This is a genomic window from Pseudoalteromonas sp. MER144-MNA-CIBAN-0113 (assembly GCF_040308965.1).
Lineage (GTDB): Bacteria > Pseudomonadota > Gammaproteobacteria > Enterobacterales > Alteromonadaceae > Pseudoalteromonas > Pseudoalteromonas tetraodonis.
The window spans coordinates 1-48,777 of sequence record NZ_JBEOOG010000024.1; the positions used below are offsets into that span (position 1 = coordinate 1).

41 protein-coding genes, 4 tRNA genes and 1 pseudogene are annotated in these 48,777 nt (G+C 41.0%); 23 read left to right on the forward strand and 23 right to left on the reverse strand.

Annotated elements, in window-relative coordinates; genetic code table 11:
- The 8 genes from AAEY57_RS08395 to murB form a co-directional block, all read right to left on the reverse strand.
- A partial coding sequence (locus tag AAEY57_RS08395; RefSeq protein ID WP_273588146.1) for a GTP-binding protein occupies window positions 1-476 on the reverse strand: 476 nt, incomplete at its 3' end.
- Between the two features lie 135 nt (window positions 477-611).
- Window positions 612-687 (reverse strand) — tRNA-Thr (locus AAEY57_RS08400).
- 10 nt (window positions 688-697) lie between these two features.
- Window positions 698-772, reverse strand: a tRNA-Gly gene (locus AAEY57_RS08405).
- Window positions 773-818: 46 nt separating this feature from the next.
- Window positions 819-903 (reverse strand) — tRNA-Tyr (locus AAEY57_RS08410).
- A gap of 39 nt (window positions 904-942) precedes the next feature.
- Window positions 943-1,018, reverse strand: a tRNA-Thr gene (locus AAEY57_RS08415).
- A gap of 126 nt (window positions 1,019-1,144) precedes the next feature.
- On the reverse strand, window positions 1,145-1,843 hold the full coding sequence (locus AAEY57_RS08420; RefSeq protein ID WP_024602234.1) for a type III pantothenate kinase: 699 nt from the start codon (window positions 1,841-1,843) through the stop codon (window positions 1,145-1,147).
- The gene (birA, locus tag AAEY57_RS08425; protein WP_024602235.1) at window positions 1,840-2,832 is read right to left on the reverse strand and encodes a bifunctional biotin--[acetyl-CoA-carboxylase] ligase/biotin operon repressor BirA; all 993 of its coding nucleotides are present in this window, start codon (window positions 2,830-2,832) and stop codon (window positions 1,840-1,842) included. The genes AAEY57_RS08420 and birA overlap by 4 nt, the downstream gene beginning before the upstream one ends.
- Window positions 2,829-3,839 (reverse strand): UDP-N-acetylmuramate dehydrogenase, encoded by a 1,011-nt coding sequence (gene murB / locus AAEY57_RS08430; RefSeq protein ID WP_096038835.1) that lies wholly within the window; start codon window positions 3,837-3,839, stop codon window positions 2,829-2,831. Before murB ends, birA begins: the two co-directional genes overlap by 4 nt.
- A 142-nt stretch (window positions 3,840-3,981) precedes the next feature.
- On the opposite strand from murB, the gene AAEY57_RS08435 reads away from it, so the two are divergent.
- A complete protein-coding gene (locus tag AAEY57_RS08435) occupies window positions 3,982-5,823 on the forward strand; it encodes a M1 family metallopeptidase (RefSeq protein WP_096038836.1) in 1,842 nt (613 codons plus the stop codon).
- A 57-nt stretch (window positions 5,824-5,880) separates the two neighbouring features.
- Here the strand turns inward: AAEY57_RS08435 and AAEY57_RS08440 are convergent, their stop codons facing one another.
- On the reverse strand, window positions 5,881-6,483 hold the full coding sequence (locus AAEY57_RS08440) for a DUF2057 domain-containing protein (protein WP_013466184.1): 603 nt from the start codon (window positions 6,481-6,483) through the stop codon (window positions 5,881-5,883).
- 92 nt (window positions 6,484-6,575) lie between these two features.
- On the opposite strand from AAEY57_RS08440, the gene AAEY57_RS08445 reads away from it, so the two are divergent.
- The 3 genes from AAEY57_RS08445 to AAEY57_RS08455 all read left to right on the forward strand — a co-directional run bounded on the left by AAEY57_RS08445 (window position 6,576) and on the right by AAEY57_RS08455 (window position 10,054).
- Window positions 6,576-6,947 carry a histidine triad nucleotide-binding protein gene (locus AAEY57_RS08445; RefSeq protein ID WP_013466185.1) on the forward strand — a complete coding sequence of 124 codons (372 nt, stop codon included), beginning with the start codon at window positions 6,576-6,578 and terminating at the stop codon, window positions 6,945-6,947.
- 213 nt (window positions 6,948-7,160) lie between these two features.
- The gene (locus AAEY57_RS08450) at window positions 7,161-7,817 is read left to right on the forward strand and encodes a helix-turn-helix transcriptional regulator (protein WP_008108518.1); all 657 of its coding nucleotides are present in this window, start codon (window positions 7,161-7,163) and stop codon (window positions 7,815-7,817) included.
- Window positions 7,818-7,897: 80 nt separating this feature from the next.
- A complete protein-coding gene (locus AAEY57_RS08455; protein WP_350607450.1) occupies window positions 7,898-10,054 on the forward strand; it encodes a response regulator in 2,157 nt (718 codons plus the stop codon).
- A 96-nt stretch (window positions 10,055-10,150) separates the two neighbouring features.
- On the opposite strand, the gene AAEY57_RS08460 is transcribed toward AAEY57_RS08455, so the two are convergent.
- The 3 genes from AAEY57_RS08460 to AAEY57_RS08470 are packed head-to-tail and all read right to left on the reverse strand — an operon-like array spanning window position 10,151 to window position 13,537.
- A complete protein-coding gene (locus tag AAEY57_RS08460; RefSeq protein WP_024602240.1) occupies window positions 10,151-11,575 on the reverse strand; it encodes a mannose-1-phosphate guanylyltransferase/mannose-6-phosphate isomerase in 1,425 nt (474 codons plus the stop codon).
- 58 nt (window positions 11,576-11,633) lie between these two features.
- Window positions 11,634-12,407: an amidohydrolase gene (locus AAEY57_RS08465; protein ID WP_008108524.1), complete on the reverse strand. Its 774-nt coding sequence runs from the start codon at window positions 12,405-12,407 to the stop codon at window positions 11,634-11,636.
- The gene (locus AAEY57_RS08470; protein WP_024602241.1) at window positions 12,395-13,537 is read right to left on the reverse strand and encodes a methionine aminotransferase; all 1,143 of its coding nucleotides are present in this window, start codon (window positions 13,535-13,537) and stop codon (window positions 12,395-12,397) included. Before AAEY57_RS08470 ends, AAEY57_RS08465 begins: the two co-directional genes overlap by 13 nt.
- A gap of 107 nt (window positions 13,538-13,644) precedes the next feature.
- Between AAEY57_RS08470 and AAEY57_RS08475 the strand changes: the two genes are divergently transcribed.
- The 3 genes from AAEY57_RS08475 to AAEY57_RS08485 are packed head-to-tail and all read left to right on the forward strand — an operon-like array spanning window position 13,645 to window position 15,484.
- Window positions 13,645-14,262, forward strand: a complete 618-nt coding sequence (locus AAEY57_RS08475; protein WP_008108527.1) for a methylthioribulose 1-phosphate dehydratase — start codon at window positions 13,645-13,647, stop codon at window positions 14,260-14,262.
- Window positions 14,259-14,945: an acireductone synthase gene (gene mtnC, locus AAEY57_RS08480; RefSeq protein WP_008108529.1), complete on the forward strand. Its 687-nt coding sequence runs from the start codon at window positions 14,259-14,261 to the stop codon at window positions 14,943-14,945. Before AAEY57_RS08475 ends, mtnC begins: the two co-directional genes overlap by 4 nt.
- A complete protein-coding gene (locus AAEY57_RS08485) occupies window positions 14,942-15,484 on the forward strand; it encodes a 1,2-dihydroxy-3-keto-5-methylthiopentene dioxygenase (RefSeq protein WP_008108531.1) in 543 nt (180 codons plus the stop codon). The genes mtnC and AAEY57_RS08485 overlap by 4 nt, the downstream gene beginning before the upstream one ends.
- Before the next feature lie 63 nt (window positions 15,485-15,547).
- Here AAEY57_RS08485 and mtnA read toward each other — a convergent pair whose 3' ends face one another.
- Window positions 15,548-16,573: an S-methyl-5-thioribose-1-phosphate isomerase gene (mtnA, locus tag AAEY57_RS08490; RefSeq protein WP_008108533.1), complete on the reverse strand. Its 1,026-nt coding sequence runs from the start codon at window positions 16,571-16,573 to the stop codon at window positions 15,548-15,550.
- A 130-nt stretch (window positions 16,574-16,703) separates the two neighbouring features.
- On the opposite strand from mtnA, the gene mtnK reads away from it, so the two are divergent.
- Window positions 16,704-17,921, forward strand: a complete 1,218-nt coding sequence (gene mtnK, locus AAEY57_RS08495) for an S-methyl-5-thioribose kinase (RefSeq protein ID WP_024602242.1) — start codon at window positions 16,704-16,706, stop codon at window positions 17,919-17,921.
- 69 nt (window positions 17,922-17,990) lie between these two features.
- Here mtnK and AAEY57_RS08500 read toward each other — a convergent pair whose 3' ends face one another.
- Window positions 17,991-19,472, reverse strand: a complete 1,482-nt coding sequence (locus AAEY57_RS08500; RefSeq protein WP_008108536.1) for an FMN-binding glutamate synthase family protein — start codon at window positions 19,470-19,472, stop codon at window positions 17,991-17,993.
- 77 nt (window positions 19,473-19,549) lie between these two features.
- Window positions 19,550-21,328, reverse strand: a complete 1,779-nt coding sequence (locus tag AAEY57_RS08505; RefSeq protein WP_008108538.1) for a DUF885 domain-containing protein — start codon at window positions 21,326-21,328, stop codon at window positions 19,550-19,552.
- Between the two features lie 607 nt (window positions 21,329-21,935).
- On the opposite strand from AAEY57_RS08505, the gene AAEY57_RS08510 reads away from it, so the two are divergent.
- The 14 genes from AAEY57_RS08510 to mdoH all read left to right on the forward strand — a co-directional run bounded on the left by AAEY57_RS08510 (window position 21,936) and on the right by mdoH (window position 38,505).
- A complete protein-coding gene (locus AAEY57_RS08510) occupies window positions 21,936-22,892 on the forward strand; it encodes a diguanylate cyclase domain-containing protein (protein WP_024602244.1) in 957 nt (318 codons plus the stop codon).
- Between the two features lie 108 nt (window positions 22,893-23,000).
- Complete coding sequence (ubiE, locus tag AAEY57_RS08515) at window positions 23,001-23,756, forward strand: bifunctional demethylmenaquinone methyltransferase/2-methoxy-6-polyprenyl-1,4-benzoquinol methylase UbiE (protein ID WP_008108541.1); 756 nt, start codon at window positions 23,001-23,003, stop codon at window positions 23,754-23,756.
- 12 nt (window positions 23,757-23,768) lie between these two features.
- Entirely contained in the window at window positions 23,769-24,428 is a 660-nt protein-coding gene (locus tag AAEY57_RS08520) for a ubiquinone biosynthesis accessory factor UbiJ (RefSeq protein WP_008108543.1), read from the forward strand.
- A gap of 17 nt (window positions 24,429-24,445) precedes the next feature.
- Entirely contained in the window at window positions 24,446-26,047 is a 1,602-nt protein-coding gene (gene ubiB, locus AAEY57_RS08525; protein ID WP_008108545.1) for a ubiquinone biosynthesis regulatory protein kinase UbiB, read from the forward strand.
- Window positions 26,048-26,126: 79 nt separating this feature from the next.
- Window positions 26,127-26,387, forward strand: a complete 261-nt coding sequence (gene tatA, locus AAEY57_RS08530; protein ID WP_008108546.1) for a Sec-independent protein translocase subunit TatA — start codon at window positions 26,127-26,129, stop codon at window positions 26,385-26,387.
- 5 nt (window positions 26,388-26,392) lie between these two features.
- The gene (tatB, locus tag AAEY57_RS08535) at window positions 26,393-26,725 is read left to right on the forward strand and encodes a Sec-independent protein translocase protein TatB (RefSeq protein WP_008108547.1); all 333 of its coding nucleotides are present in this window, start codon (window positions 26,393-26,395) and stop codon (window positions 26,723-26,725) included.
- Window positions 26,726-26,772: 47 nt separating this feature from the next.
- On the forward strand, window positions 26,773-27,513 hold the full coding sequence (gene tatC, locus AAEY57_RS08540) for a twin-arginine translocase subunit TatC (RefSeq protein ID WP_008108549.1): 741 nt from the start codon (window positions 26,773-26,775) through the stop codon (window positions 27,511-27,513).
- A 1-nt stretch (window position 27,514) separates the two neighbouring features.
- Window positions 27,515-28,024 (forward strand): hypothetical protein, encoded by a 510-nt coding sequence (locus AAEY57_RS08545; RefSeq protein ID WP_008108551.1) that lies wholly within the window; start codon window positions 27,515-27,517, stop codon window positions 28,022-28,024.
- The gene (locus tag AAEY57_RS08550; protein ID WP_008108554.1) at window positions 28,024-28,809 is read left to right on the forward strand and encodes a TatD family hydrolase; all 786 of its coding nucleotides are present in this window, start codon (window positions 28,024-28,026) and stop codon (window positions 28,807-28,809) included. Before AAEY57_RS08545 ends, AAEY57_RS08550 begins: the two co-directional genes overlap by 1 nt.
- Window positions 28,809-30,668 (forward strand): sensor domain-containing diguanylate cyclase, encoded by a 1,860-nt coding sequence (locus tag AAEY57_RS08555; protein ID WP_008108556.1) that lies wholly within the window; start codon window positions 28,809-28,811, stop codon window positions 30,666-30,668. The genes AAEY57_RS08550 and AAEY57_RS08555 overlap by 1 nt, the downstream gene beginning before the upstream one ends.
- A 12-nt stretch (window positions 30,669-30,680) precedes the next feature.
- Window positions 30,681-31,688 (forward strand): porphobilinogen synthase, encoded by a 1,008-nt coding sequence (gene hemB / locus AAEY57_RS08560; RefSeq protein WP_008108557.1) that lies wholly within the window; start codon window positions 30,681-30,683, stop codon window positions 31,686-31,688.
- Window positions 31,689-31,962: 274 nt separating this feature from the next.
- Window positions 31,963-34,626 carry an ExeM/NucH family extracellular endonuclease gene (locus AAEY57_RS08565; protein WP_350607463.1) on the forward strand — a complete coding sequence of 888 codons (2,664 nt, stop codon included), beginning with the start codon at window positions 31,963-31,965 and terminating at the stop codon, window positions 34,624-34,626.
- A gap of 323 nt (window positions 34,627-34,949) precedes the next feature.
- On the forward strand, window positions 34,950-36,569 hold the full coding sequence (locus AAEY57_RS08570; RefSeq protein WP_028834694.1) for a glucan biosynthesis protein G: 1,620 nt from the start codon (window positions 34,950-34,952) through the stop codon (window positions 36,567-36,569).
- Entirely contained in the window at window positions 36,541-38,505 is a 1,965-nt protein-coding gene (mdoH, locus tag AAEY57_RS08575; protein ID WP_036957039.1) for a glucans biosynthesis glucosyltransferase MdoH, read from the forward strand. The genes AAEY57_RS08570 and mdoH overlap by 29 nt, the downstream gene beginning before the upstream one ends.
- Window positions 38,506-38,688: 183 nt before the next feature.
- Here the strand turns inward: mdoH and fusA are convergent, their stop codons facing one another.
- The 7 genes from fusA to AAEY57_RS08610 form a co-directional block, all read right to left on the reverse strand.
- Window positions 38,689-40,773, reverse strand: coding sequence for an elongation factor G (gene fusA, locus AAEY57_RS08580; RefSeq protein ID WP_290193434.1), 2,085 nt, complete (start codon window positions 40,771-40,773; stop codon window positions 38,689-38,691).
- 198 nt (window positions 40,774-40,971) lie between these two features.
- The gene (locus AAEY57_RS08585) at window positions 40,972-41,703 is read right to left on the reverse strand and encodes a response regulator (RefSeq protein WP_350607468.1); all 732 of its coding nucleotides are present in this window, start codon (window positions 41,701-41,703) and stop codon (window positions 40,972-40,974) included.
- An 89-nt stretch (window positions 41,704-41,792) separates the two neighbouring features.
- Window positions 41,793-43,415, reverse strand: coding sequence for an ATP-binding protein (locus tag AAEY57_RS08590; RefSeq protein WP_138627374.1), 1,623 nt, complete (start codon window positions 43,413-43,415; stop codon window positions 41,793-41,795).
- A 24-nt stretch (window positions 43,416-43,439) separates the two neighbouring features.
- Window positions 43,440-44,981, reverse strand: a complete 1,542-nt coding sequence (locus AAEY57_RS08595) for a tripartite tricarboxylate transporter permease (RefSeq protein WP_138627373.1) — start codon at window positions 44,979-44,981, stop codon at window positions 43,440-43,442.
- A gap of 3 nt (window positions 44,982-44,984) precedes the next feature.
- Complete coding sequence (locus AAEY57_RS08600) at window positions 44,985-45,452, reverse strand: tripartite tricarboxylate transporter TctB family protein (RefSeq protein WP_064666763.1); 468 nt, start codon at window positions 45,450-45,452, stop codon at window positions 44,985-44,987.
- Between the two features lie 11 nt (window positions 45,453-45,463).
- Window positions 45,464-46,447, reverse strand: a complete 984-nt coding sequence (locus AAEY57_RS08605; protein ID WP_064666762.1) for a Bug family tripartite tricarboxylate transporter substrate binding protein — start codon at window positions 46,445-46,447, stop codon at window positions 45,464-45,466.
- A 12-nt stretch (window positions 46,448-46,459) separates the two neighbouring features.
- On the reverse strand, window positions 46,460-47,713 hold the full coding sequence (locus AAEY57_RS08610; RefSeq protein ID WP_138627372.1) for an OprO/OprP family phosphate-selective porin: 1,254 nt from the start codon (window positions 47,711-47,713) through the stop codon (window positions 46,460-46,462).
- A 492-nt stretch (window positions 47,714-48,205) separates the two neighbouring features.
- Between AAEY57_RS08610 and AAEY57_RS08615 the strand changes: the two genes are divergently transcribed.
- The gene (locus tag AAEY57_RS08615; RefSeq protein WP_212746091.1) at window positions 48,206-48,706 is read left to right on the forward strand and encodes an efflux RND transporter periplasmic adaptor subunit; all 501 of its coding nucleotides are present in this window, start codon (window positions 48,206-48,208) and stop codon (window positions 48,704-48,706) included.
- Here the strand turns inward: AAEY57_RS08615 and AAEY57_RS21420 are convergent.
- A pseudogene (locus AAEY57_RS21420) lies at window positions 48,702-48,777 on the reverse strand (transposase); the annotation flags it as partial. The gene AAEY57_RS08615 and the pseudogene AAEY57_RS21420 sit on opposite strands and share 5 nt — an antisense overlap.

The window sequence follows — 48,777 nt, forward strand, 5'->3', positions numbered from 1 at the left end:
GAAAGAAGTTCACGAACTTCCATTTCTACTAGCTCAAGTAGCTCTTCATCATCAACCATGTCACATTTGTTCATGAATACAACGATGTAAGGAACGCCAACTTGGCGAGAAAGTAGGATGTGCTCACGAGTTTGTGGCATAGGACCGTCAGTCGCAGCAACTACTAAGATAGCGCCGTCCATTTGAGCAGCACCAGTGATCATGTTTTTAACATAATCGGCGTGACCAGGACAATCTACGTGTGCGTAGTGACGAGTAGGCGTATCGTACTCAACGTGTGAAGTTGAGATTGTGATACCACGCTCGCGCTCTTCTGGAGCGTTATCGATTGATGCGAAATCTTTAGCAACACCGCCGTATACTTTTGCAAGTACGTTAGTGATTGCTGCAGTTAGTGTAGTTTTACCGTGGTCAACGTGGCCGATTGTACCAACGTTTACGTGCGGTTTTACGCGTTCAAACTTTTCTTTTGCCATGACGGAACCTATCAGTTTTGTGTATCTAGATTACATATGAAAATAATCCACCATAGGTAGATTAAGTTAATTTTTTCAAATTTCAAATAGTTTTTTCTGACAGATAAAGGAAGTGTTTAAGGCGATTCGATTGACTGGTGCTGATAGGCAGATTTGAACTGCCGACCTCACCCTTACCAAGGGTGCGCTCTACCAACTGAGCTATATCAGCATCATCAAATTGGAGCGGGCAGCGGGAATCGAACCCGCATCATCAGCTTGGAAGGCTGAGGTAATAGCCATTATACGATGCCCGCTTTAAGGAACCTGTTCTTAAACTACCTCTAACCGTCTAGAATAAAGTGGTGGAGGGAGCTGGATTCGAACCAGCGAAGGCTGAGCCGTCAGATTTACAGTCTGATCCCTTTGGCCGCTCGGGAACCCCTCCACGATAATTCTTTACTAAGCACTTCCGGTAAAAGGAAAGTGGTGCCGACTAACCGAGTCGAACGGTTGACCTACTGATTACAAGTCAGTTGCTCTACCAGCTGAGCTAAGTCGGCACTGCTTTAGTACGGGGCGAGATTCTAGAGTAAGGTTTATTGGGATGCAACCAAAAAATTAAAAAAAATGTGATTTAATGCTTCAAATGCTCACTATTCGCGCAAAAAGCTGTTTTTTTGTTGTTTTTAACTCTTTTTAGCTAACTCATACCAGTAATTTAAGCCTTTCATTACTAGCATTGGGTCGAAAATACTCTGTGAAAAATGCCCTTGTAACAGCTGACCATAACCACCCGCAAAAATTAAGAGGCTATTTTTTGTCTTTAAATGCAATCTTGCTTGCTCAATGGCACCCATAGTTGCCACTAAGGCTCCGTTTTTTAACCCATTAGGGGTGTTTTTTCCAAGCTCATTAGCAAATGGCGTGTTTGCATCATCAAATACCCGCTGAGTATTTTGAGTGAGTGATGAGGTCATTAAATCAAGCCCAGGTAATATCCAGCCTCCTAGATGCTGCCCATCATTATTGAGAACGTCTATAGTAGTAGCCGTGCCAGCATCAACAACAATAGCAGCCGTATTAGGGTAAAGCGTATAACCGCTAATAAGCGCCAACCATCTATCTATACCCAAATTACCTACTTGCTGATACGCGCAGCGCAACCCACCAAGCTCACTACTAACCGTAGCCTCAAAACAATCAATATTATGCGTTTTGGCTTGCGCTAATAATTGTTTAAGTAACTCGCTACGACCAACACAAGCGTAAATAACAACCGTAATTTGCTGCCATGAAATATTATTAATATCACATGGCTGTATTTGCCCGTTTTCCCACAATACGGCTTTGAGTGAAGTATTACCTACATCAATTAACAATCTCATGCTTGCGCCTTTCTTAATGAAATCTCGCCGCCATAATAACTTTTTACTTCGCCGTCTTGGCGAATACGTACACCACCGTGCGCATCTATACCTTCACAAATGCCACGCCAACTACGATGCCCAGTATTAAGCTCTACCTGCTCGCCTGCAAACGCATTTAATGCATTCCATTGTTGATACATAGTTTGTAAGCCGTTCTCGCGATATTGCGCTAAGCGCTGCTCTAACCAATAAGTTAATGAAGCTACTAATTGATTTTTATCTAGCTGCTGGGTGTGCTGACTTAAATCTGTCCATGCTTGGTCAATGTGCTGACTTGCACTTTGTGGCATATTTAAATTAATACCAATTCCTATCACCAACTGACAGGGCCCTTGTGGTTGCCCGTCTAATTCAACTAATACGCCAGCGAGCTTTTGTTTGTTTATGTAAATGTCGTTTGGCCACTTTAACTCTACATCAATACCATAAAGTGCTTTTATCGCATCATACACCGCTAAACCAACCGCAATCGATACACCCATAGCGGCTTGTAAACCATCATCTAATCGCCAAAAATAGCTGTAGTATAAGTTGGCACCAAATGGCGATTGCCATACACGCCCTCGACGCCCCCGACCTGCTTGCTGCATTTCGGCAACGATTACCGTGCCCGACTGAAGTGGTGTTTTAGCCTGAATGCGGCGCATTAGTTCGCTGTTGGTTGAATCAATGAGCGGCTGCACTTCAATATTAGCGGTATTTTGCCCTAACTCAGCATAAAGCTGTTGTATTTTTTCCTGATTAAGTAATCCTACTTGGTTATTTAAGCAATAGCCTTTACCTGTAACTTTAAATACATCTAAGCCCATAGCTTGTAGGCTTTGAATGTGTTTACTAACAGCGGCACGACTAATTCCTAATTCCTCTCCTAAAGCTTGCCCAGAGACAAACCCGCCTTTATTAAGCGCATTTAAAATAGCCAGCTTGTTTCCATCAGGTGCTTTCATGCTGATTGCTCCAAAGAGATATGGCATTCATTGTGTTGATCAATTAACCGCACTTCGTGTTCTAAGTTTATGTTATAGCGCGCTAAAACAGTGTTTTGAATATGGGTGATCATGCTGATCAAATCATCCCCTGTACTGTGACCATGGTTAACGAGCACCAAAGCTTGCTGCTGATGCACTTCAATACCGGCAATCTTATATCCCTTTAATCCCGCTTGCTCTATTAACCACCCCGCTGCAACTTTATGATGACCGGCTCCGTGTGGGTAATGAGGTAACTCAGGAAACTGCGCAAGTAACGGCACTAACGCAGCATTCGTAATAATGGGGTTTTTAAAAAAACTCCCAGCATTAGCTAGTTTATAAGGGTCTGGGAGTTTGCTATTGCGTGTTTGTATCACCTGCTCACATACTTGCTGTGGCGTCGGGTTTTTTAGTTGTTGTAGCGGTCCATAACTGAGTACTGGTTGCCATATTTTTGGCAGTTTAAAGTGCACTTGGGTGATCACCGCTTTATTTTTTAACGCGTGTTTAAAAACCGATTCACGATAAGCAAAGTGGCATTGCTGATTAGTTAAAGATTTGAAGCAGTTGCTATTAATATCAAAATAGTCAACAGCTTCTATAAATTGTGCTATTTCTAAACCGTAGGCACCAATATTTTGCACTGGCGCAGCACCGACTGTGCCAGGTATGAGTGCTAAATTTTCAAACCCTGCTATGCTTTGCTCAAGCAAGTAAGTCACTAATTGATGCCAATTTTCACCGGCAGCCGCACTGACTAAAAAATCATTTTCCCGTTCAGTAATATTAATTCCTTGGGTCGCCATTTTAATAACCGTGCCAGCATAATCATTTAAAAAAATGGTATTACTGCCCTCCCCTAACAGACAAAAAGGCGCGTTAAAGCTCTGAGTTTGAAGCTGCGCTGAGTCGGTGATCTCAATAAAATTTTGGCATTGGCTACTTAATGCAAATGTATGTAGGGGTTGTAATGAGTGCGCCACAAGGGTCCTAAAGGTACCAGTAATTAATCGCTCTAGTTTAACTCATCGTCGCAAATTGCGCATCAGCTTGTAAAAATTGTTCAACCCACTGTGGCAATCATGTTATAAAACGGGTACTTTTTTATTTGTACTCAAGGTAATTATGAAAATCAAACCTCTTTTTTTAAGCCTCGCTATGGCCGGTATGTGCTCGCAAGTAATGGCTAGCGCTATTGATCAAAATTCCTACGCCAACCTTGATGATGTTATCACCACGCATTTAAACCTTGATTTAGACATCGACTTTGCCGATAAGCAATTAGAAGGTTTTGTTGAGCATACGCTACAATGGCAAAACGCGAAAAGCACAAAGCTAGTACTTGATACCCGCGATCTTGATATTGATAAAGTGATGTATCAAACAGCCAATGGCAATTGGCATAAAGCCAGTTTTAACCTTGCTAATCGCGACGATGTTAAAGGCTCAAAACTAACCATTACATTTAAAAGCCAAGCTGAAAAAGTCCGTATTTACTACAACAGTCGCCCAGAAGCGTCGGGCTTACAGTGGTTAACGCCAGAGCAAACAGCCAGTAAAACGCACCCGTTTATGTATAGTCAATCGCAAGCGATACATGCACGTAGTTGGATCCCTGTGCAAGATACCCCAGCAATGCGTGTGACTTATTCTGCACGTATTCATACCCCTGAAGATGTGCGTGCGGTAATGAGTGCCGATAATAAAGATGCCCTTTATAAAGACGGTGATTACCACTTCAATATGCCACAAGCAATTTCGCCTTACCTAATTGCGATTGGTGCTGGTAACTTAGAATTTAAAGCGATGTCTAAACAAACCGGTATTTTTGCTGAACCGACTATTTTGGATGCCTCAGTTGCTGAGTTTAATGACACCCAAGCGATGATCGACAAAACCAATGCGATGTATGGTGAATATGCTTGGGGTCGCTATGACTTACTTATGCTACCGCCTAGCTTCCCATTTGGTGGCATGGAAAACCCGCGTCTATCATTTATTACCCCAACCGTTGTTGCTGGCGATAAAAGCCTAGTTAACCTGATTGCACATGAGCTTGCTCACTCTTGGTCTGGTAACTTAGTAACCAATGCCACATGGGAAGACTTATGGTTAAACGAAGGATTTACCTCTTACGTTGAAAACCGCATTATGGAAGAAGTATTTGGTCGCGACCGTGCAGTAATGGAGCAAGCGCTTGATGCTGCTGGTCTGCGTGCGCAACTTAAAACCATTGATGCACCAGACACTCGCCTTAATTTAAAACTTAATGGCCGCGATCCGGATGATGCGTTTAGCTCAGTGCCTTACACAAAGGGTCAGCTATTTTTAATCTACCTAGAAGAAAAATATGGCCGTGATAAGTTTGATGACTTTGTTAAAACTTACTTTAATGAATTTGCGTTTAAATCGCTAACCACTGCGCAATTTGTGACTTACATCAAAGCTAACTTAATTGAAAAGTACCCTGGTGTAGTGAGCATGGATAAAGTGAACGAGTGGATTTTTGAGCCAGGTTTACCAAGTGATGCACCTAACCCTACCTCTGATGCGTTCGATAAAGTAGATGCTGCAACACAAGCATGGTTAAAGGGGGATACAACTGCCGCACAATTACCTACTGCAAATTGGACAGTGCATGAGTGGCTGCACTTTTTAAATAACCTACCGCGCGATTTAAGCATTGAAAAAATGACTGAATTAGACGGCGAGTTTAACTTAACCCAATCAACTAACGCAGAACGCGCATTTGCATGGTACATGCTAGCAGTGGGTAACGGTTACCAACCGATTTACCCTGCGCTTGATAAACACTTATCGGGTATTGGTCGTCGTAAGCTAATAGTGCCACTTTACAAAGCACTTATTACACATGGTAAAAAAGGCTGGGCACAAAGCGTGTACTTAAAAGCACGTCCGGGTTATCACCCACTTGCACAAGGTACCATTGACGCGTTATTTGAATAAATAATAGCGTTACCAATAAACTAAAAAGGGCCAATTTGGCCCTTTTTTAATGCTTAATTATTTTGTTACTTTATCTAAAAAAGCCTGCCTTTCAGCGAGCGTTGCTTGTTGCCACCAAAAGTCGAGCATATTTGCCGCACTTGGCATGCCTTTTCCATTAATTGGCGTAATCGGTTTAATGGGACGACTCGGTTTTTGCGGGCCCGCTGGGGTTGCTGTTGTTTGCTGGTTAAACTGTGCGCTTTGAACTTGTCGTTCGGCAATAATATTTAATGGCTTAGCTAAGGTGCTGCCTTTTGCTTTTAAACTCACTTGCGGTGCCTCAGCAAATACTTTTGCCGCTACCGCATTTTCAGCACGATTAAATACTAAGGTGTAATCTTTACCCGCTTCAATGGTTACATTCACCCAAAAAGGTTCTGACTCAATCACTTCATGATCGTCATAACCTAAGTCATATAAATCTGTGTATTTAAGTTTTAGCTGATAAGTACCCGGTGCTAATTCAACATCATCAACACGACTAAAAAGCGAACTTTCAATTATTCGTTCACCCACTTGCAAAGGAACAAATTCCTCAGGAAAGTGAATATTTTCTGCCAAACTCGATGCACTCACTAAGAGCGCCGCTACACTGCCTAATAATATTGATTTACGCATAATTACTCCTTTAGTTGATTTCAGTTTGACACTGCTAGCAAAATTTGTCATTAGTGACACATATATTAATCAAATAAATTAGAGTCATCATTATGAGCCAAGAGACTATTTTTACTAAAATTATTAATCGCGAAATTCCAGCAGATATTATTTACGAAGACGATGACACGCTAGCGTTTAAAGACATTAATCCTCAAGCGCCATTTCATGTATTAATTATTCCCAAGCAACCAATTGCCACTATAAATGATATAAATAATGAAAACTCACATTTAGTTGGTAATTTATACACGGTCGCCGCAAAACTGGCCAAGCAACACAACTTTAGCGATGACGGCTACCGCGTTGTGATGAACTGTAATGAACATGGTGGCCAAACTGTGTATCACATACATTTACATATGCTCGCAGGTAAAGAAATGGGCTGGCCTCCATACCAAGAAACTAAAAAAACGGCGCTATAGTGCTTAGTTAAATCTTAGATTAGTTTAAAAAAATCAAAAATACGGCGTTTTTCTTACTACACGAAAAAAAACAATTACTTATTTGCAACATTTTATGTTTAAATAATCGGAAATCGCACCTTTTCTCCAGTGAAATAATGATTTTCTAATACAAAAGGTGTGTAGGGATTGTGGTAAAATTAATTAGCCAGCTTTATAAAAGAGTAAAAAAACATGAGCAGTTCAGCCTTTTTGTTGTTAGATGAAGAACCAATTAACACTATTGGTATTAACGTTTTAGAGCCATTGTTAAAAACGCAAGGCCTTGACGTAACTACGGGTACAAATATTTTAGATGTTCCGGTAGGTACTCGCTTATTGTTCATTGAAACATCAAGTAAAGACGCATGGACAAAGCTAAAAGAGCAACTCGTTAATTTACGCATCAAGTGCGATATTGTGTTGTTCAATTTAGATGAAAACCCAGAGCTTGCTAATCGCGCATTACTTAGCGGTATTCGTGGTGTATTTTACACCACAGATAATGCCGATGTACTCATGAAAGGGATTCGTTTATTACTCGAAGATCAGCTTTGGTATCGTCGTGACATTATGTGTAATGCGCTTAACCGCATGCTGCAATTTAATAAAGATGCCCTGCATAAGCTAACTGATGGTGATATTGAACCAATAAAGCTAACGAAGCGTGAAAAAGCAATTATCTCGTTAATGAGTAATGGTTCTAAAAATAAAGAAATTGCTGAAGAGTTAAGTATTAGCCCGCATACGGTTAAAACTCATTTATACAGTGCATTTAGAAAAACTAAATGTCGTAACCGTATTGAATTACTTTCTTGGGCACAACAAAACATTCCTGACGAAATTCGTTAACGTTTGTTTGAATAAATACCATACAGGCACTTTAAGTGCCTGTTTTTATATCTTCTTTAAAAAACGCTGTTGGGGTCTTAATGCTCGACTCATTTACGCTTTATTTTGCCAGTATCGCCGTTATGACAGTGATGACGCTACTGAACTTTTTAACCTGGCGTACCAATAAGCATGTTCCCGGCACGTTACTTTATATTTTCTATCCTTTACTGCTATTAGCTGCCATTGTTAGTTTTGCGCTAATAGGCAAAATTCCTGATCAGATTGCCATTACCCTTGCTAATAACATGATGTTTTTAGCCTCTATTGTGCATTGTTTGTCACTGAGTCAATTTTTAAATTATCATGGTCGTGGCCTTAAGTTTGTTTGCCTATTTACAGCGCTCAGCGCTTTGCTGCTTGTTTATTTCACATTTTTACAGCCCTCAATGCGCTCACGGGTATATATTTCTGATTTGCAGCATATTGTAGAGGCCACTTTTTTATTATTTATATTTATAAAATATGCGCGAAAACCCTACCCTAACGCCAGTATTGTTTACATAATTATTTTAACTTTAGTTGCAGCAAGTTTTATTACCCGAAGCCTATTTATGGATGACATTGCACAACAGGATGCCATTTTAAATTCATGGTTTAACTCACTGTTATTTTTAAATAGTGTTATTGCCCCCATGTTCTATGCTGCAGGTATGGCGTTGTTATGTAATGAGCGCAGAGAATTAAGGCTTAATAAACTTACCGAAAAAGCACACAAAGACTTAGAGATTCGCGGGCTCTTTTTATCCACTATAAGCCATGAAATACGCACCCCATTAAACGGCATTTTAGGCAGCGCACAACTGGTGTTAAACCAAACTAGCGACAGCCGCAATAAAGCTTATTGCGAAGCCATTATCAACTCAGCAGAGTCACTCAACTTACTAGTAGATAAAGTGCTGGAATACGCAAGCTTAGATCAGCATGACGAAGCCTTGTACGAAGAAGACATAGAGTTCAAAACTTGGCTACAAAACTTATGCCTGCTGTTAAGTCCTCTGGCCGAACAAAAACAGCTTAAATTTGAGCTTGCCTGTAACATCCCTGATAAAGCCTGTTATTACTGCGACCAACAAAAGCTCAGACAAATCATTATTAATCTTGTTGGTAATGCGATTAAATTTACCGACACCGGCACAGTAAAAGTACAGATTGATTTAATTAATGAAACTCAGCTCGATCATACTCTTAAAGTAAGTGTACTCGATTCAGGTCCGGGTATTGAAAAAGATGAAATTGATTACTTAACTGAGCCCTACATTCAAAGCAGCGCCGGTAAGGAAAAAGGCGGAACGGGGCTTGGTCTGGCTATAACTAGTCGCCTTCTCGATAAAATAAATAGCCAGTTAGAAATCACCAGTGAGCTGGGAGTGGGTAGCGTATTTAGCTTTAACATGACACTAGCCATAGGTGAACTTAGCCTTGTAGAGCAGCGCCATCAAAGTAAGGATTATTTAACCGGACTTGATGTGTTACTTGTTGAAGATTTAGATTTAAACCAAAAAATAGCTGTTGAATTTATGGCTGACGACGAGCATAAAATTAAGCTCGCTAAAGATGGCAAAAGTGCGATTGAGTTGATGAAAAAATATCACTTTGATGTGGTGTTACTTGATATGAACTTACCCGACTTAACAGGGCAGCAAGTGCTAAAAACACTCAAACGAGTGGAGCATAAAAATCAGCGAACTCCAGTGCTGGCCTTTACCGCCAGTTTGAGCCCTGATGAAATAAAAGAATACTTAGCACTGGGTATTAAAGACATTGTTGGCAAGCCATTAAAGCAAGAAAAACTACGCCAAGCATTGAGTGATTCACAGTCAACACAAACCGCTAGCATTGCCGTCGAGCTGGTTTATACGTTATACGATGAAACTGCCACAGAAACCCTAACAAGCTCTTTTAGTATTGATGAAGTATCTTCTATTTATAATGAGTTTATCCTCTCTGCGCGTAACAAACTGAGCCGTTGCCAAGCTTTATTAGAGCAAGACCCCGAGCAATGCATTAAGTTATTACATCGCCAAGCCAGCACCGCAATGCAACTTGGCTTTAATAGCTATGGACTGGCTCTTAAAAAAATTGAGCGACGCCTGCTAGATAAAAAACCATTAAATAACTCGTTAAATGAAGCCAGCACACTGTGGCAACACAGTTTAGAGGCGTATTTAAAGTATGTGCGGCAAGGACTAGGGTAAAAACGGGCTACGGGCTACGGGCTACGGGCTACGGGCTACGGGCTAACCAGTTTTACTACTGTGACAAATAATCAAGTATTTTCACTATTTATACTGTTATTTTCTGCCGTATATATCGTCAAATCGCTCTATATCGCTTTCATCTAATATAGCGCCCGTTTGCACTTCAATCACAATTAAGGGCTCGGGCTGATTATTCGCTAAACTGTGCAGCTGTTTTGCTGCAATATAACAAGATTGGTCGTGGGTCAGCGTTAAGCTTTGCTGGTCAATACATATATCTGCAGTGCCTGATACTACCACCCAATGCTCAGCGCGATGCTGATGACGCTGCGTTGAGAGCCTGGCCCCACTATTAACGGTTATTTTTTTTACTTTAAAACCGATACTTTCTACCAGCGTACGATAATTTCCCCAAGGGCGGTAAACCACCTGATGGTGTGTCAGTTTGTTGTTATGTGTTGATGCCAGTTGCTTGAGCAATAACGGGAGGGCATCAAGCGCATTTTGATCAGCAATTAAAGTGGCGTCGTGGGTATGAATAATTGCTAAATCGCTTACTCCTAACGTCGCTATTGTGTGTCTATCTTCGCTAATAACTAAGTTGTTACCACTGTTTTGGGCGATATGTTCTTGGTGTGGGCTATTACCTTGTGGCTCTTTTTTACTTAGCGTTGCCAGTGCAGAAAAACTGCCCACATCGCTCCACTTTAACGCAACGGGCATTACCACCACATTATTACTGCGCTCTAAAATAGCGTAGTCAATCGAGTCACTTGGGCAAGATTCAAGTGCATGAGTATTTGCTCTTGTAAACGCTAAGTCTTGTTTAAAATCAGTGGCACTAGCAACACTTTTAGCTATTTTTGGCGCAAAGCGTTCCAGCTCTTTTAGATATGCAGCGGGAGTAAATAAAAACATGCCACTGTTCCAACTATAACCGCCCTCAGTTAAATAGGTTGATGCAGTTGCTAAATCAGGTTTTTCTTTAAACTGGTCTACCTCAAAGCAAGCAGTACCTATAATTGCTGTGCCCTGTTTGATATAGCCATAACCGGTATGCGGCTCTGTTGGCGTAATTGAAAATGTAACTAATTTACCTTGCTCAGCCAGTGTCACCGCATCAGATAACTGAGCAGTTAATGGCGTAAAATCTTCAATATAATGATCGGCAGGCATCACCAACAAAGGACCTGTAATATTATTTTTTAATGCATAGTGCGCGGCAAGGGCAATGGCTGGTGCGGTATTTTTGCCTTCTGGCTCAAGTACTATGGCATGGGGCTTTGCAAATGCTGCCTGCTGCGCGGCAATAAATCGATGCTGCTCATTACAGACCAAAATAGCGGGATTAAAGCCCTCAGTTGCAACACGCACTAACGTGCTTTGCAATAACGACTGCTGGTTTTTATTATCAAGCAAAGATAAAAACTGCTTTGGCATTGCTTGGCGCGACAGCGGCCAAAGCCGTGTGCCAATACCGCCAGCTAAAATTACCGGTGTAATAAGGGTTGTATTCATAAAGCCGCCAATAAAAATATCAGCGGCTATTTTAGCACTTTATCGGCTGGGCGCTAATTTATACCAATGTAAAAGCATCGGCATCTAAATGTGCTGGAAATTTAGCTCTAAACTCATCAAGCGGCGCTTTATTTAACGTGATTGTTAGTAGTGCTTGCTGGTCGTCATTCGCTTTAATCAGTGGCTCACCTTTAAAGTCATACACTGCAGTTCCACCACTGTGGGCAATACCATTGCCATCTTCACCAACCCGGTTTACGCCAACCACGTAGCATAGGTTTTCCATTGCTCGTGCCATTAATAAAGTGTCCCATACATTGCGCCTTGCTGCTGGCCAATTGGCAATATTTATCATCACGTCGTAGTCATTGTTATTGCGCTGAAACACCGGAAACCGTAAGTCGTAGCATACTTGTGGCAATATTTTAAACCCATTGAGTTCAAACACTTCACGCGCTTGTCCTGCCACTACAAACTCGCCTTCGTTACCTAAACAAAATAAGTGCCGTTTATCGTAGTAGCTCACTTCTCCATTTGGTTGTACCCAGTAAAACCGATTCGCTTTTTTACTTCCTTGGGTTACCAATACTGAGCCTGCAATTACCGCATTATAGTGCTTCGCCTGTGCCTTGAGCCAACTCAGTACTGAGCCATTTTCAGCGTCGCCACAGTCAAGGTTAACCGCAAATCCAGTGGCAAAGGTTTCAGGAAGTACAATTAAATCAGGTTGATTGGTGACGTTAGCAAGCTGTTTTTCAAACATAGCTAAATTGGCTTTTTTATCGAGCCAATGCAGCGAGCTTTGTAATAATGCTAAGGTTAAAGTTGACATAAAATATGTGCCGCCTCTATTAAGGTTTGATCATTTTTAGCAAAACATAAACGAATAACTTTATCATTGCTTGGTTGCTGATAAAACACGCTCAGTGGAATGGCTACAACGCCTGCTTGTTCTGCTAACCATTGGCAAAATTCTACGTCATTTAAGTCAGATACATCACTGTAATCAAGCAGTAAAAAGTAGGTGCCTTCACTTGGTAAAATGCTAAAGCGGCTATCTTGTAGAGCATTACTGAGCACATCGCGTTTTTGTTGATAAAACTCACTTAGCGCATCCACATGCTCACCTTGCTGTTCTAACATATCGGCTAATGCATGTTGTGCAGGCGTAAAGCTTGAAAAAGTAACATACTGATGAATCTTTCGAAATTCTTCGCATAAATCAGTAGGCGCAATACAGTAGCCCATTTTCCAACCGGTGCTATGAAAGGTTTTACCAAAGCTTGAGATCACAAAGCTGCGAGCAAACAATTCCTCATCTCGTAACACACTTAAATGTGGTTGCTTATCAAAAGTAATATGCTCGTATACTTCATCACTTATCAGGTATAAATCATGCTCGATGACTAAGGCTTTTAGAGCATTAATATCGTGCTGTTTTAACGTTTTACCACTTGGGTTATGTGGAGTGTTGATAATAATAGCCCGCGTTTTGCTATTAATAGCCGCAGCCACCGTTTGCCAGTCAATTACATAACTCGGAGCATGCAGAGCAATATTAACTGACTTACCACCGGCCAATTCAATCGCTGGCTGGTATGAGTCATAAGCGGGGTCAAATACAATGACTTCATCACCTTCGCGCACTAGCGCTTGAATTGCAACAAACAGCGCCTCGGTTGCCCCTGAGGTTACAGTTACTTGCTGCGCGGCATCTATTTCAACCGCATATTTTCGTTTTGCTAACTGGGCAATTTGTTGCTGCAGGCGCGGTACACCAGATGAAGGTGAATATTGATTAACTCCTTCAAGCACATAATGATTAAGCTGTTTTTTAAGTAGCTCAGGCGCATCAAACTCAGGAAAACCCTGCGATAAATTAATCGCTTCGAATTGATTTGCTAAAGCAGTCATTTGACTAAAAATACTGGTGCCTAAATTTGGCAATTTACTTTCAAACACTGGTTACCCTTAATGATGGTTTTACGCCCAAAGCGATGCTATCATTGCTTAAAACAGAAGTATAGCCGTCTAAAACAAATAGCTTTATGCTCATTAGTGAGGAATGTATGCAAAACAATACCGCTATTTCAGAACTTATTGAAGCCGGAAAATGGGTCAGTCAAAAAGGTTGGGTACCCGCAACAGGTGGAAACTTTTCAGCTCGCACCAGTACGGGCTTTGTAGTCACAGCCAGTGGCCAGGACAAAGGCGCGTTAATGCCTGAGCATTTTCTACAATTAAATCATTTAGGTGAGCGTGTTGCAGGGGCAATAAAACCCTCAGCCGAAACACAACTGCATTTGAGCTTGTATCAACTTATTCCTGACGCGCAATATGTTTTGCATACTCACTCGGTAGCGGCAACTGTACTTTCAAATATTATTCAACGCCATCAGCTTGAACTAATCGGCTACGAGATGCAAAAAGCGCTCAGCGGTATTACATCGCACTTAGAATCACTGGCCATCCCTATTTTCGATAACGATCAAGATATAGACCGTTTAAGCCTACTTGTGAGCGACCATCACTTACACTCACCAATTAAGCATGCCGTATTGATCAGAGGTCATGGTTTATATGCTGTTGGCCGTAACATTGATGAAGTTCGCCGCCATTTAGAGGCATTAGAGTTTTTATTTAGTTGCGAGCTAGAACGCTTAAAAATAACAGGAACCGCACTATGATCAAAGCATTGCTAACTGATATTGAAGGCACTATTACGCGTATTTCGTTTGTAAAAGATGTGCTATTTCCTTATGCCGCACAACAACTGCCTGCATTTGTGCGCGGTCACACAGAACAGCCTGAAGTAGCAGAACAAATTAGCGCTGTAAAAGCTGAAATTAACGAGCCTAATGCCGATATCGACACCGTTATTAGCACTTTACTTACTTGGATTGAAGAAGATAAAAAAATAACGCCACTTAAGCAATTACAAGGTTTAATTTGGCAAACAGGCTATGAAAACGGTGATTTTACTGGTCACTTATACCCAGATGCTTATCAATTTTTACAACAACAAAAGCAAGCTGGCCAACAGTTATACGTTTATTCGTCGGGCTCTGTGAAAGCACAGCATTTAATTTTTCAGTATTCTGACTTTGGCGATATTCGCTCACTATTTAGTGATTACTTTGATACCAAAGTAGGCGCTAAACAAGCGCCAAGCGCCTATGAAAACATAATAACGCAATTGCCTTTTAACCCAGACGAAGTATTGTTTTTAAGTGATGTAGTTGCAGAGCTTGATGCTGCAAAAACCACTGGGCTTAAAACTTTACATTTAATTCGCGATGGGCAAGAAAGCTCATCAAAGCACAACTACATTAACGATTTTAGCCAATTTAAAGCGGAGCATTTAGCATGAGCCAACTCACTATTTTTGCAGATTCTGACGCCAATAATGCACTGCTGACCAGTAGCGACGTTCAACGTATTACCGCTGAACTTGCTAAGGTTAATGTGCGTTTTGAGCAATGGCAGGCAAATACCGAGATTACTGAAAGCACCAGCAATGATGATATTTTAACTGCCTACAACGGCGATATTGAACGCTTAAAACAGCAAGGCGGCTATCAAACTGTTGACGTTATATCGCTGGTTAAAGGCAACCCTGATGCTGCAGAATTGCGCAAAAAATTTTTATTTGAACACACTCACAGCGAAGACGAAGTACGCTTTTTTGTCAAAGGCCAAGGGTTATTTTGCTTACACATTGGCAGTAAAGTGTACCAAGTACTTTGTCAACAAGGCGATTTGATCTCAGTACCTAAGCTTACCCCTCATTGGTTTGATATGGGTAGCGACCCAGAATTTACCGCTATTCGTCTATTTAACAATACAGAAGGTTGGGTAGCACAAAGCACGGAATCACCGATTGCAGAGCAATTTCCATTATTACCGTAATTTAATCATTCAAAACCCTGGTCCACACTAATAAACATAACGTGGACCAAACGCATCGCAAAATTACTTCAGCTTTAAAAGCACGCCACTTTCTACCTGACTCTGGTTATAAACACCGGTATCTAACACCCACCCAGTAACCAAGTTTGCGGGTGTTACGTCAAATGCGGGGTTATATACATTAGCATTAGTGGGAGCCCACAATGCCTCGCCAAAACTACCACTAACACCACGCACTTCTTGTGGATTACGTTGCTCTATTTCTATATCGCTACCTTGGGCAGTCTTTACATCAAGCGTAGTAACCGGTGCCACCACATAAAATGGAATATTATGAAAATGCGCAAGCACCGCTAAATTATAAGTACCGACTTTATTGGCAAAGTCGCCATTAGCAGCAATACGATCAGCCCCTACAACAATTTTATCTACCTTACCTGCAGCCATTAAACTGGCCGCCATGTTATCGCAAATTAGCGTGTAAGGTATTTGCCAACGCTCCAATTCAAACGCGGTCAAACGCCCGCCTTGCAGTAAGGGGCGTGTTTCATCCACCCACACATGAACATTGCCATGGACTTGTTGTGCTTTATAAATAACACCCAATGCCGTACCTATGCCCGCAGTGGCTAAAGCGCCGGTATTACAGTGAGTTAATATATTGTCGCCGCTATTTATTAGCTCGGCACCACGTGTTGCCATACGCTCACATAGCTCAATGTCTTCAATAAATAACTGCTCAGTCGTTGCAACAATACTGGCAACATAATCAGTTTGTTTAAGCGCTTGGCGCAACGCCGCCATACAATGCATTAAGTTAACCGCTGTTGGGCGAGTGGCTTCTAGCTCATTTATGGCGGTTGCAAGCGCGTCTCTAGTCATACCTTGCTCAGCTAAATAAGCAATTAATAAACTGGCCCCTAAGCCTATAAGTGGCGCACCACGCACTTTTAAGCTGATGATCAGCTCTTTCATTGTCTCTACAGTGTGGCATTCATGCCACACTTGCTGATGAGGAAGCAAATATTGATCAAGTACGCTCAGCGTACTATTTTCATATTTTAAACTGCTTGCGATTAAATTTTGCATAAGGCTCAAAAGATTAGAAGTGCGTAGGGTTATTTTACACCACTTTGAAGAACTCTCAAGTTAGACTTATAGACATCTAAACATTTAAAGGTATAGAATGCTTAAATGCATCTTTATTGAGAATAAAACCATGACTAACTATGTTGCTTTTAATGCACAGCACGCTATTAATTACATCAATTCGTTAATTGAATCTAATCAATACGACTTTTTTAAGCCGGGGCAAGCGCTTACCGCTTATGAGTTTGGTGACGGTAATCTCAACTTAGTATTTAGAATTACGGATGAGCAAAACAACAGTATTATATTAAAGCAAGCTTTACCGTATGCGCGTTGTGTAGGTGAGTCGTGGCCATTAACACTTGATAGAGCACGCATAGAGGCAGAAGTTTTACTTAATCATGGGGCTATTTGCCCTGCGCATACGGTTACTGTTTTACATTACAATAAAGACTTAGCTCTGACCATTTTAGAAGATTTAGGTGATTTACAAATTTTGCGAACAGCGCAAAATAATGCTGAACAATTTCCAAACCTTTCTCACCACGTAGCTGTGTATTTAAGCCAAACGGGCTTTTATAACTCTGACTTTTATTTATTAGCGCAAGATAAAAAAGCACGTATTAGCCAATTTACTAACCCTGAATTGTGCCAAATTACTGAAGATTTATTTTTTAGCGATCCGTACACAGAGCATGAACGCAACAACTATCCGGCACAATTACAAACTGAAGTTGAGGCTATTCGTAAAAACGGGGCATTAAAACTTGAAGTAGCAAAGCTAAAAGCTAACTTTTTATCGAACCCACAAACCTTGTTGCATGGCGATATGCACAGCGGAAGTATTTTTGTTAATCAAACTACCACTAAAATGATCGACCCTGAGTTTGGCTTTTTTGGCCCTATTGGCTTTGATATTGGATCTTTTATCGGTAACTTACTACTAAATTACTGTGCTCAGCACGGTCGCATTGACGACTTTGTAGCACGTCGTAATTATCAAACCCATTTATTAAGTACATTGGTTGAATGCTACGCCACATTTGAACAACAGTGGTTTGAGCTCATAAATAAGCAAACAACTGATGAGACACTTAAAGCTTCAGGCTACGCAGAGTATTTTATGAAACATGTTTTACAAGATGCTATTGGCTACTGTGGCATAGAGCTAATTAGACGCACTATAGGCCTTGCTAATGTAATTGATATAGAAGGCATTACCGATGAGGCCGCACGGTTAAACGTACAAAAACAAACATTAGCACTGGGTGAGCAATTGATTTTAAATGCCCACACTTGCGATACTAAAGACGCGTTTTTCAGCTTGCTAATAAGCCATTTAAATTAGAGTCTGTTTGACCCTAAACTAAGTCTTTATTTTATTAAAAAAGGCGCTTTAAGCGCCTTTAAGCTATATCTAATGATAGTGTTCGTACATTTTATCTAGTGGCTCAGAAAGACCACTTTCTTGCACTATACGCACATGTTTGCGTTTTAATTCGCGAGCACTGGTAACGCCACAAGAATGTGCAATAAGCCCCGCACCGTAATGAATGTATTTATTATAATTTGCGACCCGCTGCGCTTTATCTTCAACATTCAAGCCCCGTTGTAAACGTTCATTATGCGTAGTAATTCCTGTGGGGCAGGTATCTTTATTACATTGCATAGCCTGAATGCAGCCTAGTGCAAACATATGTCCACGTGCAGACACAACAAAGTCGGCACCCAGTGCTAATGCCCACGCAACTTTTGAGGGCACAATTAATTTGCCAGAGACAATAATTTTAACTCGCTCTCTAAGGCCATGCTTTTTTAGTAACTGAAAAACTAAAGGAAGACTTTCTTTTAGCGGTAACCCCACCGAATCGAGTAAAGACTGAGGTGCAGCGCCGGTACCACCATCAGCACTATCAATGGTAATGAAGTCGGGTGCAGACTCAATACCACGATGATTTATCTCGGCAAATAAACTTTCTAACCAAGTATGTTCACCAATTACCGCTTTAAAGCCTGTCGGTTTACCGGTTGTACTTCTTATCGTGGTGAGCATGTCTAAAATATCGTTTGGATTTTTTATTTCTGGGTGCCCATTTGGGCTAATTGAATCCTGCCCCTCAGGTATGCCTCTTATTTTAGCAATTTCAGCATTCACTTTTCGCCCAGGTAACATACCGCCTTTACCTGGCTTGGCACCTTGGCTCATTTTCAGCTCAAACATTTTAACTGCAGGGTGTGCAGCAACTGCTTTTAGTTTTTCTGTGCTTAAATTTCCATGCTCGTCGCGTACACCATATTTAGCCGTACCAATTTGAAACACGATATCGGCACCACCTTCTAAGTGATACGGACTAAGTCCGCCTTCCCCCGTGTTCATCCAACAACCGGCTAATTTTGCCCCCTTTGAGAGTGCACGTACAGCAGGACTGGATAACGCGCCAAAGCTCATGCCCGATATATTAAATAACGAATTTGTGGTGTAAGGAAATTTACAATAAGGCCCAAGCGTTACGTTGCTAGGCGCTAGGGCTTCTTCATCTAAGGTAGGAAATGCGCAGTTCATAAACATTACGGTGCCTGTCGTTTCTAAGCTTTGGGTTGAACCAAAAGCAGCCGTATGATCAACATCTTTAGCAGCCCGATATACCCAACTGCGTTCGGCGCGATTAAAGGGCATTTCTTCACGGTCGAGAGCAAAAAAATACTGACGGAAAAACTCACCTTGGCGCTCAAAAAAGTACCGAAAACGTCCAATTACCGGATAATTACGCCTAATAGCATGCTTTGTTTGGGTAACATCTCGAACATAAAAAATAGCAATTAATATAACCAGCAATCCAAATACAACAATAAATAAGCTGGCAAACACATCGATACTGAACATTATAAATTGACTCATTACTTATCCTTAAATGCTAAAAAAGCGTGATGTCATTAAATAACACCACGCTTTTATAGTTTCAAAATAATGCGCTATTAGCTATCTGTTTTTGCTAATTCTGCTTGTATATACAAACGTATTTGCTGCTCAAGCACCGACAAAGGCACTGAACCATGGCGCAATATTTGATGATGAAACTCACGAATATCAAACTGCTGACCTAATGCTTGCTCGGCCTCTGCACGCAGACGTTTAATTGTTAACTCACCAATTTTGTATGACAACGCTTGTGCAGGCCATGAAATATAACGATCGGTTTCTGTTTTTACATTGTGTAATGAAAGCGCCGTATTATCGGCCATAAAATTCATTGCACGCTCACGACTCCAGCCGTACATGTGCATACCCGTATCAACCACTAAACGTGTAGCACGCCACATTTCGTAGGTTAAACGACCAAAGTTGCTGTACGGGTCTTGATAAAAACCCGCTTCAACGCCTAAGTACTCTGAATACAATCCCCAGCCCTCACCAAACGCTGATAAATACGCATCACGGCGATAGCTAGGTAAACTTTCAAGTTCTGCATTGAGTGAAATTTGTAAATGATGACCCGGCACCGCTTCGTGCAAAGTTAACGCTTCTAAAGCATAGAGTGGTCGTTTATCTAAAGCGTACGTGTTCACCCAATAAAAGCCGGCTTGATCATCACGGCTCGAACCTGAATAGCGCCCAGTAGTGTACTTAGGAGCAATATTGGCAGGCACCGGCGCTACGCCATAAGGTTTGCGCGGTAAGGTATGAAATAATTTAGGCAACTGCGCATCCATTTTTTTTGCAATATACGCGGCCTCTTTTAATAATTGCTCAGGCGTTGTGGCGTAAAACTGCGGATCTGTTCGTAAAAAGTAGATAAATTCTGCAAACGTGCCTTTAAAACCTACTTCTTTAATAACCGCTTCCATTTCACTACGAATGCGCGCAACCTCCGCTAAACCCAGCTCATGTAATTCTTTTGGGGTCATTTGTGTGGTGGTGTAATATTTAGCACGATTTGCATAAAAGGCCTCACCATTCGGTGTTGACGAAATACCAATATCACTGCGCGCGCCAGGTAAGTATTCAGTATTAAAAAAAGTTAAGTAATCTTTATAGGCTTTAATAACTTGGCCACTGATAGTGGCTTTAGCCTGTTGTTGCAAATCTGCAAATTCACTATCACTTAAACCCGCGGTATTGTTTAAAAACGGCTTGTAAAATTCAGACTGTGTTACATCGTCAACAATGTAGGCAGTAATCGAGTCTTGGTAGCCAATTAATACCGCTTTGGGTTGAGTTAAACCAACTTCTAATCCTTTACGCATCCAACCTATGTTTTGCTCAAAAAAGCGCGGCACTTGTTGTAATCGCTTTAAGTAGTTTTGATAATCTTGAGCAGTTTTATAATCAGAGCTATTAACAATAAACGATAAGCTTGAATGAAAGCCATATTCTGACGTTAAAGGCATGTAGTGCGTATTAAATACATATTCATCAACACTATTTTGCACTTGCGCTCGAATAATACTGTAGTTAATTTGGTTTTCATCACTGAGCTTACTTATATCTATGGCATCTAAATCTGCTAATAGCTGGGTGTTTTTTTGATATTGCTGCGCTAAAAATTCAGCTGACAAATTAGGTAATAAGTAGCCATCAACTCCTTCGGGGTTACTATACGGGCTAATATTTTGGCGATGCTGTACGATATTCTCAGCCGCTTGCGTAAATTGTTGATCCGCATTAATTGCGGTGAGCTGACACGCGCTTAGTGAGCACACTAAAGTGACACTTAATAAGGAAAGACGCATTTGTTTTGAAAGAGATAAATTCATAGTGATTGATCTTAGTAATATTACAGATGTGATAAACCTATCGTAGCCTAGATAAATAGCAAATAGATATACGACCAACTGCGCAAAATATACGCCCGTGAGACATTGTATTAACTTAAGTTAATACAAAACTATAAATAACTAGGGTCTGTTTATCTTTCGAGGTTAAATTTGCAGCAGTGTGTTTGGCTTCTAGGCAAGGCAGAGCCTATGTAGTGTGGTTACTCCCCATAAGTAGGCGATAACGCAGCATAGATGCCAAACTTGCGCTGCCCAAAGGGTTCTGCCTAGAGGTGATTAACTCTTTGTTACTCGCTTTTTACTTAGCCCACTAGGTTACAAATCTCGCGCCGCGATTAAATCACCTCTAGATTGAACAAGTTTTAATCCTGAAAGGTCAATAGGCCCTAGAGTAATTGCTCAGAAAAACAACGGTTATTGAAATTATAGTCCTATTTTAGCCAACTCCGACTCATTTTACTTTTAAATAACGGATATAATGATTATTGTATCGTTGCTTGGAAGCAAATTGCCTCATTGGACGAGTTTTATAAATCAGCATTTATGCGTATTTGGTTGGTAATTGCAAATGATGTTCCATGACTCCATGGCTATAGCACAAGAAAAAATGACAAAAGTATGTATGTTTTTAGAGCATCATGTTTTGCCTCCTACCCCCTTAAATTTTCAAGTTGTGTATACATACATTAGTAAAATCCATTTTGCGCTTAACAATGCTATTGATGATGCCATAGATGTAAATCAAAATATTGATGAGCTATTTATTGAGCAACTCTATTTTGAATATTTAAATCAGGGTCATAAAACCGAAGTAGCAATGATTGAAAACGTCAATGGCGTGATCAATTCACTATCGCGAAATGCACAGCAAACAGAAAAAAAACTTAACGATTTTGCAGGCCATGTTAATGACTGCTTGCATTCTTTAGATGAAAATAATATTGCTAACAGCCGCCTCGCTTTAGAAAGGTTAAATGAGCAAACACAGTTACTTCTCTCACAACAAGCACAATTTAAACAAGAACTTAGCCAGGCAAAAAAACTACACGAAGCCACTAAAAAACAACTTAATACCTTGCGCAAACAACATGTGATTGACCCACAAACAGGCTTATACAAACGCCATTATTTAACTAAGCAAACACAATTATGGCTAAAACAAGATAAGTCAATTTCAGCAATTGCCATTCAAATTGATAATTTAGAGCATTTTATTAATAACTTTGGTGATGCCATTGGAGAAGTGATTTTAAATAAAGTAGCTAAGCAAGTTCAAAAGTATGTTTCACAAAGTGGCTTAGCCGGGCGCTCTGCAAAAGACCAATTTATCGTTCTACTTGCTAACATTGAGCCAGAAACTGCTAAGCTGATTGCAGAAAAAGTAATAACTGGAGTTGAAAAACTACGCTTTATAAGTTCAAAAAGCGATCTAAAACTCCCTCCCATTTCTCTCTCATTAGGGATTACGGAACAACAAGGCGACTTTAACCAACTAGTTAAAAGTGCCTCAAACGCGGCGTTTAAATCACGCGCATCTCAATAACCCAGTACACTGTTCAAACAATAAAATTAACTGATAAATCATATTCAAATTGCACCCTTGGTGCACAATCAAGTACACTAGTCTTTATTACCACGATAGAGATTAATCATGAACGAGAACCCTGAAAAGACCACGCATTTTGGCTATAAAACTGTTGCCGAAACCGAAAAAGCTTCTATGGTTGCTGATGTATTTCATTCTGTTGCGACAAAGTACGATGTTATGAATGATCTCATGTCTTTTGGTATTCATCGTTTATGGAAACGTCAAACAATTGCCAGCTCAGGTATTCGTAAAGGTCATCATGTATTAGATTTAGCCGGCGGTACTGGCGATTTAACTGCAAAGTTTAGCCAGCTTGTTGGCGAAACCGGTCAGGTTGTTTTAGGTGATATAAACTCTTCAATGTTAAAAGTAGGCCGCGAAAAGCTGCATAACTTAGGCCTTGTAGGCAACATTGATTACGTACAAATGAATGCCGAAGCCTTACCTTTCCCTGATAATAGTTTTGATTTAATTACGATTGCTTTTGGCTTACGTAATGTCACCGACCAAAATAAAGCATTGCGCTCTATGTACCGCATTTTAAAGCCAGGTGGTCGTTTACTCATTCTTGAGTTTTCAAAACCAGAGCAAGAGCTTCTCAGCAAGGCGTATGACTTTTACTCTTTCAACATTTTACCTACTATGGGTAAACTAGTTGCTAACGACAGTGAATCATACCAATACTTAGCAGAGTCAATTCGTATGCATCCAGATCAAGAAACCCTTAAAGCGATGATGGTGGAAGCAGGATTTGAGCAAGCGACTTATCAAAATCTAACTGGTGGCATTGTTGCCCTGCATCGTGGATTTAAATACTAAGGTTAGTAATTTATGGCGCTTGAAGAACACAGTAAAGAACAACCGGCTGCAGGCAGTTTTTTTATGCTACCGAGCTTTGTACTTTCGCTTATTGAGCAAGTATTAAATCAAGCGCTTAAACTCGATCCGAGCTTACTCGATAAACTAAAAACGGTAGAGCATCAGCGCTTATTAGTTGAGGTTAGAGACTGGCAGCAAAAAATAGCCATTACTTATGCCAATCAGCAGCTACATCTTTACACTGCATTCGAACATGCTGACGCTGATTGTATGATCAGCGCCAATATAGATACGTTGTTAGCACTGAAAAACCCAGCCATGCTGACTCAACTTATTCGCCAAGATAAGCTTGATTTACAAGGCGATTTAAATATAGCTCAACACTATAGTTCAGCCTTTTCAAGTGTAGAGATTGATTGGCCAGAGCAACTAGCAAAGCATATTGGCGACGCGCCTGCACAACAGCTTTATTTGCACTTGCAGTCGCTTAAGCAGCAGGGTAAAAAAGCAAAGTCTCAGCTCGATAATACTTTTATTAGTGTGTGCCAAGACGAACTGGCAATCACCATTCACCCATTAGAGCTTGAGCAATTTAAACAACAAAATAGAGCACTAAAAAGCCAAGTTGCCGCCATTGAGCAACGTATTAACGCCCTAATTAAAGCCCTTTAACGCGCTAAGGATTTTTTGTGTCAACTGCCCGACTGTATTACATAACTAAAACCCTGCTTAGCTTCGGACTTGATGAGCTTGTACCCAAACATAAAGTACCTTGGTTTGCTAAACTTGCTCGTGGCAGTTTGTTTTGGTTGCGCAACCAACACAAAGATAAACCTCCTGGCTTAAGACTTCGTTTAGCACTACAACAACTTGGCCCTGTGTGGATAAAGTTTGGCCAAATGCTTTCAACTCGGCGCGATTTACTGCCTCATGATATCGCCTTGGAATTAGCCTTTTTACAAGATCAGGTAGAACCGTTCGAAGGTGAACTAGCCCAGAGAATCATCGAAAAAGCATTAGAAATAGATGATATTAGCCAGCTATTTAGCGAATTTTCACAAATACCTTTGGCATCGGCCTCAATTGCTCAAGTGCATACTGCTACTCTTGTTGATCCTCAAGGTGAATCGCAAGATGTTGTTATTAAAGTTATTCGCCCTAATATTGAGCAACAAATCAACGCTGACTTAGCACTAATGGAAAAATTGGCTAAGGTTGTCGGTAAGTTAATTAACGAAGCCAAGCGATTACGCCCAGTGGAAGTGGTTAAAGAGTATAAAAAAACATTGCTCGATGAGCTCGACTTAATGCGTGAGGGCGCTAATGGCATTCAATTAAAGCGTAACTTTGAAGGTTCAGAATCGTTATACATTCCAACAGTATATAGTGATTATAGCCGCAGTAATGTACTGGTTATGGAGCGTATTTACGGTATTCCGGTTTCGGACACTGAAGCGTTGATGGCACAAAACACCAACATGAAGTTATTAGCAGAACGCGGAGTAGAAGTGTTTTTTACTCAAGTATTCCGCGATAGTTTTTTTCATGCAGATATGCACCCTGGTAATATTTTTGTGTCACGCGAAAACCCGCATAATCCTAAATATATTGGTATAGATTGCGGTATTGTTGGAACTCTTAACAAAGAAGATAAACGCTATTTAGCTGAAAATTTCATTGCCTTTTTTAACCGCGACTACCGCCAAGTAGCACAGCTACATGTTGATTCAGGCTGGGTACCACCTGATACCAGCATTGAAGAGTTTGAATTTGCTATTCGCACCGTGTGCGAGCCTATTTTTAATAAACCACTGGCTGAAATATCATTTGGTCATGTATTGGTTAACTTATTTAATACCGCACGTCGTTTTAATATGCAGGTTCAACCGCAACTCGTATTATTACAAAAAACCTTGCTGTATGTTGAGGGCTTAGGTCGTCAGCTATACCCACAACTGGACTTGTGGAAAACAGCAAAACCATTTTTAGAAGACTGGGTTAAACAACAAGTGGGCCCGCTGTCTGTGCTAAAGCAAATGTATGCAAACTTACCGTTTTGGGCAGAAAAAATGCCTGAACTACCCGATTTAATTTATCAAAATTTAAAGCGAGCACCACACTCTCACGCACCTGAAATTAAGGTTTCACATAAACCATTGGTTTTAGGACTGTTTAGTAGTGCTGCGATGATTGTCTCAGCTTTATTTTATTTACAACACAACTTAATCGCTGCTGGCGTTGTCTTAAGCTGTGCTGTTATTGGCTTTATAGCGGCTTGGCGCCGCGCATAAACTAAGTGCTATTTGCCACTTTAGGCGTATAATCAGCACTTAACCTTATTATTTTATGGCTTAAAAGCAGGAGAAAACCATGGGTTTTGGTGGTATTAGTATTTGGCAATTATTAATTGTACTTGCAATCATTGTACTTTTATTTGGTACAAAAAAACTACGCGGTATGGGTGGTGATTTAGGTGGCGCAGTTAAAGGCTTTAAAAAAGCTATGTCTGATGACCAAAATGCTGAAAAACAAGCTAGCGAAGATAAAACTGAACAGATCCAAAAATCATCAGAATCAACACCAATCGATTCAAGTACAACTAGCAAAACTAAAGATAACGACAAGGTTTAACTAGCATGGGAATGTGGGAGCTTGTTGTGGTATTTATTGTCGGTTTGGTAGTACTAGGGCCGGAACGCTTACCTGTTGCTATTAGAACCGTAAGCCGCTGGGTTAAAACAGCCAAAGCAATGGCTAACTCAGTAAAAGCTGAAGTGAGTGAAGAGCTTCGTGTAAACGAGCTACATGAAAACCTAAAAAAAGCAGAGCAACAAGGTCTTAAAGATTTAAGCCCTGACCTACAACACTCTGTTTCTGAGCTGCAACAAGCAGCGCAATCAGTTACTCACAGCTATAAAAAAAATCAAAGCCAAGCCACTAATAACCAAGCAACAGATGACTCTAAATAATTATGGCACTCTCTTTTTTCATGCGCTTAATGCAGGTATAGAAAACAATGACTGAAGAAGTAAAATCAGGATTTGTCGCTCATTTAATCGAGTTGCGTGACCGGTTGATAAAATCGCTATTGAGTATTTTAGTGATATTTATTGGTTTGGTTTACTTTGCAAACGATATTTATACGTTTGTAGCTGCTCCTCTAGTCGCTCATTTACCTAGTACTGCCACTATGATAGCAACGGATGTCACTGCGCCATTTTTTGCTCCCTTTAAACTAACGTTGTTTGTTGCTTTATTTGCGGCCATCCCTTGGATTTTACATCAAATTTGGGGATTTATAGCCCCAGGTTTATATCAGCACGAAAAGAAAATGCTGATGCCAATATTAGCTTCCAGTATTTTCTTATTTTATGGTGGCATTGCTTTTTGCTACTTTGTAGTACTGCCAATTATTTTAGGGTTTTTCACCAGTGCAGGTCCTCAAATGATGACCCTAGCCCCAGATATCAGTAGCTATTTAGGCTTTGTGCTCAAGCTATTTTTTGCTTTTGGCATTGCATTTGAAATTCCAGTGGCGATTATGTTGCTCTGTTGGAGCGGTGCAACAACCACACAAAGCCTAAAAGAAAAGCGCCCTTATATAGTGGTCGGCGTATTTGTAGTGGCGATGTTTTTAACGCCACCAGACGTTTTATCACAAACTCTATTAGCACTCCCTATGCTGCTGTTATTTGAGCTTGGCTTAATTTTAGCGAAATTTTATACCGCAAAACCACAACAAGAATCTGAGGAATAATATGAATAAGCATTTACTTTCTTTACTCGCTTTAGCAAGTGTACCGGTTTTAGCCGCAACTCCTATCAATGAACAAGCGTTGCAAGCCTGTAGTTTTATTGAAAACGACTTTAATCGTTTACTCTGCTACGACAACACCATTGCCGGAAAGTCATTAACACAACCAGCACAAAGCCAGCTAAGCAAATCGGCACAAACAAATGTAAAAGCTGAGGCTCCCGCTGCAACAGCGCCTGTGGCCACTAAAGCAAAAGAGTTTGGTTTAGAGCATAAAGAAATTGCGGAAAATGGTGAAGAGTCTATTACGTCAATGATTTCATCTGTTAAAAAAGCACCTTATGGTGAGCTAATCATTACCTTAGAAAATAACCAGCAATGGCGTCAAATTGGTTCAGATAGCTTAAGATTAGACGAAGGCGATACTGTTATTATTAGCCGTGGCGTATTCAACTCTTTTTTACTTAAAAAAGCAGATCAAAACCGTTCAATTCGTGTAAAACGTACTCAGTAATGCAATACACGTTAATTGATGCTGGCGTAAATTTAACTAATCATCAATTTGATGGTCAGCATCAAGAGGTGCTCGCCAGAGCAAAAGATGCGGGCGTAAACCAGATGCTGATTATTGGCTGTGATATAACCTCCAGTGAAGAATCATTAGCACTTGCTGCGCACTATAATCAATATGCTACCGCTGGTATTCACCCTCATGACGCTAAAACAGCAACCCCTGAGCTTGAGCAACAACTTACTCAGCTCGCTCAAAATGAGCAGGTTATTGCCGTAGGTGAATGCGGACTAGATTACAATCGCGACTTTTCCCCTAGAGATATACAACGTGCTGTTTTGCGTCGTCAGCTCGCATTAGCTGAAAAACTCAACTTGCCTGTTTATTTGCATGAACGTGATGCCAGTGAGGATATGCTCACTATTTTAAAAGAATTTACTGTTCGCGGTGTACTGCACTGCTTTACAGGTAATGCACAAGCACTCTCAGGTTACTTAAACTTAGGACTTTATATTGGTATTACCGGCTGGGTATGTGACGAACGACGTGGCGAGGAGTTACAGCAACTTATACCGAGTATTCCTATTGAACGTTTATTAATAGAAACCGATTCGCCATTTTTAATTCCTCGTACTGTTAAACCAAAGCCAAAATCAAGACGAAACGAGCCAGCATTGCTGCATTATGTGTGTGACACGCTTGCTCAGCTTTATGGCATTCCGGCATCTGAAGTGGCAAAACATACTCGTGAAAACTTTAATCGCTTATTTGGATTAGAGAAAAAGTAATGCGAACCTTTTGCGCTTTGCTGGTATTCATTTTGGTGTTTTATGCATCCTGTTTCCCTGCAAGTGCAATCGAGATAAATAGCGAATTTAATTCAAAAAAAATAGAGTCTATTCATTATTCGTTTACTCCTACCTCATTAGAAGATGCACGACAAAGCAATTTACAAGAATGGCTGCTACTTAATGATAAGCCACTTAATTTAGGTCTTGAGTCTCGCCCTGTATGGATTCAATTTAAGATTAAAAATCAGTTAGCGCAGCCGCTAACGCCCTTACTATCACTAGACAACCCTCTTTTAAACGATGTTTACTTTGCTCATTTTATGGAGGATAAGCTACTCACATCAACTCATATTGGTGATACGCATGCACTTTCACAAAGAGTGATAGCGAGCGAGTCTTTGCTAGTCAAGTTAACTCTTCCCGCTAACAGTGAAACTACGGTGTACCTTAAAGTTAATAATGATGCAGGTATCGGGCTGCGCGTCCCCTTAACACTGTGGCAGCAAGACTCACTATTGGCCTATAAAAGTATGGTGAATTTACTTTATGGATTATTAATTGGCTTTGTTTTTTCTTTAGCAGTGAGTAGTCTGGTCTTATTCGCATTTTCCCGAAAGCATTACTTTGCTTATGCCGGTGTGATTACGCTGATGCTCAGCTTATTTTTAGCTTACTTAGGCGGGTTTGGATTTCGTTATGCGCCCTCCAGCATAGCAAACCTCCAACAGTTAGTGCTGCCTATTTTGCTGATGCTGATCACGGTATCGTTTCTTCCTTTACAACGCCATGTTTGCACAGCTATTGAGTCTAACTTAGTAAAAGGGCAAACAATAATCACCGCACTATACGCATTAATTATTATACTTATTTGGTTACTCCCCACTCCCAGCGTAGCTTTATTTGCTATTTTAAGCATCCCTGTCATTTTAAGTTATCATGTTGCCACAACATTATTTTATCTGCGTAAAAATCCCACGAGTCCCAATAAATCTCTACTCATGGCACTTGGGTTCTTTTTAATTGTGGTCATTCATTTTGCCATTGCATTAACCGGCCTTTATACAGTGACTCGAGCTAGCTTAATGATAACCTTTGCAGCGTCCCTAGGTTGCTCATTTTGTTTAAGTTATACCGTCATAAAGTTATTTATATTACAACGCGATGAGCAAGTAACAGCGCAGCAAGCATTAATTGCACAAAACGCTGCACAAGATGCGCTATTAAATGAGCGGATTGAATTACAAGAGCGCACCCGCCAAGAGCTTGAAAGCCAAGTAGATGAACGCACCTTTGAGTTACAAGTAACACTGAGGGAATTAGAAGATAAAAACCGCGAACTTGAACAACTCAATATGGAAGATGCGCTAACTGGCATTAAAAATAGGCGCTTTTTCGATAAAAAACTAATTATGGAAATTCGTCGTTCGCGCCGCGAACAAACGCCATTAAGTATTATTATGCTAGATATCGACAAATTTAAATCAATTAACGATAAATATGGTCACTTAACCGGCGATCAAGTCATCAGAGCGGTGTCTGATACCATTAAACAACAGCTTAAGCGCCCACTTGATGAAGTAGCGCGTTATGGTGGTGAAGAGTTTGTCATTTTGCTACCTAATACTGATAACCAAGGTGCAATGAACATTGCAGAGCAAACACGCCTGGCAATAGAAAATAAGACTGTGAATGTAGCAGGCACTATTATTGAGTTTACTATTAGTGCCGGTGTTTATACTCAAATTGCCGATGATACCCATAACCCTGAACTATTTACTGATTATGCCGATAAGGCACTCTATTTAGCAAAACAACATGGCCGCAATCAAGTGGTTAATTTTTCAATCCCACAGTAGGAGCGTATACTTATGGCCCAATCTGGACTAGACCTTTTCCCATATACTCGCATGCGTAGAATGCGCCGTAATGATTTCTCTCGTCGCCTTATGGCTGAAAATCAGCTGAGTGTTAATGATCTTATTTATCCTGTTTTTGTTCTTGAAGGTAAAAATCGTCGTGAAAGCATTGAATCTATGCCTGGTATCGAACGTTTATCGATTGATCTGCTGCTTGAAGAAGCCAAAGAGTTAGTTGATTTAGGTGTGCCTGCGCTCGCTATTTTTCCTGTTACCCCAGCAGATAAAAAATCTCTACTCGCTGAAGAAGCCTATAACGATGACGGCTTGGCACAAAGAACTGTACGCGCATTAAAAGAAACCTTCCCAGAGCTTGGCGTGATCACCGATGTTGCACTTGACCCATTCACAGTGCATGGTCAAGACGGCATTATTGATGATGCAGGTTATGTGATTAACGACGTCACTACCGAAATTTTAGTTAAGCAGGCGCTATCACATGCACATGCAGGTGCTGATGTTGTTGCCCCATCAGACATGATGGATGGGCGTATTGGTGCAATTCGTGAAGCTCTTGAAGCCGATGGTTTTATTCATACTCGCATTATGGCCTATTCAGCAAAATATGCGTCAAGCTACTATGGTCCATTTAGAGATGCCGTAGGATCTGCGGGTAACTTAAAAGGCGCTGACAAAAAAACGTATCAAATGGATCCTGCCAACTCTGATGAAGCAATTCGTGAAGTCGCACTTGACCTTCAAGAAGGCGCCGATATGGTCATGGTTAAGCCAGGTATGCCTTATTTAGATATTGTACGTCGCGTTAAAGATGAGTTTGGTGTACCAACATTTGCTTATCAAGTAAGTGGCGAATACGCGATGCATAAAGCCGCTATTGATAATGGCTGGCTGAGTGAGGAAGCCACTATTATGGAGTCTCTATTAGCATTTAAACGTGCAGGTGCTGATGGCATTCTGACTTACTTTGCAAAGCAAGCTGCCCGCTATTTAAATAAGTAATAAAAGCATATTGATATAAAAGGGCTTTATTGCCCTTTTTTTATGTTTAAGAACAACACATAGTTGGCATTTATGCAGCGTTACCCCCTATTTTTATAGATAGTAATCACACTACACAGGCTCTGCCTTACCTAAAACCAAACACACAACTGTACGTTCTACCTCAAAAAATAACAAAACTTAATATTGTTAACATTCTGTATTCTATTTGTAATCATTTTTCATTACACTAAGCGTCCCATTTGGGGAAACAAAAACACGGGAAAAAATAATAATGTTGAAAACAAAAATAACGCCATTGGCGCTTGTGTTAGCAAGCCTCAGTGCACCCGCTACCGCTAACCTCGTTATATCAGAATACGTAGAGGGCAGTAGCTATAATAAAGCAGTAGAACTATTTAATAATTCGACAACCCCACTGTCATTGGATGGCTACACCCTAAGTCTCTATTCAAATGGCAATACAGAGGCAAACAATACGCTCGATTTAACCGGTGAACTTGCTGCTAATAGCACTTATGTCATTGTTAATGGTAATGCTTCAGTTGAATTAAAAGAAAAAGCAGATCAACTCAGCGCCGTCACTAACTTTAATGGTGATGACGCACTGGTACTTACGCAAGGCTCAACCGTTATTGATAGCTTTGGTCAACGCGGCGTAGATCCAGGTTCATTTTGGTCTGAAGGTGGCGTACAAACACAAAATAAAACACTGCGCCGTAAAGAAACTCAATTAAACGGCCGCACTGATGCCGATGGCACTTTTAATCCAAGTGAGCTATGGCTGCAATTTGATCAAGATGATTTTAGTGATCTAGGTATCTTTGCAGGGAATTCTTCACCTAATCCAGATCCTGAGCCAGAACCTGAAGATCCTTTACTATGTGGCGCTGATAAAACATTAATTAGCAGTATTCAAGGTGAAGGCGCAAGCAGTCCACTGGTTAACACTGTGGTTGAATTTGAAGGCGTTGTGACAGCTAATTTCCAAGCAGATGATCAGCTCAAAGGCTTTTTTGTAAATTCACTTAATAGTGATGAAGATACAAATCCCCTTACTTCTGAAGGTGTATTTGTTTACTTTACCAATACTGATGTTAATGTTGGCGACCATGTTCGCGTACAAGGTACTGTTGAAGAGTACTTTGATGCCACCCAAATTGGTAATGTTAGCCAAGTTGCTATTTGTGATACCGGCCTTTCAGCTTATCCGACTAAAATCACTTTACCCGTTATCGATCAAAGTGAGTTAGAAGCATTTGAAGGTATGTTGGTGACCCTAGAGCAGCCATTAGTTGTCACGAATAACTATGGTTTAGGTCGCTACGGTGAATTAGAGCTTGCCACCGAACGTTTATATCAAGGGACACAAGTTGCACTTCCTGGTGCGGCAGCAAATGCGGTTGAAGCGCAAAATCTAACTAAAAAAATACTCGTAGATGATGGCTCAACTCGTCAAAATCGCGACCCTATTGCTTACCCTGTACCTGGATTATCAGCAGAGAATACGCTGCGTACTGGCGATACAGTAAATACCGTTACTGGCGCCCTAGCGTACAGTTTTAGCACTTACCGTATTCACCCAACGGTCACACCTCAGTTTATAGCAACGAATCCGCGTACCGATGCACCAGAGTTAAACCCTGACGCTGATTTACGTGTTGCCAGCTTTAACGTACTTAACTACTTTAATGGCGACGGCCAAGGCAGCGGTTTCCCAACTAGCCGAGGCGCTGACTCAGAAGTAGAATTAATTCGTCAACAGGCCAAACTAGTTAGTGCTATCAGTGCTATGCAAGCTGATGTGATTGGCTTAATGGAAATTGAAAATGACGGCTTTGGCGAATTTAGCGCAGTTGCAAGCTTAGTAAATGCACTTAATGATGCCGACAGTCAAAATCAATATGCATTTGTGGACTTTGGCGTTGATAAAATCGGCACCGACGCTATTACTACCGCGCTTATTTATCGTGCTGATAAAGTACAGCAAGTAGGAACAGCAGCGATTACAACTGACGCGCCTTTTGACTACAGCAATCGCGCACCTATTGCGCAAAGCTTTAAGTCTTTAGAGACAGAAGAAGTCTTTACTGTTGCCGTTGCTCACTTAAAATCTAAAGGTGGTTGTGGAAGTGCAACTGGTGGAAACGCTGATCAAAATGACGGCCAAGCATGTTGGAACGAAATTCGAACTGCTGGCGCCAATGCATTTGCTGATTGGTTAAATAGCAAACCAACAGGGGTTGATGATGAAGATATCATTCTTGTTGGCGACATGAACGCCTATGCAATGGAAGATCCTATCCGTGCATTTGCTGATAAAGGCCTTAAAAATGTGGTTGCTGAGCTAGATGGCAACACTTTAGGTTACTCTTATAGCTTTTCTGGCCGAGCGGGTAGTTTAGATCACGCCCTAGTCAGTCCAAGCTTATTAAATAAAGTAGTCAGTGCAACCGATTGGCACATTAATGCCGATGAGCCTATCTCGCTTGATTATAACGTTGAGTTTAAATCTGACGCACAACAATCAACCTTATATGCTCAAGGTCCTTACAGAGCGTCAGATCATGACCCTGTTATTGTCGATATTCGCTCGACCATTATCGCGCCACCTGAGCCAGAACATGAAGTAATTATTGGCGAAATTAATAATATTGGCGGGTGGTTTTGGTGGAAAAGCTACAGCTTTGAAATCCCACAAGGTTATGACGAGCTAACGGTTAGCCTTGACGGTGGCTGGGGTGATGCAAACTTATTTGTACGCCATAAAAGAAACCCGACTCTTTTCAGAAAAGATTGCGCCTCAATAAGCTTCGGTAATAGCGAAAGCTGTTCATTTACCAACCCTAAAGAAGGTAAGTGGCGAGTGCGTGTAAACGGCGCCATTCCTTTTGGTAATGTTAAATTAACGTACAAAGCAACAAAGTATGCTGATTAAGCTTAATTAGTCGGTTAACAATTAGGTATTGTGACCTAAAATATCTATATAGTTACTCAAAAGCCGCTTTCGCGGCTTTTTTATTTTTTATACAAATGTAATTCAGACAAGCTTCAGCAAACATTGCTTACTATCTATGCAAACCTTGATATGGCCTTTATCAAATTTCACACCTTTCATTTATTGTTTAATAAATACAAAGTGTGAAGCTGCGTTACTACACCTGCGCTAAAACGATAATTGCCCAGTCCTGCTAACCCATATAAAAACCATTGAGATAGACGTTACTCTCGCTGTAAATATATTTTTATAAAGGATTCAAAATGAAAGAACGCATTCACCTTATATCAACTTGTCAAAGGGCTTTTAAACCTTTGGTAGGGATGTTGATAGTTTTTTCACTGTGGGGAACGAACAACGCCATTGCAGCAACCTCATTAGAAGCGGCAATACCACAAGGCAGCTTATTTGATGTGATAAGTGCGCGTGCTAAAAAGCTTGCTGAGCAAGATTACATTGCACCTAAAAACATACAAATAGAGGCGCTTAATAGTATTGATTATCAAGACTACCGCTCAATCCGCTTCAAACACGATCAATCGGTATGGAAAGATGAAGGGCTTTATGAGCTGCAACTATTTCACCCAGGTTTTTTATATAAAACCCCAGTCAAAATCAATATCGTTGATCAAGATGCCAAGCTTAGCCGTCTCCCATTTAGCACAGACTTTTATCAATATGATGGAACAGCAGCACACCTAAAAGATGAAATAGCGAAAAGTGTTGAAGGTACACAGTTAGGGCATGCTGGTTTTAGATTGCACTACCCACTAAATAACGATGACTATAAAGATGAAATTATGGTGTTTCAGGGCGCTTCTTATTTTCGCCTAGTTGGACCTAATCAAGTTTATGGCTTATCAGCACGCGGATTGGCAATTGATACCGCACAAACATCTGGTGAAGAGTTTCCTTCATTCAAAGAGTTTTGGTTAGTAAAACCAACACCAGAGCAAACTAATATTACTATTTTTGCTTTACTCGATAGCCCATCGGTAGCGGGAGCCTACAAGTTTGAAATAGACCCAAACACACAGACACGAGTTAACGTCGACATGCAAATTTTTGCGCGTAAAGATGTTAAAAAGCTAGGTATAGCGCCATTAACGAGCATGTTTTATCACGGTGAAAATAGCACTAAGTTTTTTGATGATTACCGCCCTGAAGTACATGATTCAGATGGTTTGCTCACGCAGTCACAAGAGAGTAATTGGGTGTGGCGTCCGCTTAATAATCCATCCCAACTCAGTGTAACCTCTTTTTCATATGAGAATCCAAAAGGCTTTGGCCTTGTGCAGCGTGACCGTGACTTTAATAACTACTTTGATATAGAAGCGCATTACCATGACCGCCCTAGCCTTTGGATAGAACCACAAGGTGAATGGGGCAATGGCCGTGTTGAGCTAGTAGAAATTCCAACAGATACTGAAACAAACGATAATATTGTAAGTTATTGGGTTCCTGAAAAGCCGTTCAAAGCTGGAGAGGCATTAAAGTTTAGCTATAAGATGACGACGTTTAATGATTATCTAAGCCAAAATAATTTGGCCAAAGTAGCTAGAACGCGTATCGGTAGTGCCGCATTACCTGGTGAAGATAATCCACCGCCAAAAAGCCATCGTCAATTTACTGTTGACTTTACCGGCCCTGATATCAATCAGTTATCAGCAAAATTAGCACTTAGCGCAGATCTTCAGCTGACTACCGGTGAAGCCCGCGATATTACAGTGCAAAAATTACCAAAATCATTAGGTTGGCGTGTTGCTTTTAAAGTCGCTCCCCAAGGTAGTGATCCTGTAGATATGCGTTTATCGCTAAAGCTACGTAATAAAGAAGTGAGCGAGGTATGGAGCTATGTTTGGTATCCAAATGACATCAAGTAAACAAAGCGCAGGCACGCCGATGCCTTTTAAAACACTTCGTGTGTGGTTATTTGCTATCGCTGCTATTGGTCTTTCAGGCTATGGCATTTCAATTATGTTTGAAATTTTAAACTCAAATGGCATGACCTTGCTTGAGTATGCACTTCTTGCTTTATTTTCTATTACTTTTGCGTGGATAGTCACCGCATTTTGTAGTGGTTGTATTGGTTTTATACTGCAGCTATTTCGGATAGATCCACTCACACTTAAAAAAATAAAGCCGGTCTCTATTAACAGTGAAGCACTATCACAGCAAAAAACAGCTGTGGTTATGCCTATATATAACGAAGATACGCACAGAGTGATTGCAGGCTTTGAAGTCAGCTTACAATCATTAAAAGCGACAGGGCAATTAAAACACTTTGATTTTTATTTACTAAGCGATACACAAGACGCAACTATTGCTAGTAATGAATTAAGTGCATGGCATGCGTTATGTGAGCGCTTAGGTGATACTGCAAAGCAGGTATTTTATCGTCGCCGTGAAGATAACAAACATCGTAAAGTGGGTAACTTAACCGACTTTTGTGAGCGCTGGGGTAGCCAATACGAGCATATGATTGTATTGGATGCCGATAGTGTAATGACTGGCCAATGCATGCTAGAGCTCACTACCAGTATGCTAAATAATCCACAAACGGGATTGATTCAGACTATCCCTATTCCTGTGCGCCAAGATACCTTTTTTGGACGCTTTTTACAGTTCGCTTCAATTCTTTATAGTCCAATGTTAGCTACCGGCTCTGCTTTTTGGCAGACCGACAAAGCCAATTACTGGGGCCATAATGCCATTATTCGCGTCAAAGCATTTATTGATTGCTGTGGCTTGCCAACACTAAAAGGTAAAGCGCCTTTTGGTGGTGAAATTTTAAGTCATGATTTTGTGGAAGCCTCTTTATTACATAGCGCGAATTGGGACGTATTATTACTTGCCGATATTGAAGGCAGTTACGAGGAAGTTCCGAGCAACATATTAGATTATGCTGTACGCGATAGACGCTGGGTTCAAGGTAATATTCAACACCTTGGCTTATTATCATCAGCAAAATTAAAGCTAATGAGTAAGCTGCATTTTTTACTGGGTGCAACCGCGTATATATCATCACTCATTTGGTTATCTATGCTGGCGTTAAGTACCATAGATGCGGTAACACGCGCTTTAAATAGCGATGTCTATTTTAATCGCGCCTATCAACTATTTCCAACTTGGCAAATAGCCAAAACAGAACTCATTGACTCATTACTTTACCTAACTATCATTATTTTATTATTGCCTAAACTCATGGGCGTGATTGTTACCTTAGTACACCGTAAGCAGCGCTTTGGTGGTGCATTAAAACTTACTTTAGGGTCTATAATTGAAACCGTGTTTGCCATTATTGTGGCACCATTAATGATGGTTTTTCATGCATATTTTGTAGTCTGTGTATTTTTAGGTAAAAAAGTAAAATGGGACGCTCAACCGCGTGAAGGCAGAATGGTGCCATGGAAAGAAGCGTTTAGTTATACATTGCTTTCTTCGCTGATTGCCATTGTATGGGGTAGCGTTGCTTATTACTTTACGCCAGTCTTTTTTTGGTGGTTATCTCCTATTTTATTAGGGCTCATACTCGCTGCACCTATTGTGCGCTATTCAAGTAGTATCAAGCTAGGCGTTAAGCTCAGAAAATGGGGGATTTTTCTCTGCCCGAGTGAAGTCGATAATGATGCAACATTAGCGGCACTTAAAGTACACCTCAAAGAGATAACCGTTCCACCTGCAGGGCGTTATTCAACAGCAATACCGCTGTTACCACAAGAACATAAAGTAACCATGCCTATTCAGAGCTTTAGTAGTGAATCACATCGTAAGAAGTTTAAAGCACTCATCACAAAAACAGCTAATAAGCTAAATTAATACCAATTCGCTTAATTAAGTCAGCTATTTTGAAGATTGGTATAGTCATAATAAATAAAAAAGGAGCAACTAACTGTTGTTCCTTTTTTATGACCGCACGTTTTAATTTTCGAGCTTAATAACCTTCAGACAATAAAAAACCCGCAACAAGTGCGGGTTTTTTTTAAAGAGTTAAAGTGCTAATTACTTAGCCGCTTTTTTCTCTTTTTCTGCAGCGATTACTGTGTCAGCTACGTTTTGTGGACATGGTGCGTAGTGTGAGAACTCCATAGAGAACTGACCACGACCTGATGTCATTGTACGTAGTGAACCGATGTAACCGAACATTTCTGATAACGGTACGTCTGCTTTAATGCGAACGCCAGTTAAACCAGCTTCTTGGTCGCTTAACATACCACGACGACGGTTAAGGTCACCGATTACGTCACCTACGTGATCTTCTGGCGTGAACACGTCAACTTTCATGATTGGCTCAAGAAGTTGTGCACCCGCTTTAGGGATAGACTGACGGAAAGCGCCTTTAGCTGCGATTTCGAATGCGATTGCTGATGAATCCACGGCGTGGAAGCCACCGTCGAAAAGTTCAACTTCAACGTCAAGTACTGGGAAGCCAGCTAGAACACCTTCGTTCATCATTGACTTAAAGCCTTTCTCAACTGCAGGCCAGAATTCTTTAGGTACGTTACCACCAACAACTGAAGATGTGAACGTGAAACCAGAACCCACTTCGCCAGGCTTGATACGGTAATCGATTTTACCGAATTGACCAGAACCACCAGATTGTTTCTTATGCGTGTAGCTATCTTCGATTTCACGAGTGATAGTTTCACGGTAAGCAACCTGTGGTTGACCAACGATAAGGTCTACACCGTAAGTACGCTTAAGGATATCTACTTTGATATCTAAGTGAAGCTCACCCATACCTTTAAGGATAGTTTCACCTGAATCTTCATCAGTTTCAACTTGGAAAGATGGATCTTCTGCAACCATTTTACCGATAGCAACACCCATTTTCTCATTACCGCCTTTATCTTTAGGCTGTACAGCAATCGAGATTACTGGAGTTGGGAATACCATTGGCTCAAGTGTTACTGGGTGCTTAGGATCACAAAGAGTGTGACCAGTTTGCACGTTCTTCATACCAACGATAGCGATGATATCGCCCGCTTGCGCTGAAGTAAGCTCTTTACGCTCATCTGCTTGCATCTCAACCATACGGCCAACACGCTCAGTTTTACCAGTAAATGCATTAAGGATAGTGTCACCCTTGTTAAGCTTACCAGAGTAAATACGTACGAATGTTAATGCACCAAAACGGTCATCCATGATCTTAAATGCTAACGCTTTGAAAGGTTCGTCAGCAGATACGATTGCATGCTCGCCGTTTTCGTTACCTTCTTCATCCATAAGAGGTTGAGGATCAACTTCTGTAGGAGCAGGTAGGTAATCTACTACTGCGTCAAGTACAAGTTGCATACCTTTGTTTTTGAATGCAGAACCACAGAATGTAGGGAAGAACGCAAGGTCACGAGTACCTTTACGGATACAACGCTTGATGTCTTCGATTGAAGGGATTTCACCTTCCATGTACGCTTCCATTAGGTCATCGTCTTGCTCTACAGCAGTTTCGATAAGCATTTCATGGTATTCATCAGTTTTCTCTACCATGTCTGCAGGAACGTCTTCAATAGTGTAGTTTTCTGGAAGACCTGTCTCATCCCAGATGTATGCTTTTTTGTTTAAAACATCAACAACACCTATGAATTCGTCTTCAATACCGATTGGTAAAGTCATGATAAGTGGAGTAGCACCAAGTACTTTTTGTACTTGCGCTGTTACACGGTAAAAATCAGCACCCATACGGTCTAATTTATTTACGAAAATAATACGTGCAACGCCTGATTCGTTCGCATAGCGCCAGTTAGTTTCTGATTGTGGTTCAACACCACCAGAACCACAGAATACACCAACACCGCCATCTAATACTTTAAGTGAACGGTAAACTTCAACGGTGAAGTCAACGTGTCCAGGAGTATCGATAACGTTGAAACGGTGATCTTTCCAGAAACAGCTTACTGCCGCAGACTGGATAGTAATACCGCGCTCAGCTTCTTGCTCCATGAAATCGGTAGTCGATTCACCATCATGTGTCTCACCGCTTTTGTGGATAGTGCCTGTAAGCTTTAGGATACGCTCAGTAGTTGTGGTTTTACCCGCATCAACGTGCGCGAAAATACCAATGTTTCTGTACTTCGATAAATCTGCCATTATTTTACTCTTAATAAAGTCGAAAAATTATTCGGCGGGAGTATAGCATTACTTAATGCGAACATCACCATAGAAGTCGCTTAAAATGCAATCAATTCTAGAAAATATTTTTGACGTTTCCATCTTAGCTTCAAGAAGATGTCAAAAAGTGCTCTACTTATTATTCACTTAGTCTTTAAATTCAAAGTGATAACAAACTTAGCTCATTTTATAACAACGTTCTGGCCGACCTATGCTGCCATAGCTTTGGTCGGCACTTACTTGCTCTGCCTCTAGTAAATACTCTAGATAACGTCGCGCCGTCGAGCGACTTACCCCAACTAAATCGCCCATTTGCTGGGCAGTAAAAGGCGTTTTTTTATGCTCTTTAAAGGCATCAATGATTTTTTTTAAAGTCAGCTGATCAACCCCTTTCGGCAGTCTAACCGGTGCTTTTGTTTGTTCACTTGAGCCAAATAAGGTATCCACCATAGATTGTGTTACTTCATTGGCATCCGATAAGCACTGCTGGCGAGACTCAAAACGAGCTAACGCTTGATCAAGCCGATTAAGCCGATTAAGCATTAACGGTTTTACCAAAAAGTCGCAAGCACCCAATTGCATTGCTTTTTCGAGAGTTTCGACTTCTTTGGCAGCAGTCAGTAGCATCACTTCACTTTTAATCGAGCGGCGACGTAAATCAGTCAATAAATCCAGACCGTTACCATCAGGTAGGTGGATATCAAGCAAGATCAAATCGGGCTCTATCGCCTGTAACAACCCGGTAGCAGTGCTGAGATTTGCAGCAATACCAACTACTTGGTACTGACCTTGTCGCAAGCTTTGCCGCGCAGTTTGGTTTCCCGCAACGCCATTAGGTAAAAGCAGGTATTGAGCAAGAAGTTGTGCAACTTCGAGTTCATCTTCGATAATAACTACTGAATATGTCATTTTTTATTACTCATGTTAGCCTTGTAATAGCAGCGTATTTATACTTTTATTATTGCTTCATTACTGCTTATTACCCAAATTGCAGGGTGTTATTTTGGGATATAGACGCTTAATCGCGCCCCTTTTAAGTCTGATTCGCCTATTTCCAAACTGCCGCCACAGGAATCTAAGTTCGTTTTCACTAAATATAAACCAATACCGTGTTCGGCACCGCTTTTAGAGCTATATTGGGGCGTAAAAATCACTTCGTGATCACTCCCTAAACCAAAACCACTGTCTTCAACATCAAACAATAATGTCTGGCTAGTTTCATCCACCGTTACTCGTACATAAGGCGTGCGCTCTCTACTGGCTCTGATCGCTGCATCTATCGCGTTATCAATTAAGTTACCCAGTATTGATACCACTCGCTCTAACATGTCGGTGCGCTCTATGGCACCGAGCAAACTATCTGGGTTAAGTTCCAGCACCACATTTAACTCACGCGCTTTGTGATATTTCCCTACTAATAACCCTGCTAAAACAGGGTCTTGAATACGTTCTAACAAGTGATGTATTTGTGCTTGCGAGCCTTGGCTTTCTTGGCCAATTAACTCTATTGCTTGCTCATTTTTACCCATTTGAATAAGCGCACCAATTAAGTTGAGCTTATTTGAATAGTCATGCGTTTGCACTCTTAAAAGCTCTGCAAAGGCTTGCACTTTGGTTAACTGCTGACTTAGGTACTCAAGTTCATCAGCGGGACGAAGAGTAAGTAAAATACCATCAGCCTGCCCTTGTACTTGCAATGAAAAGCGCGAGAGTACCAAGCGTTTATCCGCAGCAAACAGCTCAAAGCCGACCATTTTACGGCGCTGGTTGCGCAGTAAAAACTCAGCATGCTCTGGTAGTAAATCTTTCAGCGTGAGTGACTGATTAATACAAGCGGCTGGTTTATCTAAAATTTCACAAGCACGCTGAGTTAGCTTGCGTACTCGGCCATCTGGGTCAAGGGCGATTACGCCACTGCGCATAGTATTTAAAATAGCGTCCTGCTCTGAAAACAACCTCGCAATTTCATCGGGCTGCAAGCCAAAAATAGCATTTCTTACTCGCTGACCAATAAAAATAGCGGCTACAATACTCAAAACAACTAACAGCAGACCCCAGATCATAATTTCTACAATACGCGCTCTGATCAAGGGCTCAATCGATTGCACTAAAAAGCCCACCGAGACTAAACCTATTATATTTTGTTGTTCATCATAAACCGGCACTTTACCGCGAATAGATTCGCCTAAACTACCCTGTGCCACTGAGATGTAACGCTCACCTCGCAGCGCTGCTTGGCTATCACCACCAACCATTTTTTTGCCCAATTTATTACGATCTGGGTGGGCAATTCGATGGGCATTTTTATCGCCAATAACAATAAAATCTGCGTCAGTAAGCTGGCGCAGATTTTCTATTTCTTGGTTAATTGCTACCAAGTCACTGGGATTTTTTAATGCTTTAACAACCTCATCGCTTGATGCAATACTGGTTGCCACAGCCAGTGCTTTATCACCTATGTGGTTATGCAAACTTTGCGCGGTAATTTGATACACCAAGCCGCCAAATAACACTGCTTGTAATACACATAGCCCCGTTACCCAAATTATTAACCGCGTTTCTAAACGCTTGGGCTTTTTAACTATGTGTTGCAACGGATTTTGCTTTTTGGTGTCAATCATTAGTTACCTCAGCTTTAAGCTCAATTACGCATGCTCTTGCTTCGCTTTAACTGCAGCTTTATCAGCACGGCGTTGGGTTATAAAGTCTTTTAATGGAAATAACAACACTAATAATGAGATAACAAAAATACTCAGTGTTAGTGGGCGTTCCCATAAGAAACTTAATGAACCATCAGAGATCATCATTGAGCGACGGAAATTACGTTCAATCATGTCACCTAAAATAAAGCCTAGTAGTAACGGTGCCATTGGGAAAGCCAACAATCGTAATACCAGCGCCACCACAGCAAAGCCAACCATCATAAATAAATCAAAAGTATTAAAGGAGACTAAATACACGCCAATTAAGCTGAAGAACAAAATCATAATGGTTAACACTGATTTTGGCATCGCTAATACTTTTGCAAAATACGGTATCAAAGGTAGATTTAAAATAAGTAATACGATGTTACCAAAATACATACTTACAATAACAGACCAAAATACACTGGGATTTTCTTGCATTAACATTGGACCTGGCTGAATGCCATAGGCAATTAACGCGCCTAACATAATGGCGGTAGTGCCAGAACCGGGGATACCTAAGGTTAATAATGGTACAAACGAGCCAGTACACGCCGCATTATTAGCTGACTCTGGCGCTGCTAAACCACGTAATGATCCTTTACCAAATTTATCTTTTAACGCTTTAGGCGCTAAATTGCGCTCAGTTGCATACGCCATGAAGCTGGCAATCGTTGCACCGGCACCAGGTAATACGCCAATGATAAAACCAAGAATCGATGAACGGCCTACTGTTGGTGCCATCTCTTTTATTTCTGCTTTGGTCAATTTTGTTGAGCCAATTTGCGGGGTATCTGAATCATTGATGCTTTTGATTTCTTTCTTCTCTGGACGTACTACATTGATTAGCGCCTCTGCTAATGCAAAGGTTGCCATTGCCACTAATAAGAAACTAATACCATCAAGTAAATCTGCTTGGCTAAAGGTAAAACGCTCTGTGCCTGATGATGGATCAATACCAACAGTGGCGAGCATTAAGCCGAACACTGTCATCATCATCGCTTTTAAAAATTGCCCTTTATTCGAAAAAGCAGCAATTGCGGTTAGGCCTAAAAACATCAGCACTACATAGTCAGGAGATTGAAAGCTCAATGACACTTTTGCCAATAAAGGCGCTGCAACCATCAACAAAATAGCGCCGACCGTTCCGCCTATAAAGGAGGAGTAAGCAGCAATCGCCAATGCTTTACCGGCATGACCTTGTTTTGCCAACGGATAGCCATCAAAGGAAGAAGCTACCGTGCCGGCAACCCCAGGGGCATTGATCAATATAGATGATGTTGAACCGCCAAAAATGGCCCCATAATAAACCCCGGCCATTAAGATCATGCCGGAATCAGCACCGATGCTATAAGTAATTGGGATCATTAACGCGATTGCAGTAATAGGGCCAAGGCCCGGTAGCATGCCGATAAAGGTACCGACAAAACAACCTACAATCACATAGAGCAAATTGTTCCAGTCGAGTACGGTCGACAAACCCAGCATAATTCCATCAAACATAACTTAACTCCACAGGTTGCCAGGAACCAAATAAATACCGAGTACTTGGGTCATTAAAAACCAAAACACCACAGCAACAGGAATAGATGCCAGCAATAAAATCTTTTTGCGACGCTCTCCCATAACAAAAAAGCCAACTAATAAAAACACACTGGTTGATATTAAAAAGCCAATTGGCTCAAGCGCTGCGCTATAAACCACCATCAATATCAGCAAGCCAAATGTTCTTAGTACATTTGATTTTTCAAGTACATCATCACTATCTGTTTTTTCGGTTGGTTTAAGTAACGTAGCCCCGATTGAAAGTAAGCAAACAATAATGCCAAATGCTGCATAGACCTTAGGTAAAGTAGCAGAGGTGACTGTTTCATACTCTTCAAATGGGAGTAATGGAATTTGCCATGCAACAATGGCGTATAGGGTAAATAGCGCCAAGAATAAACTTGGCCCTAGTAATTCGCGATTCAACATCAGAGCCTCGATTAACGTAACGTACGAATAAAGCCGAGTTCTTCCATAACAACTTTGAGCTGGGCTTCTTGCTGCTCAAGTGACTTTATAAATTGATCTTTTTCTTGAAATAAATTTAACCAACCATTACGTGCACGTACCACTTCCCACTCTGGAGTCGTTTGTAGTTTACGTAGTTTCTCGGTGTATTCTGCAAGTTTGTCGGCTGGTAAATTAGGTGCAGCAAAAAAGCCACGCCAGTTAACAAACTCCATGTCATAACCTAATGATTTTAGCGTTGGAATTTCTGGGTAATCTGGTAATGCATCCCCTGAGGTCACCGCTAAAATGCGTGCCTGACCACCGTTGGCAACTTCAAGCGCTTCGCTTAAACCGGTTGAAAGTAAGTTAACTTCACCAGATAACAAGCCCGCTTTTGCTTTACCGCCGGCATCATAAGGAATATAGCGCAGACGACGGCCATCAATACCCGCCGCTTTAACAGCTTGCGCTGCCACTAAGTGATCCATGCTGCCACGTGCTGAGCCACCAGCCACTTTTACAGAGCTAGGATCTTCTTTCATTGCAGCAATCACATCTTGCCAGCTTTTAAACGGTGAATCATTACGCACCACAAATGCACCATAATCGGCGATCATGCTGGCAACAGGGGTTAAATCACGGTAGCTGTAAGGGATTTTACCGGTTAATGCACGCAACACGATAGGTGTTGAGTTAACCATTAAAATGTCACCTTTCTTGGTACCCGACTCAATTAAATAAGCAATCGCACGACCGCCACCGCCGCCCGACATGTTTTGAAATGACGCATTGTCCTCAATACCTGATTTCACTAAGCCCTCGCCAACACCACGCGCGGTAGTATCCCAACCGCCACCGGGGCCACCCGGTACTAAAAAGTGAATATCAGCCATTGCGAACGGGCTACTTAGTACAAGCGATGCCGCCAGTACTGTAGTTTTAAAAGATTTAAATGATTTTTTAAGTAAATTCATAACGATTTAATCCTAAAATAAGTACTGAATACGCGCAGCTAAGCCAAGGCCATCATCTTCATCACCCACCAAGTCATTAGCACCAGGGCCATCAACTTCAGAGTAAATTACATTGGCCATAAACTTCACGTTTGCTGAGTAGTAGTAGTTTGCACCAGCGGTATAGGTAGTTACTTCAGTACCTTGAAAATCACTGGTTGCATCAGCAGCACTTAAACGCGCCACTAATTCCCACGCATTTTTAATACCTTTAGGTTGAGAGAATACGGCACTGCCTTTTGAGTAACTTCTTTGCGAACCATCTAGGAAATAACTTGCCGTTAATGAGTAGGCATCAAAACGTTCGCCATCGAGTACCGAAGCGCTGTCGAGAGTATCTAGTTCACGTGTTGCATATTCAGCTTCAACACTAAAACCTTTATTTTGGTATGCAGCTTCAAGACCCATTTGCTCAAAACTGTTTAAACGAACTAGCTCACCACCGGCTGCGTAATTAAGTAAGCGTGTATTAGTGCTACGCACTTCACCACGCGCAAGAGCGCCAGTTAATACTCGTCCGCCCATATCACGCTTTGAGTACCAGCTACCTAAGTGCAATACACCGTTATCAAGATCTTTTTGCCACGTTAAGCGACCAGTCAATGATAATGCCAGCGAACCATCGTCATTGTTGTTACCGTTAGCGCCAAACGCTTCATTTTTATAAACACCAACCGCATAACGCAAACCGGTATCTTTAAAGTATTGGTATACCGACGTACCCCATTGGAAATAAGGCGATACGTTATCAGCCAATGAACTACGTTCAATGGTGGTAATGTACTTAGAGCTGGTTAACGCATTTAATGAGATATCTTCGCGCAACTTACCGACTTGCACTTTTAAACCGTTACCAAAACCGCTATAACGTAGGCGCGCCATAACAATTTCACCACTGTTATCGGCAAAATCTAATAATAATTTATTATCCCAATCACCATGCTCACTTTCAACGTATAAACGCGCACGACGCACAAAAAAGTCACTGGCATCTTCGCCTGAGCGGTTAGGACCCGCGTTGTAAGCACCATCAAAGTAGTTATAGTCCACTTGTAAACGGCCGCCAAATTCAAGGTTAAAGGCTTTATTGCCTTTCATTGAGTCGACTTCTTTTTGTAGCTCATCCAGTTGCTGTTGTAATTTTTCAGTATCGGTGGCAGCTAATGCTGAGGTACTTGCTAGAGCTGCTGCAATGGCCAAAGCCAATTGTGTGTTACTTGCTTTCATTATTTTCTCCACACCTGTGTATGATTTTGTTGTCGTTAGATGAGCTACTGCAATCTGCTATCTATCATCGAGCATAGTGCTAACGCTTGATTAACGAAATGTTTAGAAGTTAAGTTTCATTGATGTTTGTTTCGCTCTTTTTACCCATAAAAATCACGAGCAAAATGAACAAAACAAGAGGTTGATATAAATAGCATTATTTTATTTCTGTGGTGTTTTCTCAGTCTCAGCTAATAAAAACTGATCAAATTGTTGGCGTTGCTCCTCTGTTAAAATTGGATTATTACAACTAAAAATATAAAGCGGGCTCCCATTGCGCTAAATCAAGAGGCATTAGAGTGATGGTTAATTTTCCCGTTTGTGTGGCAACTTCCCATTAATGGGAAGTTTCACTTAGAACAAAGAAAAAATATTGATTAATATCAATACATTAAATATGGCACATTACTGGCTTTAGTCCCCATAACTATTTTACAAGCCAAAGATCAACATATGGATATTGATAGCACCTTAAAACGCAGCACCAAACCGAGTCAGCGTAAAAAACTCATATTTGGTACCTTACTTATTAGCATAGCGCTTATTATTTGGCTGATTTACTCATGGCTAGCACCTACCACATTGGCGGCTAATCAACTGCAAATAGCCACCGTAACTCAAGCTGATTTTGTAATAAAAATACGTGGCTTTGGCCGTTTAAAATCAAAGTATCAGCGTTATTTAACCAATACCGATAGCGCCATGGTCGAAGCTATTCATGTATACCCCGGCACCCGCGTCAATAAAGACACCGTTATTTTAACCCTGGTAAATCCACTACAAGCGCAACGTTTATCAGTCGCACGGCTCGAATTGGCAAGACAAAAAGCCAGCGCTAACGAACAAATAATCAATCAAAAAAGTCAGCTATTAGAGCGCCAAGCAAGCCTGACTATTTTAAAAAGCGAGCTTGAAAGTGCCCAACTGCGTGCACAGGCCGAAAGTAAATTGTGAGCTTTAGCGCCACAATCTCACCTAAATGATTAATTATTAAATGTAGTTTGAATCCATATGACCAACCCATA

Coding starts and splice junctions, on each gene's coding strand:
- AAEY57_RS08420 (WP_024602234.1), bottom strand. CDS start 1,843: ATGAGATTGTTAATTGATGTAGGTAATACTTCACTCAAAGCCGTATTG.
- birA (WP_024602235.1), bottom strand. CDS start 2,832: ATGAAAGCACCTGATGGAAACAAGCTGGCTATTTTAAATGCGCTTAAT.
- AAEY57_RS08435 (WP_096038836.1), top strand. CDS start 3,982: ATGAAAATCAAACCTCTTTTTTTAAGCCTCGCTATGGCCGGTATGTGC.
- AAEY57_RS08440 (WP_013466184.1), bottom strand. CDS start 6,483: ATGCGTAAATCAATATTATTAGGCAGTGTAGCGGCGCTCTTAGTGAGT.
- AAEY57_RS08445 (WP_013466185.1), top strand. CDS start 6,576: ATGAGCCAAGAGACTATTTTTACTAAAATTATTAATCGCGAAATTCCA.
- AAEY57_RS08450 (WP_008108518.1), top strand. CDS start 7,161: ATGAGCAGTTCAGCCTTTTTGTTGTTAGATGAAGAACCAATTAACACT.
- AAEY57_RS08455 (WP_350607450.1), top strand. CDS start 7,898: ATGCTCGACTCATTTACGCTTTATTTTGCCAGTATCGCCGTTATGACA.
- AAEY57_RS08460 (WP_024602240.1), bottom strand. CDS start 11,575: ATGAATACAACCCTTATTACACCGGTAATTTTAGCTGGCGGTATTGGC.
- AAEY57_RS08465 (WP_008108524.1), bottom strand. CDS start 12,407: ATGTCAACTTTAACCTTAGCATTATTACAAAGCTCGCTGCATTGGCTC.
- AAEY57_RS08475 (WP_008108527.1), top strand. CDS start 13,645: ATGCAAAACAATACCGCTATTTCAGAACTTATTGAAGCCGGAAAATGG.
- mtnC (WP_008108529.1), top strand. CDS start 14,259: ATGATCAAAGCATTGCTAACTGATATTGAAGGCACTATTACGCGTATT.
- AAEY57_RS08485 (WP_008108531.1), top strand. CDS start 14,942: ATGAGCCAACTCACTATTTTTGCAGATTCTGACGCCAATAATGCACTG.
- mtnA (WP_008108533.1), bottom strand. CDS start 16,573: ATGCAAAATTTAATCGCAAGCAGTTTAAAATATGAAAATAGTACGCTG.
- mtnK (WP_024602242.1), top strand. CDS start 16,704: ATGACTAACTATGTTGCTTTTAATGCACAGCACGCTATTAATTACATC.
- AAEY57_RS08500 (WP_008108536.1), bottom strand. CDS start 19,472: ATGAGTCAATTTATAATGTTCAGTATCGATGTGTTTGCCAGCTTATTT.
- AAEY57_RS08505 (WP_008108538.1), bottom strand. CDS start 21,328: ATGAATTTATCTCTTTCAAAACAAATGCGTCTTTCCTTATTAAGTGTC.
- AAEY57_RS08510 (WP_024602244.1), top strand. CDS start 21,936: ATGGCTATAGCACAAGAAAAAATGACAAAAGTATGTATGTTTTTAGAG.
- ubiE (WP_008108541.1), top strand. CDS start 23,001: ATGAACGAGAACCCTGAAAAGACCACGCATTTTGGCTATAAAACTGTT.
- AAEY57_RS08520 (WP_008108543.1), top strand. CDS start 23,769: ATGGCGCTTGAAGAACACAGTAAAGAACAACCGGCTGCAGGCAGTTTT.
- tatA (WP_008108546.1), top strand. CDS start 26,127: ATGGGTTTTGGTGGTATTAGTATTTGGCAATTATTAATTGTACTTGCA.
- tatB (WP_008108547.1), top strand. CDS start 26,393: ATGGGAATGTGGGAGCTTGTTGTGGTATTTATTGTCGGTTTGGTAGTA.
- tatC (WP_008108549.1), top strand. CDS start 26,773: ATGACTGAAGAAGTAAAATCAGGATTTGTCGCTCATTTAATCGAGTTG.
- AAEY57_RS08545 (WP_008108551.1), top strand. CDS start 27,515: ATGAATAAGCATTTACTTTCTTTACTCGCTTTAGCAAGTGTACCGGTT.
- AAEY57_RS08550 (WP_008108554.1), top strand. CDS start 28,024: ATGCAATACACGTTAATTGATGCTGGCGTAAATTTAACTAATCATCAA.
- AAEY57_RS08555 (WP_008108556.1), top strand. CDS start 28,809: ATGCGAACCTTTTGCGCTTTGCTGGTATTCATTTTGGTGTTTTATGCA.
- hemB (WP_008108557.1), top strand. CDS start 30,681: ATGGCCCAATCTGGACTAGACCTTTTCCCATATACTCGCATGCGTAGA.
- AAEY57_RS08565 (WP_350607463.1), top strand. CDS start 31,963: ATGTTGAAAACAAAAATAACGCCATTGGCGCTTGTGTTAGCAAGCCTC.
- AAEY57_RS08570 (WP_028834694.1), top strand. CDS start 34,950: ATGAAAGAACGCATTCACCTTATATCAACTTGTCAAAGGGCTTTTAAA.
- mdoH (WP_036957039.1), top strand. CDS start 36,541: ATGTTTGGTATCCAAATGACATCAAGTAAACAAAGCGCAGGCACGCCG.
- fusA (WP_290193434.1), bottom strand. CDS start 40,773: ATGGCAGATTTATCGAAGTACAGAAACATTGGTATTTTCGCGCACGTT.
- AAEY57_RS08585 (WP_350607468.1), bottom strand. CDS start 41,703: ATGACATATTCAGTAGTTATTATCGAAGATGAACTCGAAGTTGCACAA.
- AAEY57_RS08590 (WP_138627374.1), bottom strand. CDS start 43,415: ATGATTGACACCAAAAAGCAAAATCCGTTGCAACACATAGTTAAAAAG.
- AAEY57_RS08595 (WP_138627373.1), bottom strand. CDS start 44,981: ATGTTTGATGGAATTATGCTGGGTTTGTCGACCGTACTCGACTGGAAC.
- AAEY57_RS08600 (WP_064666763.1), bottom strand. CDS start 45,452: ATGTTGAATCGCGAATTACTAGGGCCAAGTTTATTCTTGGCGCTATTT.
- AAEY57_RS08605 (WP_064666762.1), bottom strand. CDS start 46,447: ATGAATTTACTTAAAAAATCATTTAAATCTTTTAAAACTACAGTACTG.
- AAEY57_RS08610 (WP_138627372.1), bottom strand. CDS start 47,713: ATGAAAGCAAGTAACACACAATTGGCTTTGGCCATTGCAGCAGCTCTA.
- AAEY57_RS08615 (WP_212746091.1), top strand. CDS start 48,206: ATGGATATTGATAGCACCTTAAAACGCAGCACCAAACCGAGTCAGCGT.